Source organism: Niallia endozanthoxylica, from assembly GCF_008710145.1.
Taxonomy (GTDB): domain Bacteria; phylum Bacillota; class Bacilli; order Bacillales; family Cytobacillaceae; genus Bacillus_BD; species Bacillus_BD endozanthoxylica.
In genome coordinates, this window is the sequence record NZ_VYKL01000004.1 from 115,344 (window position 1) to 173,014 (window position 57,671).

The following is a 57,671-nucleotide window of genomic DNA, read 5'->3' on the forward strand; positions in this document are numbered from 1 at the left end:
TTACTTCTGTATTAGTGAACGTGCCAGGTGAGGCGGCATCGGTTATTACATGTATTGATGGGTACGAGATGACGAAGAAGGGGCGTGCGGGAGCGGCCCTTGGGGTATCTGCCATTGGTTCGTTTATCGGTGGGGTTGTTGCTGTAACGGCACTCACATTTGTAGGTCCTGCTTTGTCTAAATTTGCTTTGAATTTTGGTCCCCCAGAGTTCTTTGCGATTATGCTGCTTGGCATGCTGATGATTGTGGCATTGATGGGAAAATCTTTGGTCAGGGGATTAATTGCTGCCGTTTTAGGTTTATTGCTGGCCATGGTAGGACAAGACATGGTCACTGGAGAATTCCGTTTCACATTTGGCTCCATTGAGCTGATGGATGGAATTGATTTTGCGGTCATGGCCATGGGTCTATTTGGAATTTCAGAGATTTTGCTGAATGCGGAAAACCCAACCAAAGTTAAAAAACCAGAAAAGGTTAAAGGTCTTCTTCCTAGGCGGGAAGAATGGGGACCAACCCTTAAATCTGTCGGAAGGGGAACAGGTATTGGAATGCTTCTAGGCGTTATTCCAGGTGCAAACTCCATTATCGCGTCAACTTTTTCTTACATTTTAGAAAAAAAGGTTGCAAAGGATCCATCTCGCTTTGGAAAAGGAGCGATTGAGGGGGTAGCAGGACCTGAAACGGCGAATAACGCTCACAGCGGTGCAGCCTTAATTCCTCTATTTTCCTTAGGTCTTCCAAGTTCACCGACCATGGCGGTTATTTTAGGAGCATTCATTATGCACGGATTAACGCCAGGGCCAGCCTTGTTTACGAAAAATCCGGACTTTGTATGGGGTCTGATTGCTAGTATGTTTATTGGAAACGTTTTATTGCTAATTATGAACATGCCTTTAGTTGGTATGTGGGCAAAAATCGCGTTAATACCATATAAATTATTGTTTCCGATTATCCTAATGGTCATTTTGGTTGGAACCTACAGTCTGAATGGCAGCCTTTGGGATGTTGGGCTAATGCTAATTTTCGGGGTTATTGGTTATATTCTCAAAAAATTGGATATCCCGATGTCCGCGATGATTGTAACTTTCATATTGGGATCACAATTAGAGACTTCAATGCTGCAATCTTTATCAATCTCAACGGAAGGTTTTCTGATCTTTTTCACAGAGCCAATTTCAGCCGTTATCATGAGTATTGCTTTCATTATTTTTGCTCTTAGCATCTTTAGTGGAGTGAAAAATAAGCGTGGAAATCTAGCAGACGATGTTGAAATGTAATAATAGGAGCAAATGAATGAAATGGACATAAGAGGTGAGTGCATATGAAGGTGAACTTGTTTATAAATAATGAGGATGTGACAACAGAGCACTATACGGAAGTGAGGGACCCAGGCAAATTAAACGAAGCAGTAGGCTATATTGCCAATGGGGATGCAAGTCATATTGATCGAGCAGTGCAGGCTGCACATCGGGCCTTTCAGTCCTGGCGTCAAAATTCACTTGAAGAAAGAATTTCAATTCTATTAAAATCTGCTGAAGAAATAGAGAAAAATGCATTATCTATAGCTAGTGTGACGGCTAAAGAAAACGGCATCCTGCTTAGCAGAACCGTTGATGAAGTCAAGTTGGGCTTGATGGATATGAGAAATATGATAGAGTTGGCTCCTTCTGCCTTTCAACAAAAGATTGTAGAGGATGAAAGCGGTTGGGTGAGCGTTGTGAAGAGGCCGATGGGTGTGATTGCTTGTATTGTTCCTTGGAATGCCCCTATTATTCTGACCTTACAAAAAATAACGCCGATTCTTCTTGCGGGCAATACCATTGTTGTAAAGCCATCGCCAACTGCTTCCATGGGCGTAGTTACTTTACTAAAAACGATGGCAGGACTTTTCCCTCCAGGTGTGATTAATGTGGTTCTTGGCGGCGGTGATGTAGGTAGTGCTTTAACCTCCCATCCACTCGTACGTAAAATTTCCTTTACTGGCGGCGGGGGCACTGCCGTAGCGATTATGAAATCGGCTGCTGAAACACTTAAAGGGGTTCACTTTGAATTAGGGGGTAACGATCCGGCCATTGTACTAGATGACGCAGATTTAAATGAAGTTGTTCCAAAAGTTGTAGAAGGAGCATTTCGAAGAACAGGTCAATTCTGCTTTGCGATTAAGCGTGTTTACATCCCTTATGCTATGTATGATGAGTTCTATGAAAGGGCTTGCAAGTTGGCGGACTCCTATAAAATTGGGCATCAATTGAACGAAGAAGCTACGATGGGGCCAATTAACAACCAACTTCAATATCAAAGGATAAGTGAACTAATTGAGAGACTTGAACAAAGCGGGGCCAATTTAGTCAAGTTAGGAAAGGTGCTGGAACCTGAAAATTGGGATAATGGCTACTATCTGCAGCCAGTTATCGTGCGGGATGTCGATCCTAATGCCGAGATTGTTACGTGCGAACAATTTGGTCCAGTGCTCCCGCTGATTCCATATCATACGGAAGAAGAGGTTATTGATATGGCCAACAATTCAGAATTTGGTTTGGGTTCTTCCGTATGGTCATCGGATTTTGATCGTGCATTGGGTGTTGCGAACCAAATAGAAGCAGGTATGACCTTCATTAATGGTCATGGACAAACACCTTTAGGTTCAAAATACATTCCGTTTGGCGGGATTAAACAAAGTGGAATCGGAAGAGAAAAGTCTATTGAGGTTTTTGATGAATTTATTGAATATCATGGGACTAATTTCCATAAGGGAAAATAATGGTTTCTAGTTTAAAAAAGCTCTCCAGATTTGGGGAGTCCTTTTTTATTTACTATTCTTTTAGCTTTGTATTTATATCTTGGCGGTGAATCTATTGAATTATTACATTATTATCCTAATGAATACGATCCTTATCACTACGATTACGGGGATCAAACCTGTTGTTTCTTTATACGCCTATTCCTTAGGGCTTTCCCCCCAAGAAATTAGTATGATTATTGCAAGTTCTGCAATATTTCCAGCCTTTTTGGCCTTATATATTGGCAAATGGGTTGATTATATAGGAACACGTCCCATTGTTGTCATCGCGAATATCATGTATTTGATTTCCTTGTTGTTAAGTGTCATGTTTCCATCCTTTTTCATCTTTTTAATCCAGCTAGCTATGGTCGGTATTGCTTCTACCTGCTTGATGCTCGCTCTGCAGAAGAGAGTTGGCAGCTTAGGAGGCGACATCGATCGGGCGGTGGCCAACTACAGTCTGTTTGGCTCAGTTGGTGCAATGATTGGCCCCATTGTGAGTTCCTTTCTGTATGACTACTACGGGTACCATATTTGTATCTTTTTTAATATGTTGCTCATTGCCATCGCTTTGAGCAGCGAGATAGGTATGAGGAATTTAGAAAAAGAGAACAGGAAAAAAACAGTTGAGAGTCAGCAAGCAAATTTGCAGGGAAGAGAATCGATTTGGACTCTTATGCAAAACCGTGACATAAGGAATGCAATTCTTATTGGCGGATTGATTTTTTCCTACCGAGAGCTGTTTAGCGTCTACTTTCCTTTACTTGCTGGCAATATGGGCATCAGTCCTACAATGACAGGGGTTCTCCTCTCATTCAACGGTCTGGCCATGCTTGTTATTCGATTTACCCAAACGTCTCTCGTTCGCTCTTTTGGCCGCATGAGAATTCTTACATGGTCTCTTTTCGTTACTAGTATCGTTTATCTTGTCACTCCTTTTTCCCCTTGGATTGTCATGCTTTTTGTGTTGGTTGGTATTTTAGGAGCTGGTTTAGGTCTTGCACAGCCGCTTAGCACTGCTGCTCTACTAGAAGGAACCTTACCCGAACGTCATGGAGAAGTACTAGGTGTTCAGATGATGATTAATCGCGTCTCCCAATTTGCTATTCCGGTCATCTTTGGCGGACTAGGCGGTTTGCTTGGCGTTTCTGCTATTTTTTGGGGCAGCGGGCTTGTTCTTACAGCCTTTGGGTATATAACACGTCCATTGCCTGTGCATGTTGATAAGCCTAAGAATCAGAGACAGCATTTATAGTTTTTTAACATTGAAGGAACTTCCTAAAAACCATATTTAAATCATATAGGAAGTCTATTTTATAGATATTAGTAATATATGTATTCCTATGTTAAATTTTAAATATACAGATTATTCGAAAATATATTTCGAAATAAAAATGATAATTTTACTTTCAGGAGGTTCACATGAAAATTTTGGTGCTGCTTAAGCAAACATTTGACACAGAAGAGAAAATTGTACTCTCCAATGGAAAAGTAAGCGAAGACGGAGTCAAATACGTCATTAATCCTTATGATGAATATGCTGTCGAAGAGGCCGTGGCGATTAAGGAAAAACATGGTGGAGAAGTAACGGTTGTGACGATTGGCCCTTCACGTGCTGAGGCTGCATTGCGTACAGCTTTGGCGATGGGAGCTGATAAAGCAATCATCGTGGATGATGAATCTGTTTTCGGTGATGAATATATGATTTCTAAAGTATTAGCGACTGTTGCAAAAAGAGATACCTATGATTTGATATTAGGAGGATATATGGCGGTTGATGATGGAGCTGCACAGGTTGGACCACGCTTAGCCGAAGAGCTAGGAATTGCGCATATCTCTACTATTACAAATATGGAAGTGGACGGCAGCCTTGTAAAAGTGGAGAAAGACGTGGAAGGCGATATCGAAATCATTGAAGTGAGCATGCCTGTATTAGTTACTGCACAACAGGGATTAAATGAACCGCGTTATCCTTCACTGCCAGGAATTATGAAGGCAAAGAAAAAACCAATCGAACGGCTTACCGCCGATGACTTAGATCTAAATATTGAGGAGATTCTTTCGAAGACAGAAGTACTGGAGCAATATTTACCGCAGCAAAAAACGGCCGGGAAAATCCTTCAAGGAGAATTGCCTGAACAGGTCTCTGAACTTATAGAAGCGCTTCGCTTTGAAGCAAAAGTCGTGTAATCATATCTGAATAATAATCTTTAAGGGGGAAAGGCACCAATGAGTAAAAATGTGTTAGTTGTAGCAGAAAAACGAAATGGCAGTTTGAGAAATGTATCATTTGAAGCACTTGCCGCTGCCAAGGAAATAGCAGCCGGCGGGAAAGTGACGGCGGTATTATTTGGCCAAGGGGACAATGTAGATGCGAATCAGCTGGCACAATACGGTGCAGATCAAGTCTACTTGATTACCAATGAGGAATTGAATGCTTATTCGACAGATGCATTCTCGCAAGCGTTTACAGAGGTCTTTCAAATCGTAAACCCGGATGCCATACTGCTTGGACATACAGCTTTGGGCCGTGACTTGGCACCAAGAGTAGCTGCCCGCCTCGGACTTGGATTAGTATCTGACTGCACGGCTATTGAAGTGAATGGTGATGAAGTAGTCTTTGTTCGTCCGATTTACGCAGGGAAAGCGTTCCAAAAGAAAAGAGTTACGGACGGAATCATTTTTGCAACGATTCGTTCGAATAATATTGCCAAAGGCGAACCGGATGCGGGGCGTACAGCGGACACGATTGAATATAAAGCGACCATTAAGGATATCCGCACAGTCATTAAAGATGTCGTAAGAAAGACAGCAGGCACCATTGATTTAACAGAAGCTAAAATTATTGTTTCAGGCGGCCGCGGAGTGAAAAGTGCGGAAGGCTTCAATCCGATTAAAGAATTAGCAGATGCACTGGGAGCGGCAGTTGGTGCATCCCGCGCGGCTTGTGATGCAGGCTATTGTGACTATTCGATGCAGGTTGGTCAAACTGGAAAAGTAGTAACACCTGATTTATATATTGCATGCGGCATATCCGGTGCAGTTCAACATTTAGCTGGAATGTCAAATTCCAAAATTATCGTAGCAATTAATAAGGATCCGGAAGCACCGATTTTCAAAGTGGCTGATTACGGAATTGTCGGAGACCTATTTGAAGTAGTTCCAATGTTGACCGAAGAGTTCAAGAAAGTTCCAGTATAAGCAAAAGAGAGAGGGGAAAACAACATGGCTAATATTCTTTCGGGTCTTACAGTCGTAGATATTACGCAAAACGTGGCAGGCCCGTTTTGTTCACAAATGTTAGGTGATTTAGGAGCAACAGTTATCAAGATTGAACGTCCAGGACATGGAGATGATACGAGGCACTGGCATCCGCCGTTATGGGGAGGGGAATCTTCCACTTTCCTGGCGTTAAATCGCAATAAGAAAAGCCTTTGCGTTGATCTTAATCATCCAGACGGACAGAAAATTGTACATGAATTAGTCGAAAAGGCAGACATCTTTATCCATAGCTTGAAGCCAGGAAGTGAAGAATCTCGCGGACTCGGTTATGAAACATTATCTGAAATCAATCCTTCTTTAATCTACGCAGCAATTAGTGCGTTCGGTGATAAAGGAAAAATGAAAAACAAGCCAGGCTATGACCCGCTTATACAAGCGTACAGCGGCATTATGAGTTTGACAGGAAATGAAGGGGATGACCCAGCTCGTGTTGGTGTATCGATTGTAGATATGGCAACAGGTATGTGGAATTTGATTGGTATACTAAGTGCCCTTCACCAACGCAACCAAACTGGTAAAGGCTGCAAAGTAGCAAACAGTTTATTAGAAACAGGAGTAGCATGGGTAACATTACAGCTTTCTACGTACATGGCATCCGGAAATCTTCCTAAGAAGATGGGAACTGGAATGGCGACAACGGCACCATATGAGGCTTTTAAAACAAAAGGTGACCAATGGGCGATCATTGCAGCGGGTAACAATCGATTGTTTAAGAATTTATGTGCAGCGCTTCAAATGCCTGAGCTAGTAGAGGATCCTCGATTTGAAACCAATTCAACAAGGGTTCAAAATCGTAAAGAGCTTCACAGAATTATAGAAGAACGCACCTTAGGCTATGAGGTGGATGAACTTGTCAGCTTAATGGCGGAATACAATGTACCAAGCTCTCCAATTAATACATTGGATCGCGTACTCCGTGATGAACAAATCAATGCGCTTTCTCTGATTAAACCTGTTGAAGATTTTCGGGTTTCTGATTTCCGAATGGTAGATCTTCCATTCCGAATCAATGAAGAACGAGGCAACCTTCAATCACTGCCACCGCTATTAGGGGAGCATACGGATGAAATTCTTAGCTCTTTAAATTACTCAAAAGAAGTTTTGGAGCAGCTCAAGAGCAAGAGCATTATTGGTTAGGAGGCAGACCATGAATTTACCCCAACACGTTGAATTGTATGAGGTAGGACCAAGGGAAGGCTTTCAATCGGAGACAAGCAAGATTGCAACAGAGGATAAAATCAGCTTTATTAATTCACTGAGCCAAACTGGACTCAAAAATATTGAGGTTACATCCTTTGTCAGTCCGAAATGGGTACCGCAGATGGCAGATGCTGAAATGGTATTAGCAAAGATTGATAGAGTGCCAGGTGTGGCTTATCGGGCAGCATATCTGAATTTGAAAGGGCTTGAGCGAGCGCTAACGAACAACGTGACATTGGATGGAAGTCTTGTCCTATCTGCAAGTAATGCCTTTTCAAAGCGGAATATGAATAAATCGACGAGTGAAATGCTCGAAACACTGCCAGAATGGATTGAGGCCTACAAGGGAGCAGGTATTCGAGTGAAACAGATGGGATTCATGGCCTCCTTTGGCTGTAACTTTGAAGGCTACATTTACTTAGATCATTTGCTCGATATCATGAGCAAGGTTATTTCCTTAGCAGAAAGCTATGGAGAAAAAATACAAAAGGTCAAGCTAGCCGATACAATGGGCTGGGCTAACCCGGAACAGATTAAACGAACCGTTCGTGCTATTCAGGATAAATGGCCGGAGCTTAATATCCATTTGCATTTGCATGATACACGCGGACTTGGCCTTGCAAACGTTTACGCAGCACTTCAGGAAGGTCTATGGGAATTCGATACGGCGGCTGCAGGACTTGGAGGATGTCCATTTGCTGCAGTAAAAGGGGCGCCGGGAAACATTTCTACAGAGGATGTCGCATTTCTATGCGAGGAAATGGGTATTGATACAGGACTAAACCTGGAGGCATTAGTTGAATGCTCCAAGATGGCTGAAAGGATTGTAGGGCGAGAGCTCCCAGGGCATCTATCAAAGGGCGGGGTTCTTCCCGGAATCAGACCACAATCGTGGATGCAGGTACAAGGATCATAAATTAATAGAAAAATAAATTGACTAACATGGAGGAATGAAAGATGGATTTCGAATTTTCTGACTTACAAAATGATATTCGCGCAGGAGTGAGAGAGGTTTGCTCCCGCTTTGATTTAGATTATTGGAGACAATCCCATGAGGAACATACCTATCCGACAGAATTTGTTAAAGCTATGAGTGACGCAGGCTGGTTAGGTGCACTAATTCCGGAAGAGTACGGCGGTTCAGGGTTAGGTTTTACAGAAGGAGCTATTATTTTAGAAGAAGTCAACCGTTCCGGTGGAAACTCTAACCAGGTTCATGCCCAAATGTATACAATGGGTGCTCTTCTAAGACACGGAAGTGAAGAACAAAAGCGCAAATATTTACCGCAAATTGCGGATGGTTCCTTAAGATTGCAAACGTTTGCAGTTACAGAGCCTGACGCTGGTACGGACACAACGAAAATTAAAACATTCGCTGAGAAAAAGGGAGACCGCTACATTATTAACGGCCAAAAAATCTTTATCTCCCGTTTCAATAATACGGATTTGATGCTGCTTCTTGCTCGTACAACACCGCTTGACAAAGTAGAAAAAAGAACACATGGTATCAGCTTATTCTTGATTGATACTCGTGAAGTTGGAAACGGTATTGAATCAACGAAAATCTCGACTATGCTTGGCGGAGACACGAATCAGTTGTTCTTCAATGACCTTGAAGTACCTGAGGAATGCTTGATTGGTGAAGAAGGAAGAGGACTTTACTGCGTGATGGACGGAATGGTTGCAGAAAGAATTCTTGTATCCGGTTCTGCGCTTGGTAATGGTAAGTGGTTTATTGATCAGGCAGTGAAGTATGCAAACGAGCGCGTTGTATTTAACCGTCCAATCGGTCAAAACCAAGGTATCCAGTTCCCGATTGCGCAAGCTTATATGGAGCTTCAAGCCGCGGAGGCGTTGATGTATAAAGCAGCAACTAAATTCGATAACAAACTGCAGGCTGGTGCTGAAGCAAATATGGCGAAATACCTATGCTCTGAGGCTGCTTATCATGCGGCTGAAGCGTGTATGCAAACGCACGGCGGCTATGCTGCAGCAAATGAGTACCACATCAACCGTAAGTGGATGCAAGCAAGAATGATGAAGATTGCTCCAATCTCTTCGAATCTAATCTTAAGCCATGTAGGTCAGCACGTATTGAAAATGCCAAGATCATATTAAGAGAGATTCGAGAAAGGAGGGCGATTTTTGTGAGTATAGTGAAAGAATCCTACGAAATGTTAAAGGTTGAATATAAAGGAGAAAACAATGAAATTCTGGTTGTTACGCTCAATCGACCTGAAGTAATGAATGCGATGAATACTCAAATGCTTGAGGAAAGGTTAAGGCTTTTCCGCGAAGAGGCTTACAACGAAGATTTAAGATGCGTTGTTATCACCGGTGCAGGGGATAGAGCGTTCAGTACCGGGGGCGATTTAAAGGAACGCAACGGAATGAGCGACGGCACGTGGAAACGACAGCATCATGTCATTGAGGACTTAGTTCTGTTAACACGGGATTTTCCAGTACCTGTTATCGCTGCTGTGGAAGGCTATGCCCTTGCTGGCGGCTGTGAATTGGCACTGTCAACTGATTTTATCATTGCTTCGGAAACAGCTGTTTTCGGTTTGTCAGAAGCATTAAGAGGGATTCTGCCTGGTGGCGGAGGCCTGCAAAATCTAGCGAGAGCAATTGGCGTACGACGAGCTAAGGAGCTTATCTATACAGGTCGCAAAATTGATGCGGCATTAGCATACGAATGGGGCATGGTCAACCGAGTTGTTTCCAAGGGTAAAGCGCTGGAAACGGCATTGGAATTAGCAGAAAAAATAGCGGAAACCGCCCCAATGGCAGTTAGAGCGGCAAAGGTCTCAATTAACAAAGGATCTGATACAGATTATCAAACTGCCTACGCTCTAGATATTGCGGCATACAACCAGTTGGTAACATCAAAAGACCGGTTAGAGGGAGTGGCAGCTTTTAATGAAAAGCGTAAACCAAGATGGAAAAATCAATAAGGATTTAATGACAAAGCTTACTGCCTTTATTACGGAAACAACTTATGAACAGCTTCCAGAGGAAATGGTGGAATTAGCCAAGCAGGCTATGATTGATACAGTTGGGGTGGCATTAGCCGGGTGGAATGAAACTGCCGTAGAAAAGGCTAAAAAGGTATATGTCTCGCAGGATAGCGGGCAGGAGGGTGTTTCTTCTCTTTGGGGGGATCTAGTGAAGGTAGATTATGACAAAGCAGCCATTATTAATGGAACAGCCTCCCATGTGTTGGATTATGACGATGCCTCGGTGGGTGTCGTCATCCATCCAAGCGCTCCAATTCTGTCTGCGATAACACCTCTTGCTGAAAAGCTGAAAAGCTCTGGTAAGGAAGTCATTACAGCCTATAGCATTGGCACAGAGGTCATGGTCCGGATTGGGCAGGTAATGGGGATTCGCCATTATAATCTCGGCTGGCATGCCACTGATACATTGGGAACAATCGGAGCGGTGGCGGCCTCTTCCTATCTGCTTCATCTTAATGATGAACAATGTTCTCACGCTATTGCCATTGCTGCATCGATGACCGGGGGGCTGCAGAAGAATTTCGGCTCTATGACCAAGTCACTACATGTTGGAATGGCGGCAGCACACGGCATTCAGGCAGCCATCTTAGCTGAACAGGGCTTTACAGGAAATAAGGATATTTTCGGAAAACGCGGCTTTTTCATGGCATTTAGCGGCGGGGCTGATGAAGAGGAGCTGCAAAAAGCGATGGATTCCATCACTTTCGGAGAGCCCTACGATATGCTAGAAGGATTATCTGTCAAAAAGTTCCCTTGCTGCTTTGGTACACACCGCTTTATCCAAGGAGCACTGGAGCTTAAAGAGGAGCAACGCTTGAGCTTAGAGGATATAGATGAAATTGTGCTGCAAGCGCAGCCAAGAAGTCTCTTGCCTTTAGTTCATTCTCGGCCAGTAACAGGATTACAAGGAAAGTTCAGTGCTGAATATACCGTACTGGCTGCTATAGCCGATGGACATGTGAGACTGAGCAGCTTTGAGGATAATCAAGTGCTGCGTGTAGACATTCAGAAGCTGCTTCCGTCGGTTCTTGTGTTGGAATTGCAGGAATCGGAGGAAGACAAGCGACTTAATCGAAGGTTAGCGGTAGAAATTAAAATAAAAACAAAGAATGGGCAAGTGTATGAAAAATCGGTTCAACACGCACCAGGCTCCAAAGAAAAACCATTGAGTGAAGCAGAGCACCGTGAGAAGTGGATTAGCTGCTTGAGTCATTATAGCCAGTCCTCACATGAACATGGCAGCATAGAGTCAATCGCACATGATCTGTATGATCAAGGTTTGAAAATCGATACATACACATGCTTTAGTGATTGGATTAACGAGATACACAAACAATTGAATGATTATAAACCAAAACAGATGATTTGATTCCATAAGGGAATCAAGCGGGAGGAGTATCATAATGAAAATTGCATTGTTCAACGAAAATCGCGTTGGTGTTGTCGATGGCAGCAATGTGATCGATATTACTGAATTAACAGCTTGGAATAATGAGGAACCACAAGCTTCCCTGGTCAAGCTGATGGGAGAATTCGAAACTTTAAGACCAAAGATTGAAGCAGGTTTAAGCTCTTGCCCTGTATATCCTGTATCGGACGTTGCGCTTCGTGCTCCTGTTCCAAATCCGAGTAAAATTGTAGCAGCTCCTATTAATTATATTCTGCATAAACAAGAGATGAACACCGCTTTAACGGTGGACGGTCTAGGGTTTTTCCTCAAATCGCCTTCTTCAATTATTGGACCTGATCAAACGGTACTGCTGCCGTTCAGAGACCGAAGAGTGGATCATGAAGCGGAAATTGCTTTTGTAGTTGGTAAGGAAGCAAAGGATGTTAAGGCAGAGGATGCGTCTGAGTACATCTTCGGATATCTTGCCTTAATGGACATTACGGTCCGCGGTAAGGAAGATCGACCATGGCGCAAATCCTTCGATACCTTTACTCCAATCGGTCCATGGATTGTGACAGGAGACGAAGTGGAGAACCCGAATCAACTGCAAATGAATCTGTGGGTTAATGATGAAATTAGACAATCGGCCAACACGAGTGACCTCATTTACGATTGCTATAAATTCTTTGAGGCGGCTTCTAGTGTCATGACGCTGCTTCCAGGAGATATTATTACGACTGGAACACCTGAAGGAGTAGCTCCAATTACAAAGGGTGATACCGTACGCATTCATATTGAAAGAATCGGTGAGTTTTCCGTACAGGTTGACTATAAGCCGGGCATTTGACCATTTTATTTGTATACCGACAGCTAGGAGAATTCGTATGGTTAATACAGAAATAGATGAATTAGTACACAGAATTAAGAAACTGAGAACTGAAATGATTGAAGCTGCTGCAGAAACTGGACTAAATAGTTATAGAACCATTTCCTACAGTCAGAAATTAGATAAACTCATCATGATCTATCAAAAACAAAAAGATATAAAAGAAATAGTATTTAATCAAAATGAAATGATTTGAATGTTGTTCATTTGTTTTATCCTTACTTTTTGTTTAATTATACGAATTTGAAATGAATTAAAATGACTTTATTGTTACTGTACGTTATTACGAAAGTGGGGAAGTAATATGTCGGAACATAAATCAAAACAACAATGGACACCAGAATTGCTGGATTTCCACCAGGAGCTGAAGGATAAGAATATGGGCCCTTTATGGGCTTCCGTATTCAGCTCACATCAGCCAAAGCCGCGAGCGGTTCCCTATTTGTGGAAAAAAAAGCAGATTCTCGAAGCTCTAGATAAAGCCAAGGAGCTGCTCGAGGTAGGTACGGGATCCATTGACCGGCGGGCCATCTATTTAATCAATCCGGGTATGAAGCATTTGGAACCGCACGGATGGGGCGGGGCAACGCAAACGCTGTATGCAGCCGTTCAAGCACTTAATCCAGGAGAAATCGCTCCATCTCACAGGCATATGACTTCAGCACTGAGGTTTATTATGGAAGGTCATGGCGCATCTGGCATTGTGAACGGTGTGAAATATCATTTCGAACCGGGGGACTATGTCATTACACCGGAGTGGTGCTGGCACGATCATGTGAATGAAGGAAACGAAACGGTGCTATGGATGGACTGTTTAGATATTCCTTTCACTTCAGCACTGACAAGCTCCTTCTTCGAGTTGTATCCCGAGGAGCAGCAGCCGGTTGAATTTCCTGTAGATTATGGTACAAAGCGTTATGCAGGTGGCATGGTACGACCAATTTCCGATCGCAAACCTTCAGCTGCACCGCTTGGACGATACACATGGGATTTAACGAAACAAGCACTGGATGGGCAGAGTGAATTGAATCCAGATTCATTCGACGGGTTCGCTGTAGAATATATCAATCCTTCTACGGGCAAAGACGCAAATGGAAGAGTCGGCGCAAGAATGCAGAAGCTGCCAGTTCAATATAAGGGAAAAGCACATCGCCATGTGCATAGCTCAGTCTATCATGTGCACAAAGGCAGCGGGTATACGGTAATGAACGGGATTCGTTTTGACTGGGAAGAGGGGGACTTCTTCGCATTGCCTGCGTGGACATGGCATGAACATGTGAATACATCTGAAACAGAAGAAGCATTTTTGTTCTCTACGAATGACCTGCCAATTTTGGAGCCTTTTAGCTTTGAACGAGAAGAAGCTTATACAGAAAATGGTGGTTATCAGGAGATTCAATCTGTTTTTGAGCCTGATCTATCAGATGTAATAGCAATAGATTAGTAGAATCATAATAATAGATGGGGTGATTGTAATGGGAGAAGTCAAAGAGGTCATCGTTGTAGGCGGTGGAATTGGTGGTTTAGCTGCTACTCTTGGAATTGCAAAATTAGGAAAAAAGGTAACAGTGCTTGAACAGGCGCCGCAGTTTGGTGAGGTGGGCGCCGGATTACAGGTAGCTCCGAACGGCTTGCGTGCGCTTGATGCTTTAGGAGTTCTTGATGAAGTCTATAAACATGCGGTGTTTCCTCGCCGTCATGTGTTCATGGACACATTGAGCGGTAATGAGCTATCTGCTGTGCAATTTGGAGATAAATTCCGTGAGAGCTTCGGGTATCCATACATCGTTATTCATCGTTCAGATCTCCATAGTGTATTACTAAAGGCTTGTCAATCTTTAGACAATATTTCTTTCTTGACTAATCATCGATTGGAGTCCATTGAGGAATTTGATGATTATGTGGAATTACGTTGTGAAAATGGTGCTGTACTGAAAGGAGAAACAGTAATCGGTGCGGATGGTATCCGTTCGGTGACACGTAAACTAGTTAGTCAAGCAGATCCAGTTATCTCTAAGTATGTGGCTTATCGCTTTACCGTTCCAATGTCAGAAATGACGATTGATATCGATTGGGATGAGAAATTAACGTGGATTGGGCCTGGCGTTCATTTGGTTCAATATCCGGTACGTCATAAGAGTGTCATTAACCAAGTAGCGGTATTCAAAAGCTACAAATATAGTGAGAACTCTGATGATTGGGGAACGGCGGAGGAACTTCATACGATGTTCGGTGAGAGTTGTTCAACCATTAAAGAATCCCTGAAGTTCGCTGAAAGCGGCTTGGTCACAAAGCTGTTTGATATCGAACCGCTGGAACGATGGTCAACTAATCGCGTGACGCTTTTGGGCGATAGTGCTCATGCCATGCTGCAATATCTAGCACAGGGGGCTTGTCAAGCACTTGAGGATGCTGTTTGTTTAACGGAAAAATTACGTGATAACGGTTCAAATATAGCCAAAGCATTGGACGAATATCAACAAGAACGCATTCCAAGAACAGCACAGGTCCAACGTGGAGCACGGACTTGGGGAGAAATCAAGCATGCTGAAGATTCGGTTACAAGACTTCTTCGAAATACCATTATGCTGAATCGCCCAGCAGACGATTACACGTATTTGGAATGGTTGTACAAAGAAAGAAAAAAGCTTACCACTGTTTAAAATAGAAGAAATAGGTTCTAATCTTAACTATTTAAAAGGCTATATTCCTTAAGACATTCCTGGATATAGCCTTTACGTATACTTTTTTAAAGAAAAGTCATTAGATTATATAAATTCAAGGGCGTGATCATACATGAAATCTATTAAAACGAGAGGTCCCTTAGAGGGGATTCGTATTCTTGATCTGTCAACCGTTATTGCTGCCCCTTATGGCGCTGCACTTCTTGGTGATTTTGGTGCTGAAGTCATTAAAATTGAGATGCCTGAGGTCGGCGATCCATTGCGGAATCTAGGTCCCTATTATAAAGGGGAAGGATTAAGATGGCCGGGCATGTCTCGGAACAAGAAATCTATTACATTGGATTTGCGTCAGGAAGAGGGCAAGGAGATTCTACGAAAGCTGGTTAGCAAATCGGATATGGTGATTGAAAACTTCCGAACCGGTACATTGGAAAAATGGGGAATTGGCTATGAGGAGCTAAAGCAATACAATCCTGATTTAGTCATGATTAGGGTAACAGGCTATGGACAGACCGGACCTTATTCACACAAAGCAGGCTTTGGTACCCCTGCAACAGCCTTCAGCGGGTTTACGTATTTGCACGGATACCCCGATCGTCCGCCAATCAGTCCTTCTTTTTCCTTAACCGATTATGTGACGGGAATTTATGTTGCTTTTGCAGCGGTTACAGCCTTATATCATAGAGATTGTCAAGATGAAGGGTCAGGTCAATCTGTAGATGTCAGCTTATATGAATCAATGTTTAGAATGATGGAATTTTTGATATCAGACTATGATCAGACTGGCAACATCAAGGAGAGATCACCAGGATTGAGCGGTCACTCAGCGCCGGCTGGGAATTTCCTGACTAAGGACGGACATTGGATTATTTTGGTTACGAGTTCCGATAAGACCTTTGAGCGTTTGGCCAAAGCGATGAATCGCGAAGATATGCTGACGGATGAACGCTACCATACCAATTCAGTCCGCTTGACGCGGTTTGATGAAGTCAATGGCATCGTCTCTGATTGGGTGAAAACGAAAACAAAGGATGAACTGCAGCATCTCCTCGACGAATGCGGCGTTCCGATGAGCCCAATCTACAGCATCAAGGATATTTTTGAAGATCCCCAGTACAAGGCGAGGGAAAATATTGTGGAGGTTGACCATCCACGACTGGGTAAAGTTAAAATCCCTGGCGTTGTTCCAAAGTTTTCTGAAACACCAGGTTCGATCAGACAAATTGCTCCGGATTTAGGCGAGCATAATGAAGAAATTCTAAAGAAACTCTTGGAATTGGATGAAGGAACCATTGCTAGTTTAAAAGAGAAAAAAGTAATCTAAAGGAGTGTTCTAGCTTGACTAATAAAGAGGTTACGATTACTGAGGTTTGTCCAAGGGATGGGTTTCAAAGCGTCAGTGAATGGATTCCAACGGAAGAAAAAGTCAGAATCATCAATCAATTAATTGATTGCGGCTACAAACAGATTGAGGTTACCTCCTTTGTACACCCGAGAGCGATCCCGCAATTGAAGGATGCAGATGAAGTGTTGAAAAGAATCAAACGCTCGAAGGATGTAAAGCTGCGAGCATTAGTTCCAAATACACGTGGTTTGGAGAGAGCCATCGCAGCTGGTGTGGACAAGGTGAAGCTGATGCTGTCTGCTTCTGATTCCCACAGCATAAGCAATGCAAACTGTAAGACAGAAGAGGCATTTGAAAGGTTTGTACCGTTAGTTGAACTTGCGGAAAAAAGCGGCATGAAGGTAGGCGGATCAATTTCTGTTGCGTTTGGCTGTCCTTATGAAGGTGAAATTCCTGTTGAACGTCTTGTGATGATCTGTGAAAAGTATCGTTCCTTAGGAATCACTGAAGTGTCACTTGCCGATACAACGGGGATGGCGAATCCAGTCCGAATTAAAAACAATGTACGTGAATTAAGACGGAGATTTCCGGACTTCACTTTCTCCCTTCATCTTCATAACACACGTGGCATGGCCTTTGCGAATGCTGTAGCCGGATGGGAAGAAGGCATTGTTCATTTTGACAGCTCTGCCGGTGGATTGGGAGGGTGCCCATATGCACCGGGTGCAAGCGGCAATATCGCTTCAGAGGATTTAATTCACGGCTTTGAGGAAATGGGGATTCATACTGGTGTCTCCTTAAATAGAGTGATAGAGGCAGCTAAGGATATCCAGCAGAGTCTTCCGCAGTATGTAGACAGCTTTCTACTGAAAGCAGGTAAATGTTCAGATTTATCCGCCAGCCCAAAGGCACAGCAAAAAGTCCAGATATAGTTCGGGAAGAATGGAGGATTACGATTGTATCAGCAAACTTTAAGTACTGCTTATGAATCGGTTCGCATCCACAGTTTACAGTCGTTGAAACACAGAGGTATTGTGAATGTGGATGACTTACCCTTTACAATGAAGATTCTTCTTGAATCGCTTATGCGAAATCAAAGCCGTCTCGGGCTTACAGAGCAGGATTTAATCCAAGTGGCTAGAAGAACACGCTCCAATGAACCGGTTGAAATCCCGTTTCTGCCAACAAGAGTTATTATGCAAGATGCATCGGGCGTTCCTGCATTAGTCGACATGGTGTCATTTCGTCAGCGAATGATGGAGGAAGGAATCAATCCAAGCCAAGTGAATCCCGCTATTCCCGTTGATTTGGTTATCGATCATTCCGTTCAAGTTGATTATTCTGGATCAGAATCAGCTTTTTCAAAAAACCTTCACCTAGAATATGAACGTAATCAGGAAAGATACGAGTTTTTAAAATGGGCGCAGCAATCATTTAAGGGCTTTCGAGTCATTCCGCCTGCCAATGGCATCATTCATCAAGTAAATTTAGAATGCTTAACAAAAGTTGTTCAATTAACGAATCATGATCAGGTGAGAATGGCACATCCGGAAATAATCATCGGTACAGACTCCCATACCACGATGGTGAATGCACTAGGCGTATTAGGATGGGGAGTTGGAGGTATTGAAGCGGAAGCGGCCATGCTGGGTATCCCTGTTAGTATTTCAGTGCCTGAAGTGGTAGGTGTTGAAATTACTGGGCAGATGAACGAGGGAGTGACAGCGACAGATGTTGCCTTAACGATAACCCAACTCCTAAGGAAGCACAATGTGGTGGGCAAATTTGTAGAATTTTTTGGACCCGGGTTAAAGAGGCTCTCCCTCCCAGATCGGGCGACAATTGCAAATATGGCACCAGAATATGGGGCAACCTGCGGCTTCTTTCCGGTTGATGAAGAGACATTAACATTTTTGCGCATGACAGGCAAACGGGATGTAGAAGTTAATCTTGTTGAGCAATATTGTAAAGAACAAGGATTGTTTCATACGTCTGAATCTAGTGGAAATAGAAGGGTGTATTCCGACCTTCTAACATTTGATTTACAGACAGTGGAAGCAAGTGTTTCGGGTCCAAGGCGTCCACAAGACAGAATGCCGATTCGTGAGGTAAGAAAATCGTTCCCCAAATCTCTTTCTCCTATCCAATCTAACGGGACGAATACACCAAGCACTGAATTGAAAGACGGTTCCATCGTGATAGCCGCTATAACAAGCTGTACGAATACATCCAATCCTGTCAACATGATAGGTGCAGGACTGCTGGCAAAAAAAGCTGTGGAGTATGGTTTAACTGTCCCTAAATCCATTCAGACTTCTTTGGCACCTGGGTCGAAGGCGGTTACAGGGTATTTACAAAAAGCGGGACTGCTGCCGTATTTGGAAAAGCTGGGTTTTTATCATGCCGGTTACGGATGTGCCGTATGTGTGGGCAACAGCGGAAAGCTGGATGAAGAAGTTGAAAAGTCCATTAAGGAACAAGATTTGACAGTTGCTGCCGTTTTAAGTGGTAATCGTAATTTTGAAGGACGCATTCATGCTTTGGTTAAAGCAAATTATTTGGTCTCGCCTCCTTTGGTTATCGCTTTTGCTCTCGCAGGAACCATGGATATTGATATGGAGAGCGAACCGCTAGGTCGAAGCATATCTGGAAAAGAAATCTATTTGAAGGATATCTGGCCGAGTTCCGATGAAATTGCCAGCATAGTGAATTCTACAATCTCATCCGAAATATTTCGAGAAGCCTATGAGCATGTGTTTGAAGGTGATGAGAGGTGGCAGAGTTTAGAATATGAGGATGATCCAATTTTTAAATGGAATGATCAGTCCACGTACTTTAAGGCGTCCCCTTTCTTCAAAGCGGAGCTTAATGAACACCGCCAGCCAGGAGAGATGAACCAAGCCAAAGTCTTGTTAATGGTAGGTGATTCAATTACTACGGACCATATTTCACCTGTCGGACAGATTCCGTATGACAGTACGGCAGGAAAATACCTTATGGAACAAGACGTCGAATTAGCCGATTTCAATTCTTATGGCTCCCGCCGAGGAAACTATGAGGTACTTGTAAGAGGAACATTTGCCCATCCAAGGCTAAAGAATAAACTAGTAGATAAAACAGGCGGTTATACGCTCTATGTACCAAGCGGGGAAGAAATGGATGTTTACTCCGCATCTATAAAGTACCAACAGGAAAATACGCCGCTGATTATTTTAGCCGGCAAAGACTATGGAATGGGAAGTGCAAGGGATTGGGCCGCTAAAGGCACCTATCTTCTCGGCGTCAAGGCGGTCATCGCGGAAAGCTTTGAACGAATTCACCGCAGTAACTTGGCCATGATGGGAATTGTACCTCTTCAATTTATGCCTGGAGAAAACTATGAATCGCTGAATCTCACTGGTCTAGAGACTTTTTCCATTATAGGATTGAATGAGCCGCTTAGTCCGTTCCAAGAGGTGATGGTTGTAGCCACTAAAGAAAATGGATCTAAGACCACTTTCCAGACAGTGTTGCGTTTGGATACTCGTATGGAGATTGAGCTTTATATGAAAAAAGGTATTTTTCAAAGTATTCTAGGCCAATGGGAAAAGAGCTTGACTAGATGAAAGAAATCAAGAAAGGTATTTTATCAAATTTGAGCAAATGTACATCTAGAGGGAGGACCATTTTACATGGTTCTCCCTTCACTTCATTTTTACTGTTTTAGGAACACGCTAACTCTTCGTCATGATGTCTTGTTCTAATTCGAATGCTCGTTTTTTGGCTGTAAACAGATAGTAATATCTTAAGACCGGCATAACAAACAAAAATATAAATAATAGTCTAAATAGTTGAAAAACAGATACAACCGAGAGGTCTGCATTAATTGCGTCTGCCAGCAATACCATTTGATCGAGTCCGCCAGGTGCTGTACTTAAAAAGCTTGTTGCGAACGAATAATCTAAAGTATATGAAACGATAAAGCTAGTTCCGCATGTTATTATGATTAAGCCAACAGAACTTAAGATACCTGCGACTAAATAGCGAAACGGCAGCTTGATCATATGTGGCTTTAAGATGAGACCAATATGTGCACCAATTAACAGCTGTGCACCATTCATGACAAGTGGAGGGACAGGCGCCAGGTCAAACGAGGCTAATTGTAAACCAATGATTAAAATAATTGGGGCTAAGAAATAGGCAATCGGCATTTTAAAGCGTTTTGCAACATAAGCACAGCCCCAGGACAGTAAAAATAATAGGATTAAATTAAATGACATCGGAATATTAATTGCTGACTTGCTTACGATATGGCCTGACACAATAAATGGAATGACCACAACGACTAAGAGGAGACGCATAATTTGGAAATAGGTAATCGCTGCTAGATCGACATCCTTTTCTTCTTCTGCAAATAGAAGAATTTGACCTAATCCGCCTGGAATAGTTCCGAGAATCATCGATTTTAACGATAGTTTGGACCATTTACTTAGTACAAACGCCAGAGCAATGGAACTGGCAATAAGAATACTATTTAAAAGAACCATATAGAGTAATAGAATACCAGCGTTTTTAAAAAGAGATAAATTGAATTGTTCACCAATAGCGATTCCTAAAATGACAATTCCGATATCCTGTAGTCTTGGCGACCATGACAATGTTCCTTTATAGAGAAATTGGGCAGTAATAATGGAAAATATAGGGCCAAGCATCCAAGGAATGGGAATATGCAGCAAGCTAAATACATAACCGCCAATGATAGCAAGCGATAATACTTTTAACATGCCTTTCAAGAATAACACCTCCTTTTGGAATATTTGTTCAATCCTCTTGCTGTGAAGAGAATGATTACCTTATAACGGTCAGGAAGACTTCCACTGATGGAAGTCTTCTTTATCCGTCCCTTCACAAAAATATCAGCATTCCATTTTGATAGAGGATAATCAAAAGGAATGCTGATTGTGTGAATGTTGTGCTACGCTTTTACTGCTTGTATATCTACGTCGTCGCGTCGACGATCACCCCAATAGGTAGAGCCGTTTTTCTGGTATTCCTTGTAGGTCCATTTAATAGGTTCCCAATCTGGCTCAAAGATGAGGTAGCTGTTTGTGAAAATCTCCACGCGCAGGCCGCTGCCCGGATCCTTCACATAAATAAACATTGCTTGAGAAATTCCATGTTTACCAGGTCCGACAAAGCCAACTTCTTGTTCGCTTAAAATGTCAGCTGCACGTAAAATGTCCTGAGCGTTATCCATCCAGAAAGCGATATGATGCATTTGATTTGGTTCAACTGAAGGTTTTGACATCATGGCCATATCGTGTACTAAATTCGTCACACTCATCCAGCCTACTACTTGTTTATCGTCAGCATTTACTAAATATTCCCGCAATTTGAAGCCTAATGTTTCTTGTAAATAGGTTACAATGAGGTGATTGTCCATCGCTGTTTGCAGATTGACATGGTCAATACGACGTGGTGAAACCCCTTTTGCCCAAGCTTTGTAGACTTGATTTTTCAGCACAGATTTACGGCTTTCTTCTGCTTGTGGTTTTTCCATATCAAAATAAATTTCGAAGCGGTGTCCGCTTGGTAATTCAAAACGGATGGCTTCGCCTTGACCTGCTTCTTCACCAGCTGCAATCCAGCGTACCTCTGTTCCTGCATCCTCTAACAGACGGGCAAAATTTGCCACATCCTCCCGGCGTTTTGCTTTCCACCCAATGTGATCGATGTAAGACGTTTCTCCAGCTGTAATAGACAGTGTATGGTGTTCAAAGTCACCCCATGCTCGTAAATAATGTGTACCATTGACCTCACGTGTTTCCTCTAAACCAATGATCTCTTTAAAAAACCATAATGATTTTTCTAGGTTTTCTGTTACTAATGCGACATGTCCTAATTTTGCAATTTCTGGCGCATAAATGAATTTTTCCATCAACTTCACCTCAGGATTTTTATAGCCTGTGAACAGGCAGATTGAATCTAGCTATCTATTAGCCTTGAATATTTGTTTGGATACCAAATAAATGTCTTCCATAACCGTGAATTCCATCTTCATATAAGGAGGTTATATGTGTCCCAATCGCCATTAAATCACGAGTAAACATCTCAACAGGGTGACCTTTTAATAGGGCATGACCGCCAAGTGTTAACAAGCTTTTCACACCAATTTGGACGCACTTATCAATAATGGAAGCTCGAATCGCTTTATATTTTGCCCCTTCATAAGGACCGCCTTTATCTTCTTCCATCATCGCAATGTATCGGTTTAATAGTAATTGTGCTGCTTCCATTTCTAAGCTTAATTCTGCAAGTACACGTTGGCTTGTTGGAGATTCCTTTTCCGCAACGCCTGAGAAACGAACACGGCCTGCTGTATGTTTTTCAAACTCAGCTAAAACGCGCTCAGCACCGCCAACAGCCATTGCCGCAAAGCCTACATAAAAGCCAGGATAGAAAGGAGTATTATAGTATAAATAATCTTGATCGAAATCTTTTTCTGGCGGCTGACTGCATTCGATGATTTTACTAAAACGAAGAATGGCTTCAGGTTTTACAAAAACCTTGTCAACAATGAGTGTGTTGCTGCCTGAACCGCGTAAACCAAGAGAATCCCAATTTTTTATAATCTCTAAGTCTGATACTTTTAAGAGAATGCCAACACGTTCAGGTTTATCAGAATCATCAAATTTCATAAAAGCTCCAACGCCAACCCAGTCACAATAGTTGATTCCGCTTACAAAGTTGTACGTTCCAGAAACATAGTAGCCACCCTCGGCCTTTTCTACCTTCCCTACAGGTGCGAAAACATCGGCGACAAACCCTCCTTGGTTCACCACTTCATCTCGTAATGGCTTTGGCAGGTAGGATACCCATGCATTGTGTAAGGAGAAGAAGCATGAGAGCCACCCAGCGGATAAATTATGATAACTTACGGTTTTTACCATATCAACATACGTATGCCAGTCAAGCTGCGGGTAACCATAATCTTTCGGAAGAAGTAAACGATTAATCTGTTCTTCGCGAATGATGTTGGCAACATTTTCTGAAATCGTGGCATCTTTATCAGCCTGTACTGATTCAAGCTCTGCTGCCTGACCAATTCTTTTTGCCTTTTCAATTATTTCATCATAAAGAGTTGTATTTTCAACAAGAAGTTCCATAAGATCATTCCTCTCAATTTGAATGTAAATTATTTTACTGTTGCAGCTTCCTCAATCTTAAGTCCAAAAAAGTCAATGACAAGTTTATTAACCAGTTCAGGCTGGTCTGTTTGACATTGATGCCCGCAATTGTCAATGTACTCAAACTCGATGTTTGGCAGTAATTTTTCCAGTTTATAAGCCGTTTCAATCGGTGCAACACCATCATTTTTACCCCAAATAAATTTTCCAGGAATCTTTAGTTTTGGTAAAGAATCTTTAATACAGTAGCGGTCCCATAATTTTGCGTCATTATTCATTTTTTCTAAATAATCATCGAATGCTTTGTTTGCTTCTCGTACTCCTGGTCGATTGGCAGCTTGATGACGTAGTTGAATTAATTCTTCTGGAACCTCTGCGCCATTAGAATTTCGAGTCATAAACTTGCGAAGTGATTCCTCTGTGTAATCGTAGCCAATAACCTCTAAAAATGATCTTAATTTTCTTGCTGGTACTTCCTGCATGGCTTGATAAATCGTGTTACTTCCTATATAAAAGACTTTTTTAACCTTTTCAGGATGATCAATGGCATATTTAGCTGCTATGTAAGCACCTTGCGAATTACCTACTAAGTACACTTCATCTAAACATAAAGCTTCAATAAAATCGTGTACATGATCTACTAAGCTTTGGTGTCCATTAACAGGCCATGCATGGGGGCGTGTGTCAGTAAAGCCCATGGATAATTGATCCGGTGCAAATGCTCGATACCCTGCTTCTGCCAAAGCAGGTAACATCAAGCGCCAACCGGCAGCACCACAAGCACCTGGGCCTGCCCCATGTAAAAGAATAACTGCTGGACCTTCTGTACCTGCCCATGAATAGTGTGTACGAACTCCATTTGCTAGAACCCAGCTATTATGAAAGCCTTCGAAAATTGTCATGAGTTTTACCTCCGTGGTTTGTTTGTATTTGATTATGATTAAAGTATACATACTTGATTTTTGAAATATAATAGTAGTTTTTATTGAATAGTGCCTTAAATTCTTTAAAAATTATTGAAATTCAATATTTTCTGAACTATATTTAAAATAAAGTCTTTGTTTATTAACATGGTTGATTTTTGACTCATCTAAAGCTGTATGGTTAGGAAGTGACAGGAGAAAATTCATTTTCTCCTGTCACTTCCTAACCATACAGCTACCTTTCAGCTATGCTGAAAGGCGTGAGAAATGGACATTTCTCACGGGTGAGTCAAAAATCTGGCTTGTCAACATTGTTCGCTAACAAAGCTAAAACAAAAAGGGGAAATGCTTGTGAGTGATCTCTTAATTGACTCAATGGGAACAAAGAACATCTTAATGTCAGCCAATGCCTTTCTCACATTAAAAAATAATTTAATTAAAAATATCGGTTCGTATAAAACAAAGGGTTTCTTGTTTCGTTTTGGGAAAGAATTCGGTATCGAATCTGCTAAAAATGTTTTCCAAAATGGAACGAGGAAAAAGACTGTTGGTAAAATGCATGCAAGACTTGGGCACGTAAAAGATGTTACATTTACAGGGGAAATTGTGAAACATCCAGACGGTACAATTGAATGTATCGATACAAGAGGAAAATGGGTAGAGTCGTTTGAAGCTGAGCTGCATGTGAAAAATTATGGCTATGCAACGGAATGTATTTGTCACACCTTATGCGGATTTGCCAGTGGAGCATTATCGTATGAATTTGGAGAATCGATTATTGCGATTGAAACAAAGTGTGTCGCGAAGGGAGATCCTTGCTGCGAATATGAAATTCGTCTTGAACAAGATTGGTTGCCAGAGCAGGAGGAGTTAATTAACTTGTATCAAAACGACAATATTTTGTCGGAATTAGAAATGACGTATGATGCGCTCTTACACCATAAGCAAATGCTTGAAAAAATATCAACGTTCCATAGTCAACTCACAAAAAAGGTGACAGATAAACATTCGATGGATGAGATTATTCGAACGGCTTACCAGTTATTGAACATTCCAATTTTGATTGAAGATATCCATGGAAATCAGTTAAGCCAAGTCGGACTAACTGAGGAGCAATTACAATCCATTAGAAACAGCCAATCGAACCTAAAATATTTAGGAGATAAACGATCTGCTTCCTATTACGCAGGTACTTCTTATGAAAAATTAGTCTCACCTGTTTTAATTAATAATAAAAATTACGCAAGGTGCTCGTTTTTTTACTTTCCGCCACAGGAAATCGACGAGAATGATTATTTATTTTTAGAAAGAATATCGATTGTTATTGCGCTATGTATTTTATATGAGGAGGCGCAATTTGAGGAACAGCGGCGTATGAGAAGCACCATATTAGAACGATTGATTCATAATCAAAACATTCATGACATTGAATCATATTTTAAATTTTTGCCATTTAAATTCCATTCGCCATTCTCCACAGCTGTCATCCGCATTGATAGAACAAAGCCAAATAACGAGATGATTGACTTACATGAACAATTAATCCAACTGTCAACACTTATAAAAAAGTGGGAGCTGCCGAGTATTTTTGCTGTCGTTGGAGAAGAAGTTGCGTTATTGAATTCACAAATCAACCATAAACAAGCTTTCATAAAAAAATTGAATAAAATCTTTCAGCAAATGGAGAAGCAAAATGATAACTACAAATACACAATAGGTATAAGCAGCACTTTTACAGATTTTAAACAATTTGATCGAACGTTAAAAGAGGCACGAATGGCCCAACGATTTCCAAATAATAAGCTCACTACAGACTATGAGGATTTAGGTTTATTAGGTGACATCGCAACAAATATGAGCATAGAGCAGCTGCATGAAATGGCTAAAAAAACATTAAAAGATTTGTATCATTTTGATGACCCAAGAAAAAAGGAGTTGCTGCATACGCTTTATGTGTATTTATTAAACGGACAGCGTTTAAAAGAAACAATGGAAGAGTTGGCATTATCAATCGGTGGAATTCAATATCGAATTAAGCAAATTGAGGAACTGCTTCAAGTTACGGTTAAAAATGCTCCAACAGCAGCCTATATTTTATTAGTTATCCAAGCACTTATTTTGTCAGGAGAATTACAATTTGATTAAGGCAAATAATAAAAAACTCATCAAAAATGGATAGTACCAACTTCGATGAGTTTTTTATTTAAGCGGTTATATGAATTATTCCGCTGCTTCAACAAGCACAGGTGTAACCGCTTTCTCATTTTTCGTAAAGGCAGTTTTGCGTTTACGTGTCAATAATATGATGACAGCACTGAAGATATATAACGCTACAACGATTAATACGCCTGAGTTAAAACCAGAGCGAATATCATCTCCTGCTAATGTGATTAAATAGCCTGTAATATATGGCCCGATAATCCCTGCCATACTCGTAATCGATAATGAAATTCCTGAAATGCTGCCGATTAAGTTTTTCGGTACAATGAGCGTTTTAATTGTCGTACCAAGCGGCAAGAGACACGTATTCATAATGAGACCAATGGCAAGGAAAATAACTGATAAAATAAGGTTTTCAACGACCGTTGTTACACCGTACGCAACAGCTCCTGTAATTAATACCGTTGTTAACACTTTATCGTATGACTTAATAAGGCTTTTATTTTGGCGGAATAAAATGTCTGTATATTTCCCGATGAAGATAGCAAAAATGGTCCCTGCAATCCCCATGCCGGCAAATACGATGCTCATAACGTGCGCATCGAGTCCAACAATTTTCGTTAAATAAGTTGGCGCCCAGGTAAGAACCCACGTGTTAACCCACATGGATACAAACCCTGTAACCATTACGGAAAGGACATAAGGGTTCAACATAATTTTAATAATATCTTTGAATTGAGCTTCCTGTGTAGAGGGGAGTGTTGCAATTTGTTCTTGAATCGGTTCCTTTGGCTGGCTTTTGAAGAAGCAAAATATGACTGCCCAAATGAGACTAGCTAGACCTAATACAGCAAATGTATGCTGCCAACCAACTGAGCCAATTAAAAATACTAGAATTGGAGCAGCTAAATATGTACCGAAGGTTGTCCCAGATGTCATAATTGCGTAGGCAGATCCACGGGTTTCATTTGAAAACCATTTTGCAATATGCGCGACACATAATCCGTATGTACCGCCTTCAAAGAAACCTAAAACAATACGAATGATGATTAGTCCAGTGAGGTTTTCAACAAAATAGGCACTTAATAAAGAAACGGTCCAGCCTGATGCAATAATGATTAATAAATTTTTTGTATTAAAGCGATACGTTAACGTGCCTAGTATAATACTGCCTATTGAGTAAGCGGCGAAGAAACTGCTGCCTACTAAACCAAATTGATCATAATTCAAATTCAATTGACCCATAATCGGTTCTGCTGCTAAGCCAAGAACGGATTTATCTGCGTAATTCAAAACAGATAATGCGAAAATCATCATCAATATTACCCAACGCATTCTGACAACTCCTCATAAAGATATTCTGAGCTCCCAATCTAAAAAATATTTGTAGCACATAGAAGTTATTTGAATCTGTTCACCTCCTATTTATTTACACGTGCAAGAAGATTTCGATTACTTATGTCATTAGTTGTATTACAACAATCGCACATGGTATGAGATTGACTTTTCAGAAAATTCCGATGGATATATTCTATTTGATTATAACTATTTTTACAATAAAAAATTATTTTATAATCCAAAATTTATTTTTGGGAAATAGTTATGAATCTGAAATTGTTGAAGTCCCAAGTGTGAAATATCATTGATTTTTATTGTTTTTACCTAGAATTTCAATAAAAAATATGATTATAATATTGATTTGATTATTTTATGATGGTAACAACCACTAAGAAAATGGAGGAATCGCAAATGAAAGTGATCTATGTGAATGAAGCCAATTTAGGCGATGTACAGGCAGAAGCACTAGATGTTGCCATGGCTCTTGGATACTTTGATGGTGTACATCTAGGGCATCAAGAAGTCGTGAAGGCCGCAAAGCAGCAAGCTTTGAAACAGCAGCTTTCATTAGCGGTTCTTTCCTTTTTTCCACATCCAAAAAGTGTTTTAATTCCAGGGTTTGAAGTCGCTTACTTAGAGCCGATTGAGCAAAAAATAGAAAAGCTTGAGCGATTAGGTGTCGATATTTTTTATGTCGTTGAATTTACAAAGGAATTAGCAAAAATTGAAGCGGCCGATTTCATGCAGCAATATGTTATTGGTTTGGGTGCAAAGGAAATCATTTGCGGTTTTGACTATACATACGGAGCAAAAGCGAGCGGTAAGGCAAAAGCGATTCAACAACATGTGCCGATGAGTATTGGTGTGACGGTAGTTGAGGAGTTAAAGTGGCAAGGACAAAAAATTAGCTCAACACTTATTCGAAAGTACTTGCGTGAATGCCGATTACAAGAAATTCGAAGTTTGCTAGGAGACTACTATAAAACAAAGTACTGCTGTAAAAATGGCATTTTACCCAATTACTCACTTCCGAATATCGGTAAATACAAAATTTTAATTGAAAAAGACGGTGCTATTTCAGAGGCAATCGCGAGGGTGAAGTCCAAAAAGAAAATTCTATTGGAATATGATAACTCGGCTTTCGACAGTGTCTTGACCATTAAGTGGCTAGAGAAAATTGGATCGTAAAGAGAGCCTATTTTAAGTCCTCACGATTTTTACATCCAACTAGATAGATTTATTTGGTAGAAAAAATAGTATGTTTTAAAACCTTGATTGGCGTATGCCTTTCAAGGTTTTTATGATTTTATGCCATGGACTTGGTTTAATCTTTGTTTCCAACAAAGTTTATTTTTAGGCTTTATCATTATTTACGATTGTATATCTTGTAATAAAAGAGGGCCGTGGAAAAACTTTAGGTAGTTTCTGATTTCCTTTTCCTGTATTTGTTTTTGAATATGCTTCTTCAAATGATTTAGCAGGCTTCCAATTTTTATAGGAGGTTTCATGCTCCCAAACAGTCAAGATAAGATACGTATCAGAAGCTAACGGACGCAGTACACGGATAGCTGTTAAGTTAGGTTCTTTCTGCATTAATACGGCTTGATTTTTGAAATGGTATTCGAATAGAGGCCGTCCTTCATCCGTAACGGGTATATAATGAAAGGCTGCAAAACCCTTTTTAGGGAATTTTCCAAAGCCAGTGATTACTTCATACTTTCTCGGCTCTTTAAAAAAGGTATCCTCTTCTGACTGATGGATAAGAATAAATTGGTCCTCATTTTGCATCAATATCAACTCTTTGTTTTGATGCTCCTCCATCATTTTTGTTAAAAATGACTGAGTACCGCTTGTAATATAAAGCTTCATCCTGTTCACCCCAAGAGATTATTATGTATTATTATATCGATAAAGATAGGGAAAGTTCTAATCTCAACTTCTTCACAGTGGCCCTTTTCAGTATCCCGTTTAGCAGGCGAAATACTCCCATAAAGAAAAACGTCAATTTTTTGACAATAAGTAAGGTAAACTATACAACAATAGGTGAAAAAGGTATGATTGGAATTGTCATATTCATGTGCTTGTATCATTCGTAATTATTCATTTAATATATTACACTAATTAATAGATGTGTCTTGAAAGGGGATATTAGTGATGGAGAAAAGAATAAATGAAACGTTTTTAAAAGCGGCGCGAGGAGAGAAAACTGACTTTGTACCCGTTTGGTATATGAGACAGGCAGGACGTTCCCAGCCGGAATATAGAGAAATTAAACAAAAATATTCATTATTTGAAATCACTCACCAGCCTGAGCTTTGTGCCTATGTGACAAGATTGCCTGTAGAGCAATACGGGGTTGATGCTGCTATTCTTTATAAAGATATTATGACACCGCTACCAGCCATTGGTGTGGATGTTGAAATCAAATCAGGAATCGGCCCGGTTATTTCGAATCCAATTACATCTTTAGCTGATGTGGAGAAATTAGGTGAGATACATCCTGAAGAGGATGTACCATATGTGCTCGATACAATCAAAATCCTTACACAGGAACAATTGTCTGTTCCGTTAATTGGGTTCTCAGGAGCGCCATTTACTCTTGCCAGTTACATGATTGAAGGCGGTCCTTCAAAAAATTACACAAAAACAAAATCCTTTATGTATGCAGAGCCCAAAGCCTGGTTTGCCTTGATGGATAAGCTGGGAGACATGACTATTACATATGTGAAATCGCAGATTAAAGCAGGGGTAAAGGCTGTGCAAATATTTGATTCATGGGTTGGAGCCTTAAATGTCGAAGATTATCGTTATTATATTAAGCCGGTCATGAATCGCATTTTCTCCGCTTTAAGTGAAGAAAATGTTCCGCTTATTATGTTTGGAGTCGGTGCAAGTCATTTGGCTCTCGAATGGAATGAACTTCCGCTGAACGTAGTAGGCTTGGATTGGCGTCTTCCGATACGGGAAGCTAGAGAGCTTGGGGTAAACAAGCCGATTCAAGGAAATTTAGATCCGGCAGTGTTAATGGCTCCGTGGTCGGTAATTGAAGAGAAGGCAAAAGCAATTCTTGACCAGGGAATGGAAAAGCCGGGTTATATTTTTAACCTTGGACATGGGGTATTTCCACAAGTAAACCCTGAAACGTTGAAAAAGTTGACAGCCTTCATTCATGAGTACTCAACAGAAAAATTGTCTAAATAGAAGGCATTGAAGGGATGGGTTACGTAATGAAAAGAAAAATGGGCCTGCTTGTGATGGCCTATGGAACACCATACAAAGAATCAGACATCGAGCGTTATTATACGCATATTAGAAGAGGTAGAAAGCCATCTCCAGAGATGCTAGAAGATCTCAGGCGCCGTTATGAAGCCATTGGAGGCCTTTCCCCATTAGCTAAAATAACACAGGAACAGGCAAAAAGGCTTGAAGAACATTTAAACAATAGTCAGGATACGATTGAGTTCCATGTGTATCTTGGATTAAAGCATATTGAACCGTTTATAGAAGATGCGGTACACCAAATGCATGAGGATGGGATAGAGGAAGCTGTTACACTTGTGCTTGCTCCTCATTATTCAAGCTTCAGCATTCAATCGTATAACGGGAGAGCTGAAGAGGAAGCGGCAAAGATAGGTGGTCCGAAAATAGCCAGTATTAACAGTTGGTATGACGAACCTAAATTTATCCAATATTGGGCTAATAAAGTGAAGGAAACCTTGCAGCAGATGCCTAGTGAAGACAGAGAACATGCTGTCTTAATTATGTCTGCACACAGCTTGCCGGAAAAGATTAAGCAATACGGTGACCCTTATCCCGAACAGCTGCAAGAAAGTGCGGACTTAATAGCAAAGTGTGCTGGTGTAACCCATTATGAAATTGGCTGGCAAAGCGCTGGGAATACACCGGATCCGTGGCTAGGGCCGGATGTTCAGGATTTAATAAAGGAATTATATGAGCAAAAGGGATACAAGGCATTTATATTTGTTCCGGTCGGGTTTGTATCAGACCATTTAGAAGTCTTATATGATAATGACTATGAATGTAAAGTGGTATGTGACTCTCTTGGTGCGGCTTATTATCGTCCTGACATGCCGAATGTTCAGCCGGAGTTTATAGATGCCCTTGCAACGGTTGTGTTGAAGCGAGTAGCGGTTATTCAATGATTTTAACTAAAAGAAGGCGATGAAGGATGTCAGATAGCAAGAAACAGATTGTAATCATTGGTGGAGGGATTACTGGTTTAACTGCAGCTTATTATTTGCAAAAAGAAGTGCGGGAAAATCATTTGCCATATTCTGTAAAGCTCGTTGAAGCGTCGCATCGTCTTGGTGGTCAAATGCAGACTTACCGGAAAGATGGATATTTGATTGAAAGAGGGCCTGATTCTTTTTTAGAAACGAAGGAAAAGGCTGTTAGGCTTGCAGCTGAAGTAGGAATGGCAGATCGGTTAGTTCATAATACTCCCGGAAAAACCTTTATTTTAGCAAATAACCAGCTGCATACGATTCCCGGCGGGGCTGTCATGGGCATTCCAACTGAGATTAGACCTTTTATGACAACCAAGCTATTCTCCCTTTCTGGAAAATTACGGGCAGCAGCTGATTTAATTCTACCGCGTTCACAGGTACTAAACGATCAATCCTTGGGAGGCTTTTTTCGCCGAAGATTGGGAGATGAAGTGGTTGAGAATTTAATTGAACCGCTTCTTTCCGGTGTTTATGCCGGAGATATAGATAAAATGAGTTTAATGACGCTTTTTCCTCACTTTTATCAGGTTGAGAAAAAATATAGAAGTCTGATTGTAGGAATGAAAAAAAGTGCACCGCCGAGGCCGAAAGAATTACCAGAAAAGAATAAAGGTTCTTTTTTAGCGTTTGATACTGGCTTGCAATCATTTGCAGATGCTATAACAGCTAAGCTTGAGCCAAATTCCTTCAAGCTGGGCTTCAGGGTAGAAAGAGTCTGGAGAAAAACAAGAGGTTATGAAATAGAACTGAATGGCGGTGAAGTGCTGACAGCAGATAGTATTATTATGACTGTCCCGCATCATACGATTTATACTATATTTCCAGAATATGAGTTTTTTCAGGATTTTAAAGATGTGCCTTCTACATCTGTCGCGACGATTGCCTTGGGATTTCCAAAAGAAGCTGTCCAAAAGGATATTGATGGAGCCGGCTTTTTAATTTCACGAAATAGCGATTATACAATTACTTCCTGTACCTGGCTGCATAAAAAATGGCCGCATACTACTCCAGATGGAAAAGTGCTGCTTCGCTGTTTTGTAGGAAGGTCAGGTGGAGAAGCCATTGTGGATCTTTCAGATGATCAAATTGTTGCGAATGTCATGACAGATTTGTCTAAAACGATTGAAATAAAGCAAGATCCTGAACTCGCTGTAGTATCTCGTTGGATACAAGCAATGCCTCAGTACACTGTCGGTCATCAGGAAAGAATGGAAAAGGTTAGAAAAGGAATAAAAAAAGAACTTCCCGGCATTTTTATAGCGGGAAGTTCCTATAATGGAATTGGCCTTCCAGATTGTATTAAGCAAGGGGAGGAAGCTGTTTCCAAAGTGTTAAGTTACTTACAAGAAATAAATCTGCAAGAACAAATACAAATATCAATCTAGTTAAGTGTGCTAGAAAGCAAAAAAAGAAACTGTAAATGGACAGTTTCTTTTTTTGTATTATATAACAGCAATTTTAGAATATAGTATTCTTCTAATCTAGTAATAGTTTTGTGCTAATTTTATAGGTCATGAAGGCCCATACAATGGTCGCATTTGTTGCCATAGCAATCTGCCTGTTCCTCGATTTCTTTACTGCACTCAACGCATTTTTTAGCTGGTAGATTTTTGAAAAATTCAATGATATTCTTTACCATGATGTTCCCTCCAATTCGTTTCTGTGAATTAATTTCTTGTCTTTTATTGTAATATAACAGATAAAAAGTGTCAACAACTGTTTTAAAACAATTTTATTAATATGAAAATATTAATAAATGTCTAATAATTTTTAAAAGTAATTTATTGAGTGAGCCTGGCGATGGACAGGACGTCCTAGTATGGACACAAATTTAATATATATATGTTTTTACAGGAACAAATACAAATATCAATCTAGTTAAGTGTACTAGAACACAAAAAAGAAACTGCAAATAGACAGTTTCTTTTTTGCATTATATAAAAGCGATTTCATAATATAGTGTTCTTCTAATCTAGATATTCTTATGCTAATTTTATAGGTCATGAAGGCCCATACAATGGTCGCATTTGTTGCCATAGCAATCTGCCTGTTCCTCGATTTCTTTACTGCACTCAACGCATTTTTTAGCTGGTAGATTTTTGAAAAATTCAATGATATTTTTTACCATGATGTTCCCTCCAATTCGTTTCTGTGAATTAATTTCTTGTCTTTATTGTAATATAACAGATAAAAATATGTCAACAACTGTTTTAAAACAATCTTATTAATATGAAAATATTAATAAATATCTAATAATTTTTAAAAGTAATTTATTCAGTGAGCCTGGCGATGGACAGGACGTCTTAGTCAGGCTAGATATGCGGATGTGGCGTTTTGAAGCGTAATAAAAATATGGACGCAAATTTAATATATATATGTTCTTTTTAATATTTGGACATATACTAATGGATATTTGACTCATCTAAGCGATATGGTCATGAAATGGGAGGAGAAAACTCGTTTCTCCTCCCAATTTCATGACCATATCGCAACTTTTCAGTGAAGCTGAAAGGCGTATGAAAAAGACTTTTCACACGGATGAGTCAAATATCTAGCGGAAGAACTAGGTTTTACTGCCCGTAAATGATAGAAAAAGAATTCCTATGTTAATTTAATAAGTTGGATATATATAATTAATTCAAATAATAGGAAATAGTAACAAAAAAAGAGGATTAGGATGGTGTTATGATGAAGATAACTGTAATAGGTCCATGGGGTGGATATCCGAAAGCAAATGAAGCAAGTGCAGGTTACCTGCTTGAACATGAGGGATTTCGGTTATTGATTGACTGCGGCAGCGGTGTACTTTCAAAGCTCCAAACGATTGTAGAGCCAGAGAAGCTAGATGCTGTGGTCATTTCACATTATCATTCGGATCATATTGCAGATATTGGTGTACTACAGCATGCAAGGCTTATTCAAGGGTTTTTAGGCAAAGAGATGAATTGTCTGCCTATATATGCGCACCCATTTAATCAGCAGGAGTTTTCTAAACTAACATATAAAAATATTACAAAGGGTGTTTCTTATCAGGAAAATGATCCTCTAGAGATTGGGCCATTTACCCTTGGCTTTATTCGGACAAAACATCCGGTTGAATGCTTTGCTATAAGATTTGAGGCAGAAGGGAAAGCAATTGTCTATACAGCAGATACGGCTTTTATAAATGAGATGATTCCGTTTTCTAGCAATGCAGATTTATTGTTGTGTGAATGTAATTTTTATGCAAATCAGGACGGGGCAGGTGCGGGACACATGACAAGCCGGTATGCAGGAAAGTTGGCAAAGGAGGCAAATGTAAAACAACTTGTTTTAACTCATTTGCCGCATTACGGGAGACTTGAGCAGCTGCAGGAGGAGGCGGCCGAAATTTATAGCGGACCGATTCAACTGGCTCATTCTGGGTTAAGTGTCACAGTATAAAATATTTTTAAGTGGAAAAAGGAGTTGGACTGATGAAGGTAACCTATCATGGGCATTCAGTAGTCAAAATTGAAACAAACGGTAAGGTAATATTAATTGATCCGTTTATTACTGGAAATGGATTAACTGATTTAAAGGTTGAAGAGATAAAACCCGATGTGATTCTCATCACTCATGGTCATGGCGATCATGTCGGTGACACCGTGCAATTGGCCAAAGCAAATAATTCTCTTGTCATTGCCAATGATGAACTCTCTACCTATTTAAGCTGGCAGGGACTTCGTGTTCATGGAATGCATATCGGCGGTTCCTATCAATTTGATTTTGGAAAGGTAAAGCTGACTCAGGCCTTTCATGGAACGGGTTTGCAAACAGGGAATAAGGAAATCGTCTATTGCGGTATGCCTGCGGGTATTCTATTTACGGCTGAAGGAAAAACGATTTATCACGCAGGGGACACCGCCCTATTTTCTGATATGAAACTAATAGGGGAACGTCACCCCATTGATTTGGCATTTCTTCCAATTGGAGACAACTACACCATGGGGCCGGAAGATGCTGCTTATGCCGCAAAGCTTCTAGGAGCCAAAACGGTTGTACCGATGCATTATAATACATTCCCTGTCATTCAGCAGGATCCAGAGGAGTTTGTCAAACTGCTTGAACATAACAATGGTAAAATATTAAATCCTGGTGAAGAAATCGAATTATAAATGTGTCCATCAAAAAAAATCGTGTAAGCATTAGCTTTACACGATTTTTTTTGATGGGTATGACTACTTTTCAGCTTGTTCGCATAGATTAATAGTAATAGAAAAGGGGTGGATGATTTGAATAAAAATCGGTATTTGATTTGTTTACTGGCTAGCGGGATGCTTCTTTATTATGCTGTTCCCCGATTATCCATTTCAGCAGGAGGCACGGAAGGTCTTTTTTCGCTTTTCTGGCTTGCGCTGGCATTAATGGTTATTGCCGGCAATTTAACCGGTCTGTTATACACGCCAAGTAAGAAAAAGAGACAACAGCCTTCTGGGGTAAAGAGAAAAGGAACAAAGGCTCGAACCTACCAATAATACAGAAAATAAAAATAAATTGAAACAGAATAGGTCAATCGATTGAAACAGATGGCTGAGACCCTTATAATAGACATATATTAGGGGAACTGAAACTAAGTAGAGGGTGAGAGTCTTGGCTACGAAACACGAGCAAATACTTCAACACATTGATGAATTACCAATCGGTGAAAAAATATCGGTTAGACAGATCGCCAAGGCATTAGAAGTAAGTGAAGGTACAGCATACAGAGCTATAAAAGATGCTGAAAATAAAGGTTATGTTAGTACAATTGAAAGAGTCGGCACTATTCGTATTGAGAGAAAGAAAAAAGAGAATATCGAAAAACTTACTTTTGCCGAAGTGGTCAATATTGTTGATGGACAGGTATTAGGCGGCAGATCTGGTCTTCATAAAACATTGAATAAGTTTGTAATCGGAGCCATGCAATTAGATGCAATGATGAGGTATATCGATGCTGGAAGTCTTTTGATTGTCGGGAACCGTGTGGATGCTCACGAGCTTGCTTTAAAGGCAGGAGCGGCTGTTTTAATTACAGGAGGATTTGATACGAATGATGATGTAAAAAAGCTGGCTGATGAATTAGATATGCCTGTTATTTCAAGCAGCTACGATTCCTTTACTACAGCTACCATGATTAACCGGGCAATCGACGATCAATTAATCAAAAAAGAGATTATCTTGGTTGAAGATATTTTAACGCCGATTGATAAAACTTATTATTTAAGATCAAGCGATACAATTAAAGATTGGTATGAATTAAATGAAAAAACCGGACATAGTCGTTTTCCGGTTACAGATTCAAATCTTAAGGTTCTAGGAATGATTACTTCAAAGGATACGATTGGACATGGCAACGAGACACTAATTGAAAAAATCATGACAAAAAACCCGATGACAGTCGGAGAGAAGACAAGCGTTGCCTCTTCTGCCCATATGATGGTGTGGGAAAGTATTGAAGTACTTCCAGTTGTAAATGATGCAAATAAACTTGAAGGAATTATCAGTCGTCAGGACGTTTTAAAAGCCCTGCAGATGATCCAGAGGCAGCCGCAGGTCGGTGAAACTATAGATGACATCATTACGAATCAAATTAGTATGATGAAGGGGAAAACGAAAGGTGATGATGTGTATCGTTTTGAGGTTTCTCCGCAAATGACTAACCATCATGGAACCATTTCATATGGTGTGTTCACAACGATTGTCTCCGAAGCGGCTAATAGGGTACTAAGAGGCTACAAAAAAGGAGATCTGGTTGTAGAGAATATGACTACTTATTTTCTTAAACCAGTACAGCTCGACAGCATGCTTGAAATTTATCCTAAGGTATTGGAAGTCGGCCGTAAATTTGGGAAAGTGGATATCGAGGTCTTTAATGAAGGTGTATTGGTTGGAAAAGCGATGCTCACATGCCAGCTCATTGATAGGCATTAAAGAAAAGCGGAAGTTATTTTGAATTTAAGGTAAATCTAACTTATTAAATACTTTTCATCAGATAACAAAGCGACGGAGCTAATAGCTCCGTCGCTTCATTATCAAATATTCTTCGTTTCTTGCAGCTCTTGGGCAGCTAAAGGCAGGTAATATTTATATGCTTTCATACCACCCCAAATATTGACCGCACCTAGAAAAATAAAAACAGCAGCTACAATATACGTGACAGTGGTTTGAAATAGAAAAAGCTGATTGATACCAAACAAAGCGATGAAAGATCCTAGCGCGATACTGCCTTTTGCTGAAATCCACTTCTTTTCAGCGGGCAATTTTGTCCGAAAATATTTTGTTTTGTAGAAAATATAAAATGCTAGTGAAATAATAATAAGCATGACCAAAATAGGCATTTTTCTTTCCTCCATTATTAAACTGCTGTATATCTATAGTAAACGATTTTAACTGAAAAATGTAAAAAAAGTGAATAATATTTCTTTTTCTGCCTGATTAATTATGCTATTAATAAAGTATCTATAGTATGAGAAGGAGAGACAAATGAAAGAGCAAATACTTCAAACGATAAAAAAATATGATACGATAATCATTCATCGTCATGTTCGTCCTGATCCAGATGCTTATGGTTCTCAAGGTGGGCTGGCAGAGGTTTTGAAGGCATCATTTCCTGAAAAGTCAATTTTTACGGTTGGTAAAGAAGATGAGTCTCTTCAATTTTTGAGGGTTCTGGATGATATACCAGATGATACATACATTGGCGCTCTTGTTATTGTTTGTGATACGGCAAATGAAGCTCGCATAGATGACAATAGATATAGTCTTGGGGATATGCTCATTAAAATTGACCATCATCCTAATGAAGACCCTTATGGTGATCTGCTATGGGTGGATACAAGCGCGAGTTCCACTAGTGAATTAATTTATGAGTTTTATCTTTATGGAAAAGATAAAGGGTTACAAATGTCAGATGCAGCGGCAAGATTAATTTATTCTGGCATTGTTGGCGATACAGGACGTTTTCTTTATCCGAGTACAACTGAAAAAACATTTGCTTATGCAGGAGAGCTGATTCATTATCAGTTTTCTCGTACGGAGCTGTACGAGGGTATGTACAATTTAAAGCCCAACATTGTGAAGCTTCATGGGTATATCCTGCAACATTTTTCTACAGGAAAAAATGGAGTTGCATATGTAAAACTGACAGCTGACTTGCTGGAACAATATAAAGCGACACCATCTGAAGCTTCGCTGCTGGTGGGTACACTTGGAAATGTTCAGGGAATTATTGCCTGGGTTTTCTTTATTGAGGAAGAGGATCAAATTCGGGTTAGATTCCGCTCAAAGGGCCCTGTTATAAATGGGGTAGCACGTAATTATAAAGGCGGCGGCCATCCGAGGGCTGCCGGGGCATCTATTTATTCCTGGGATCATGCAGAGAGGGTCATTCATGAAGTAGAGGTTTTATGTGAGGAATATGCCCGGTCATAATCGGGCATATTATTTAGTCTGTCCAGCTGCAGCGCTTCCCCCTCGATAGTCTAGACATAGCCGTCAAGAAGGTTAAAGAATAACCTTCATGACGACGGCTCGTCTTATGCTTGTCGGACTTGCACAGGATGTGCTGACGTCTACGTTCGCCACAGGACGTGGCGGTTTTTAGTAGACGTCTCGTTTGTCAAGGCGCTTCCGCTTTTCTAGTCTGCAATCGTAATCTCCAGTTCTATCGAGAGTGTAGTATAGATTATCATCTCGCGAACTTTTAAGTTATAGCGTTTATCATTTACTTTTACCGTTTTATTTTCAATGATTTTTTTGATTAACTCGCGGCTGTTATAGACAGTGTCAATATCTTTAGCTATCATCATTCTGATATCTTCTCTTACTTTATCCTCCATTTCAATTACACTTAGCTGATCAAGATGGTATTTATCTTTATTTTTTATTTTTATATAAATGGATTGAACAGTAAGTTTGGCTTTACTTTCTTTATTAATCTTTTTAAATTCTTCCTGCCAAATGGTCTTCTCATTAATTAAATCAGTTATTTGATCTTTTTGTGTCTGAATTTCTTTACTGTATTTTTCCTGCCATTCTCCAAATATAAATAAAAATATAATCCAACTGATTATCCCGCCTATTACCATGCCGGCAAAAAATTGCTGCCAAGTGGGCTTTCGATAGTAAGGCGGAATTCTCATAGAGTGGTATGCTCCTGTGTCAACCATGTGATAAACAGGGAGCCTGTTTGCGCGCCTCCTAATGCAGAAAGAATCAGCAGGAATTGTTTAAATAAGTCCTTTGTTTCACCTTCCAAAAATCCTCTTTCAAAGGTATAAACAGCATCAAATGTACCGCCAATGGCCGTGACGATTGCCCAAATTCGAATCATGCTAGATATTCGATAGATTTCTGTTAAAGGAGGTTTTCCTGTTAAAAAGGCTGCCATTCCTCCGATGAGTGAGCCTCCAATTAACACGCCAAGTGCGATAAAATAGCTTTGTAAAAATAGGGAAAAGAAAGGTTGATCCTGCATGAAATCCCATCCTTAATGCTTATTGTGTTATTACCTCATAATTAAACATATGGACAAGGTGATAGAATTATGTTTATTGCAAGCAGGTAAAAGGGAGAACATACTTTCTTTTTGAAGGGAAAACTTTATAATAATATGTAAGGTCGTATAGTTGCAATTATTTTATAGGCTGTGTTAAAGCACTATGTTGATAAGCCAGATTTTTGACTCATTCGTGTGAAATGAACATTTCACACGCCTTTCAGCTATGCTGAAAGGTTGCTGTATTGTCATGAAATAGTAGGAGAAAATGCATTTTCTCCTACTATTTCATGACAATACAGCTTAAATGAGTCAAAAATCAACAAGATTATTTAACAAAGCCTATTTATAAGAGATAGCTTTAAAATATAGAAAAATAGTCTTCTTATAAGACTTAATAAGGAAGTGAATGTACGTGTCATTTATTCATCTTCATGTATATAGTGCTTACAGTTTGTTAACGAGCACTGCATCTGTAGAATCTCTTGTGATGGATGCAAAGAAAAAGGGGTATAGGGCGCTAGCATTAACAGATCACAATGTTATGTACGGGGCTGTTAGTTTTTACAAAGAATGTATGAAACACTCAATTAAGCCAATAATTGGACTAACTGCAGATGTTCTTAGTGAAGAACAAACGGGAACTGCTTTTCCGCTTGTGTTATTGGCAAAGAATCAAATAGGGTTTCAAAATTTGTTGAAAATAACGAGCAGCGTCCAAACAAAATCCTTGTCTGGAATTCCTGTTAAATGGCTGAAGCATTATTCTGACGGATTATTTGCTTTAACTCCTGGAATGAAAGGGGAAATAGAGCAGGCTTTACTAAATGAAGATCATCCGAAAGCCGAGAAGGTATTGAACTTGTATAAGAGTTTATTTGGAGAATCCTTCTATATCAGCTTGCAGAATCATCAAATACCAATTGAAGCGAATGTAAGAAAAAAACTCATTACACTTGCCAATGAACATCAGGTACCGCTTGTGGCAACGAATCAAGTTTTTTATTTACATAAAGAAGATGCCTTTGCACATGAGTGCTTGCTGGCAATAAAAAGTGGCAGTAAATTACAAGATGAAAAACGGGAGCCGTTAGGAAGCCATCATTTTTATTTAAAGACACCTGAAGAGATGACAGAACTTTTTACAGAAATGCCTGATGCACTAGAAAATACGCTAAGAATTACTAAAGAGTGTAATGTGAGGATTGAGCTTCATAAAACCAAGTTGCCTAAATTTCCGACAGAAACAGGTCAGTCAGCAGAAGCCATGCTCGAGGAAATATGCTTGAAAGGCCTCTATGAACGTTATGGGTCACCTGATGAAGAGGTAAAAAACCGTCTTGAATTTGAATTATCCGTTATCAAGAAGATGAAGTTCAGCGATTATTTTCTTATTGTTTGGGATTTTATGAGATTTGCAAGAGAATCGGGAATCCTAACCGGTCCTGGAAGAGGGTCTGCGGCAGGTTCACTCGTTGCTTACACCCTTTATATTACGGATGTAGATCCGATAAAACACGAGCTCCTTTTTGAACGTTTTCTTAATCCCGAGAGAATCTCAATGCCCGATATTGATCTTGATTTTCCTGATCATAGACGTGATGAAGTAATTCAATATGTGGCTAAAAAATATGGTCTGCTGCATGTTGCACAGATTATTACGTTTGGTACATTAGCGGCAAAAGCTGCTCTTCGGGATGTCGGCAGAGTATTTGGATTAAATACAAAGGAATTAGACAGGTTGTCAAGGATGATTCCAGGGAAAGTTGGCATTACTCTTAAGGAAGCATACAATGAATCCCAATTATTAAGAGACTTTGTTAATGAATCAGAGCAGCAAAGGAGCCTGTTTGAAACGGCTTTAAAGATTGAGGGATTGCCAAGGCATACATCTACACATGCAGCGGGAGTTGTAATCAGTGAACATCCGCTGGTGGATGTTATTCCTATTCAAGGGGGACATGAAGACATCTATTTAACTCAGTATTCAATGGAGCATCTTGAAGAGCTGGGGCTGTTAAAAATTGATTTCCTTGGTCTAAGGAATCTGTCGTTAATTGAATCCATTTTAAAGTCTATCTATCATAAAACCGGTATAAAATTAAATATTAAAAATATCCCCATGAATGATCCGGCAGTGTATCAGCTAATAAGCAAAGGTCTTACAACCGGGGTATTTCAATTAGAATCTGATGGGATGCGGAATGTATTAACAAGGCTGAAGCCTAATCGATTTGAGGACATTGTAGCAGTAAATGCTCTGTATCGTCCCGGTCCAATGGAAAATATCCCGCAATTTATTGATCGAAAACATGGGCGTGAAAAAGTGGTTTATCCACACCCGGATTTAGAGCCTATTCTCGAAAATACGTACGGGGTCATCGTCTATCAGGAGCAAATCATGCAGATTGCAGCCAAAATGGCTGGATTTTCACTTGGCGAAGCTGACCTTTTAAGAAGGGCTGTTAGTAAAAAGCAGAAGGATGTGCTTGACCGTGAAAGAGCGCATTTTATTGACGGGGCCGAACGAAAAGGTTATGAAAGAAAAACAGCTAACGATATTTATGATTTAATCGTAAGGTTTGCCAATTATGGTTTTAATAGAAGTCATGCTGTGGCATACAGCTTTATTGCTTATCAGCTTGCGTACTTAAAGGCACACTATCCCATCCATTTTATGGCCGCCATTTTAACATCTGTTACAGGCAATGAATTAAAAGTTGCCCAATATTTAAGAGAATTAAAGACGATGAATATTCCTCTTCTGCCACCTTCCATAAATAAAAGCAGTTATTATTTCCTTGCTGAAAAAGACGGAATTCGATACAGCCTTGGAGCTGTAAAGGGAATTGGCGTTGCTGCCTTGACTGAAATTATGCGTGCTAGGAAGGATAAGGGATTTGTTGATCTGTTTGACCTTTGTATAAGGGTTTCATCCAAGGTCGTAAATCGTAAAACGTTGGAAGCCCTTGTTTATTCAGGAAGCCTGGATGAGTTCGGTGAGGACCGTGCCGTGTTATTAGCCAGCTTAGAAGTTGCATTAGACCATGCACAATTGGTAAGGCCTAATGAGGGGCAGCAGGGAGATTTATTTTCTCCTATTGACTTGGGTATTAGGCCTAAGTATATGGATGTTGAGCCAATGCGTGAAGAGGATAAGTTAAGAATGGAAAAAGAAGTGCTTGGCTTCTACTTATCGAATCATCCTGTATCCGTATACGAGAAGTATTTTCCAGCTTTAAAGACACATGCACTATTTGATTCCATTCTTCCAAATTCCTATCTAAAAGCTGTGGCCTATATTGGAGAAATCAAAAAAATCCGTACAAAAAAAGGCGAACAGATGGCATTTTTAACTATAAGTGATGCTAGTGGCGAAATGGAAGCTGTTGTATTCCCTAATGTATTTAAGAAAATAGCACCTATTTTGCAGCAAGGAAATATTCTTGTGTTCGAAGGAAAAGTAGAGGAGCGTCAAGGGAAAATACAGTATATGATCAAGGCAGGACAGGAGATTGCAGCAGCAATCGAACCAGCGAAAAGCCATCATTCAACGCTTTTCATAAAAATCACACAAGAACTGGAAACAGTTGAGCAGCTACAGAGAGTAAAGGATATTTTGAAAAAATATCCAGGCACAGTTAGTGTTGTTATTTACTATGAAAGTACGAAAAAAACTATTCGATTAGAAGAACAGCTGTTCATTCATCCGATAACAGACTGTCTGAACGAATTAAAAAAAACGGTAGGAATTGAAAATGTATTTTTAAAGTAACACCCTATACTTCTTTACAAGTCATTCAGATATGTTATATTGTAAAAAAGAAACTGGTCTGACCAGTAAGTGGGAACAACTATTATATAGTATATCTAACATATTGGCACTTATAAAAATAGACAGCTTGTTTCAAGTCAGACATGAATTCGACTGAGGAGTGGGAAAGTTGACGTTAAGAGAAGAAGCTTTGCATATGCATCGAGTAAACAAAGGTAAGCTGGAATCAAAATCAAAAGTAAAGGTTTTAAATGCAAAGGATCTAAGTTTAGCATATTCTCCTGGGGTAGCGGAACCATGTAAAGAAATATATGATAAGCCGGAATCTGTTTATGAATATACGATGAAAGGAAATATGGTTGCCGTTGTTTCAGATGGTACAGCAGTACTTGGGCTTGGAAATATTGGACCACAAGCGGCACTTCCAGTAATGGAGGGAAAGGCTGTTTTATTTAAAAGCTTCGCTGGTGTCGATGCTTTCCCCATTTGCTTGAATACAACAGACGTTGAAAAGATTATTGAAACAGTTAAACTATTAGAGCCTAATTTTGGCGGTGTCAATCTTGAAGATATTGCGGCCCCTAATTGCTTTGTCATTGAAGAAAGATTAAAGAAAGAAACGAATATACCGATTTTTCATGATGATCAACATGGAACAGCGATAGTAACTGCGGCAGGTTTGTTAAATGCTTTAAAGCTTGTCAATAAAAAGATATCGGAAATTAAGGTAATCGCTAACGGTGCAGGAGCAGCAGGGATTGCCATTATTAAGCTATTGCATAGCTTTGGTGTTCGTGACATTATCATGTGTGATACAAAGGGAGCGATTTATGAAAGTCGTCCTGTAGGAATGAATGCGGTGAAATTAGAAGTAGCTAAGTTTACGAATAGAGACAATCAGTCCGGCAGTTTGCAAGATGTTATTGCAGGGGCTGATGTATTTATCGGTGTATCTGCGCAAGATGCTCTTTCTAGTGATATGGTGAAAACGATGAATCGAAATCCTATCATATTTGCCATGGCTAACCCAAATCCAGAAATTCAGCCTGATACAGCAAAAGCGGCCGGAGCAGCAGTAGTTGGAACAGGAAGATCTGATTTTCCTAATCAGGTTAATAATGTTCTAGCTTTTCCAGGGATTTTCCGAGGGGCACTCGACGTTAGGGCTACACATATTAATGAAAAGATGAAAATAGCAGCTGTTTATGCTATTGCTGAACTGATTGATGATGCTGATTTGCATGAGGATTATGTAATTCCGGCTCCGTTTGATCCGCGGGTTGCACCGGCAGTTGCAGCAGCGGTTGCGAAAGCTGCAATGGAAACAGGAGTTGCCAGATTGACAGTGGATCCTGAGGAAATAAAAGAAAAAACCCGTATGCTTGCCTTAATAGGCAAAAGTGAGTGATGGCAAAAAGTGAAATCTTCAGATGCAGTGCCTAAGGTTTATTTAGAAATTGTGAAACAACTTAGAACTATGATTAAAGAAGATCATCTTAAGCCCGGTGACAAACTTCCATCTGAGCGTGAACTTTCTGAGCGTCTAAATGTTGGACGCTCTTCTGTTCGTGAGGCATTAAGAGCTTTAGAGCTCCTTGGATTGATTGAAACAAAAAGAGGAGAAGGAACGTTTATTCGTGATTTTAAAGGCCACCAATTGATTCCGCTCTTAGGTACCTTTATTTTGCAGGATGAAGCTTCTAAGCGTGATGTAAAGGAAACAAAGCATCTTATTGAAAGAAACTGTTTATCGCTTATTTTAAAAAGAGCCGAGATAGAAGCATTCCTAACTGACAAAAGATGGACTGAGGATTCAATAAATGATGATGAATTCTTTTTAACCATTGCTCAATTAGCAGATAATCATTTGTTATTGAGAATTTGGGTGGTATTGGCCGATTATTATAATTCTTTACAATTAAATGAGCAACATCCTGTAAAAGAGCATTATGATAAACTGTTAACCGCACTTGCTAATCGAGATGAAGTGAAAACAGCAGAAGCATATCGTCTCTTAAGGGGATTGTCGAATGAATGACGACAGATTATAACAAGGTTTGTTGAGAACTTCCTATATAGTAGAGTAGTAAGGACGAGATTTCAACAAGAAAGCCGGCCTATAATTTAAGTGGTTAGACTATGGTATTTTAAAATCCAGGCGCAGATTCGCTGGGTCAAATTTGAAATTGATGTTGTAATAAATAAGGGAGGTCTCACCTTGCTTAAAGAGATTTTTACAAAAACAAAGAAGAAATATGCAACAATCCCTTCTGAACATACGAAGCAGGATGTTCCAGAAGGAATTATGACAAAATGTCCTAACTGTAAAAAAATTATGTATACAAAAGAATTAGTAAAAAACTTGAAGGTATGTCTGCACTGTGAATACCATCATCCTATGAATGCGCATGAAAGAATTGCCTCCTTTTTAGATGATGATTCTTTTGAGGGATTCAATGAGGAAATGACTTCATTAAACCCGCTGGATTTTCCTGGTTATTTGGAAAAGCTTGAGCAGGACCGTAAAAAAACCAATGTCAATGAGGCAGTAGTTACAGGAATCGGAACAGTTAATGGCATAAAAGTAGTTGTTGCTGTAATGGATTCTACTTTTCGAATGGGAAGTATGGGTTCAGTAGTAGGTGAAAAAATTACCCGTGCAGTAGAAAAAGCGGATGAAATGAAGCTGCCTTTTATTATTTTTACTGCTTCGGGTGGAGCGAGAATGCAAGAGGGTGTTCTTAGCTTAATGCAGATGGCCAAAACAAGTGTAGCCTTAAAGAGGTTCAGTAGTCACGGCGGTTTGTTTATCTCAGTGATGACCCATCCGACAACAGGGGGAGTTTCGGCAAGCTTTGCCTCGCTTGGTGATTATAACCTTGCTGAACCGGGAGCATTGATTGGTTTTGCCGGGAAAAGAGTGATTGAACAGACCATTCGGGAAGAGCTTCCGGAGGATTTTCAAACAGCAGAATTTCAACTAAAACATGGTCAGCTTGATGCGGTCATTCATCGTTTAAAATTAAAAGATCAATTGACCATTATCCTTGATATTCATAACCCAAAGGAGGTGCCTGAATGGTAGGAGAATTAGAATTTGAAAAGCCTATTCTTGAGTTGAGGAATAAGATTGCCGATTTAAAAGAATTCACAGAAAGTACAGATGTGGATTTAACAGCGGAAATTGAAAAGCTGGAATCGCGTCTTGCCAAACTTGAAAAAGAAGTTTACGAAAATATTAAACCTTGGGATCGAGTTCAAATTGCCCGCCATGCAAGCAGACCCACAACACTTGATTATATATCATTATTGTTTAGTGATTTCTTTGAATGCCACGGCGATCGGACATTTGGTGACGATGAGGCAATTGTGGGGGGGATTGCTAAATTCCAAGGAGTTCCAATTACGGTTATTGGGCATCAACGGGGGAAAGATACAAAGGAAAACATTCGCCGTAATTTTGGAATGCCGCATCCTGAAGGCTATCGAAAGGCACTGCGATTAATGCAACAGGCTGAAAAATTTAATCGGCCAATTATATGCTTTATTGATACGAAAGGGGCCTATCCAGGAAAGTCAGCGGAAGAACGCGGACAAAGCGAAGCGATTGCTCGAAATTTATTGGAGATGGCTGGGTTTACAGTACCGATTATTTGTATTGTAATTGGTGAAGGAGGCAGTGGCGGTGCTCTTGCTTTAGGTGTTGGAAATCATTTGCACATGCTTGAAAACTCAACATATTCAGTTATTTCTCCTGAAGGTGCTGCTTCGATATTATGGAAGGATGCAGGGCTAGCTAAACAGGCAGCTGAGTCAATGAAAATAACGGCACCGGATTTAAAGGCGTTAGGCATCATAGATTACGTTATCCAAGAGGTAAAAGGCGGTGCGCATAAAGATGTGCAGGAGCAGGCTGCATATATAGAAAAAGTTCTTTTAGATTCACTCAAAGAGTTAAAGCAAATGGATAAGGATCAGTTGGTTGAACACCGATATAAGAAGTTTAAGCGAATTGGTGAAATTTCGTTTTTAAAAGACTATATCGGGGTAAATTAAAAACGTACTGTATAAGTACGTTTTTATTTTTGTCCAAATTTCAAATCAATACTCATATTTAACCGCTTTCACTTTAACGATAATTCTGCCTATTTTGGTTAATGCATGATTGTATTGAGATATAGGTTTCTTCATGCTATTTTATAACTGTTATGGTTTTTTTTTTCATAAAAAAATTTTAAATATCAAAAAAAATTCATTAAATGTTCTTTCTATTTTGACAACTTCTTGGTAAAGTATTGATGGGAGGTAAAAACATGAAACGAATTGGCGTATTAACAAGCGGTGGAGATGCTCCAGGGATGAATGCTGCTGTCAGAGCGGTTGTTCGGAAGGCGATTTATCATGATGTTGAAGTATATGGAGTCATTGGTGGTTATGCAGGGCTAATAAGCGGAAATATCGAAAAGCTGGAACTTGGTTCAGTTGGTGATATTATTCATCGAGGCGGAACTGTTCTTTTGTCAGCAAGATGTGATGAATTTAAGACAAAAGAGGGGCAGTTAAAGGGCGTTGAACAGCTAAAGAAATTTGGAATTGAAGGTCTGGTTGTTATTGGCGGCGACGGTTCGTACAGAGGAGCGCAGGCTTTGACTTCCCATGGTTTCCCTTGTGTAGGTGTGCCGGGAACCATTGATAACGATATTGCCGGTACTCAATATACCATTGGCTTTGATACTGCCTTAAACACGGTCATTGATGCCATTGATAAAATTAGAGATACAGCTACATCTCACGAGCGTACATTCGTTATTGAAGTAATGGGACGAAATGCAGGAGATATTGCTCTTTGGGCAGGTCTTGCAGGCGGTGCAGAAACGATTCTTATTCCTGAGGATCATTATGATATGAATGAAGTATGCGAACGATTGAAGAAGAGCAAGGAGCGCGGTAAAAAGCATAGTATTATCGTTGTAGCTGAAGGAGTAATCAGCGGGGTCGAATTTGGTAAGAAAATTAAAGAAATGACTGATTTTGATACGCGCGTTTCTGTACTGGGCCATATGCAGCGTGGCGGTTCTCCTTCTGCCTTTGACCGAGTGTTGGCAAGCCGTTTAGGTGCACGTGCTGTAGAATTGATTTTAGAAGGAAAAGGCGGCAGAGCTGTAGGGATTCGAAACAACCGTGTGATTGATCATGATATAGCTGATATTTTGGAAGAACCTCATTCACTTGATTTTAACCTGTTAAAATTATCAAAAGAACTGTCTATTTAAAAGATATAAAAGTAAACATACATAATCAGGGGGTTAATAACCAATGAAAAAAACCAAAATTGTTTGTACGATTGGACCTGCAAGTGAAAGTATTGAAATGCTGACTCAATTAATAGAAGCTGGTATGAATGTCGCTCGTTTAAACTTCTCTCATGGAAATTATGAAGAGCATGGTGAAAGAATTAAAAACATTCGTGAAGCTGCAAACAAGACAGGTAAAAACATTGCCATTTTGCTTGATACAAAAGGACCGGAAATCCGTACACATAATATGGTTGGTGGAGCAATTGAGTTAACGGCCGGCAGTTCAACGATTGTATCAATGACAGAAGTTGAAGGAACTCCCGAGAAGTTCTCTGTTACATATGACGGGTTAATTGAAGATGTAGAGGTTGGTTCTAAGATTTTGCTTGATGACGGGTTAATTGGACTTGAAGTAGAAAAAATAGATAAAGCCAATGGAAACATTCATGTGAAAATCTTAAATAGCGGAACATTAAAGAATAAAAAGGGTGTAAATGTTCCGGGAGTATCAGTAAATTTACCAGGAATTACAGAAAAGGATGCAAACGATATTCTTTTTGGTATCGAACAAAATATTGATTTTATTGCAGCATCTTTTGTGCGCAGATCTTCAGACGTTCTTGAGATAAAGAAGTTGCTTGAAGAAAACAATGCTACACATATCCATATCATTCCTAAAATCGAAAATCAGGAAGGTGTAGATAATATTGATGAAATTCTTGAAGTCTCAGACGGCTTAATGGTAGCTCGCGGAGATTTGGGTGTTGAAATTCCGGCAGAGGAAGTTCCTCTGGTACAAAAGAATTTAATTAAAAAATGTAATGCATTAGGGAAACCGGTTATTACAGCAACGCAAATGCTAGATTCTATGCAAAGAAATCCGCGTCCAACACGTGCAGAGGCAAGTGACGTAGCAAATGCCATTTTTGACGGTACAGATGCTATTATGCTTTCAGGTGAAACAGCTGCTGGATTATATCCGCTAGAAGCAGTTGAAACAATGCATAAAATAGCTTCCCGGGCAGAGGCGGCGCTTGATCATAAAAAGTTGTTATCAGGACACAGTAAAGATAGTGAACATACGATTACAGATGCAATAGGACAATCCGTTGCACATACAGCACTAAATTTAGGTGTAAATGCCATTATTACTGCGACTGAAAGCGGATATACTGCGAAGATGATTTCAAAATATCGTCCAAAAGCACCGATTGTTGCAGTAACAGCAAATGAACATGTCTTAAGACGACTTTCTCTTGCTTGGGGCGTGTATGCACAATTGGGGGAAAAATCCAATACAACCGATGAAATGCTTGAAAATGCAGTAGATGAGAGCTTAAAGAGCGGCTTTGTTTCACATGGTGATTTAGTAGTTATTACAGCTGGTGTTCCGGTAAGTGAATCTGGAACAACCAACCTGATGAAAATACATGTTGTTGGAGATATATTGGCAAAAGGACAAGGAATTGGCCGAAAATCCGGCTATGGAAAAGTAGTAGTTGCCAAGAACGCAGAGGAAGCTCTTACGAAGGTAAAAGAGGGGTCAATTCTGGTTACATTTGGAACGGATAAGGAAATGGTGCCAGCGATTGAAAAATGCAGAGCGCTTATTACGGAAGAAGGCGGTCTAACAAGTCATGCAGCCGTTGTAGGCTTAAATGTCGGTATTCCAGTATTAGTAGGTGTTAAAAATGCTACTGATATTCTCAAGGACGGTCAGGAAATAACGGTCGATGCTCAGCGCGGTGTCATTTATAACGGACATGCAAGTGTGTTATAATGAGAGAATCAGGGAGGGGATTTTATCCCTTCCTTTTTTGATTTTCATTATATAGCGGGGTGTGAAGGAATCTGATGAGAGTATTGATTCTATTATTTATTTTGATTCCGGCTGCAGAGATAGGTGTTCTTCTCCTTTCTGGCAATACAATCGGAATATGGCCGACTGTTGTACTCCTGATTGCTACAGGAGTACTTGGGTCGTATTTGGCTAAAAAACAAGGTATGAATACCCTTAGAAAAGTACAAGAACAACTGCAATACGGCAGAATGCCAGGAGATGAAATTCTTAACGGTGTCTGTATCCTTTTAGGAGGAGTCATGCTCCTGTCACCCGGATTTTTGACCGATATTTTCGGCCTAATATTATTACTTCCTCCTACAAGAGCAGCAATGAAACCAATTATTCTCAAAACGCTAAAAAAATGGATGAATAACAATACATTTACAATAATTAGGTGAAAAAAGAGGGGATTTCCCCTCTTTTTTTCATTCATTTATTTCTTTTCCTTTAATAAAGGTCCATAAGTCACTGAATACATTCGCTTTGTTTAGTGTTGTAAGGATAACTAATGTAACCGGTCCAACAATTAAGCCTAAAAATCCAATGAGTTTAAAGCCGACAAATAAAGCAATAAGTGTTGCCAGCGGATCCATGCCGATACTCGATGAGAGTACTTTTGGTTCCATAATCTGACGTTGGACAATAACAACGACGTATAAAACTCCAAGACCAATAGCAAGATTGATATCACCTGTGATCACTTCATAAATGATCCATGGAACAAAGATTAATCCGGTGCCAAGGTAAGGCAGGATATCAACAAGTCCGGTAACAAGAGCAATCGTAATGGCGTAGTTGACCCGTAAAATTAATAAGCCGATTAAAATAATAACAGTTGTAATTGAAATGAGAGTCAGCTGTGCTTTAATAAAACCAAACAAAGCCTTCTGTAAATCCACTACCACCTTTTGACTGCTTGATTTGGCACGCTTTGGCAAAATTCGGCCTGCACTCGTCTTTATACGCTCAAAATCTTTACTAATAAAAAAAGTTGCCATAAGTGAAAATATTAATACAGTTGCTGCATTAGGAAACCATGAAATAATAGTCGGAATAAACCCGAAAAAATGCTGAATGAAATTTCCTAGGTTTGTCCCAATTGTACTGCCTGCATTTTGAATATTTTTCATGATAGTGTCCTGCTGTCCAGTACCTAAGCTGTTAAATAGATTTGTTAACTGATCATATACGGGGATGATCTGCGATGCAATTAAACGTTCAATATAGCTGATTAATGTATCTAATTGATTGGGTACTACTGTAGCTAAATAATCTGCGCCAGTAACAATCTCAGCTATAAGCAGGGTTATTAAGCCGGCAAAAAAGGCAAAAACAAGAATGAGGACAATTAAAACAGCAAGTGACCGGGGCATTCGCCCTTTTTTTTGCAAAAAATTAACAAATGGATTCATTAGAAATGCAATAGCCAGTCCAATGATAAACGGATAAGTAATTTTGGACAGATAATAGACAAACAAAAGTGATCCTGCAATAGCACCGACTACAATTAAAAAACGGAAGGTTCGATTGAGATATATTCGATTCAAGCCATTCACCTCTCTCTTGATATCAGACTCACAGCCTTGTCTAAAAAAGATTTAGCTATTTAGCATAGAAAAATTATAAAAAATGGAGATATTAAAATTAATATACTTAATACGAAAAAAACAAGATAAAGATTCATGTAAGTATATTAAATAGTTCTAAAATTTAGCATCATCTTAAGGAAAGGTACTTTTTTGAATTGAAAAGTTATGATAATATAATATAGAAACGTTAGAAGGGAGAATATTGGTTGATATCTCAAGCTACCTTCTTTTTACTGCTTTTATTGATCATTGCATTATTTGCTAAAAATACCTCGCTTATCATTGCTGTGTTCGTATTGATGGTGATGAAACTAATTGGTTTTGATGCAAAAGTATTTTCTTATGTCCAATCAAAGGGAATTAATTGGGGAGTAACAGTCATAACAATTGCTGTCTTAGCTCCTATTGCTACCGGTGACATTGGATTTAAGGATTTGACAGCAGCATTTAAATCCCCATATGCGTGGATAGCATTGATATCAGGCATAATTGTTGCTCTTTTGGCTAAAGGCGGAGTAACATTATTGGCAAAGGATCCCCATATTACTACAGCTCTTGTGCTGGGAACAGTCCTGGCTGTCTCTCTGTTTAAGGGGGTTGCAGTGGGACCTTTAATCGGTGCAGGGATTGCGTATCTAGCTATGAAAATAATGGATATATTTTAATATAATTTCCAGTAAAAATATTTTTTGGATTTTAAAATTCTTTTCGTTCACAAAAGTCTGATAATTGTTTATAATAGGAGTTGTAAATATTGTTTAATACATTGTAGCTAATATTGTAAGCATTTTCTTTTTACTTAAAGTGAACACTCGCTCAATTAGAAAATTTTTACTGCTTCATCATTTAGGTTATTATCGACTGTTTTTTAGCAGCCGATTTCTTTCTAAGGAGACATACCATTGTCTCCTTGATAAAATCCAGAAAATTCTTTCTGATAATTCTTGTTTTTTTGAATAGAATATTTTACAGACATCTGGGTATGGGGAATTTTTTGTTTTTATGGGGAATTTATTTAAAAGGAGAGGATTTTATATGACAGTAACACGTGGTCTAGAAGGGGTAGTAGCAACATCCTCCTCAGTTAGTTCAATCATTGATGATACGCTTACGTATGCTGGTTACAACATTGATGATTTAACAGAGAATGCTAGTTTTGAAGAAGTTATTTATCTTCTATGGCATAGACAGTTGCCGACTGTGTCACAACTAAAGGAATTAAAGCAGCAACTAGCTGAAAATGCTGAGCTTCCTCAAGCAATTCTTGATTATTTCAAAATGTTTCCAATTGAAAAAGTACATCCAATGGCTGCTCTTCGTACGGCAGTATCACAATTAGCCCTTTTTGATGAAGAAGCAGATATAATGGATAGTGAAGCAAACTATAGAAAAGCTGTTCGACTGCAGGCGAAATTAGCAACAATTGTTGCATCCTTTGCCCGTATTCGTAAAGGTTTAAACCCAGTAGCGCCAAGAACAGATTTAAGTTTTGCTGCTAACTTCTTATACATGCTGTCAGGAAATGTGCCTGATGCTATAGCAGAAGAAGCTATGAATAAAGCTCTAATTTTACATGCGGATCATGAATTAAATGCATCTACATTTACAGCACGTGTGTGTGTAGCGACTTTATCAGATGTATATTCTGGAATTACAGCCGCTATTGGTGCGTTAAAAGGTCCTCTGCATGGCGGTGCAAATGAAGCAGTTATGAAAATGCTTACAGAGATTGGGTCGCCTGAAAATGTAGATTCATATATCAGAGAGAAATTAGAGAAAAAAGAAAAAGTCATGGGCTTTGGCCATCGTGTCTACCGTCAAGGAGATCCTCGTGCAAAGCACTTGAAACAAATGTCAGAGAAATTAACTAAATTGACTGGTCAGCCTGAGTATTATGAGATGTCTATTAGAATTGAAGCGCTTGTTACTGGTGAAAAGAAATTGCCGCCAAACGTGGATTTCTATTCTGCATCTATGTACCATAGTTTAGGAATTGATCATGATTTATTTACACCAATCTTTGCGGTAAGCCGTGTTTCCGGCTGGCTTGCACATATTCTAGAGCAGTATGATAACAACCGTTTAATCCGTCCTCGTGCAGAATATACTGGACCAGGAATGCAAGTATATGTACCTGTTGAAAAGCGTGAAGAAGTATAAGAAACAAAGTAATTTATAGATTTTTCACCATTTTTCATCAAATTTCTTCAATAAGGTTTTTACATTTATAAAAAAAATTGGTTTAATAGTAGTGTTAATAGTACTAGTATGGGAAGGCTGGAGACTGAGCAGATGATTGATAAAATCGTCAGTCTCCAACAGCCTATTTTAACCCATGCCTAAAATTTGGAGGGAAATTCACATGCAAGGCGAGAAAATCACAGTATCAAACGGAGTATTAAATGTACCAAATAACCCAATCGTACCATACATCGAAGGTGATGGAATCGGTCCTGATATTTGGGCATCTGCATCAAGAGTTTTAGATGCTGCTGTAGAAAAAGCTTACAATGGTGAACGCAAGATTGTCTGGAAAGAGGTTCTTGCAGGTGAGAAGGCATTTAACCAAACTGGCGAGTGGCTTCCACAAGAAACATTAGATGTGATCAGTGAATATTTACTTGCTATCAAAGGTCCATTAACAACACCTGTTGGCGGTGGAATTCGTTCCCTAAATGTAGCGCTTCGTCAAGAGTTAGATTTATATGTTTGCTTACGTCCTGTACGTTGGTTTGAAGGTGTTCCATCTCCAGTAAAACGTCCTCAAGATGTTGATATGGTTATTTTCCGTGAAAATACTGAAGATATCTATGTAGGTATTGAGTATGCTCAAGGCACTGAAGAGGCGAAAAAATTAATCAGCATTTTACAAAATGAATTTGGGGTAAAGAAAATTCGTTTCCCTGAAACTTCTGGAATTGGTGTCAAGCCTGTTTCTAAAGAAGGTACAAGCCGTCATGTACGTGCTGCAATTGATTATGCAATCAAAGAAGGCAGAAAATCAGTAACACTTGTACATAAAGGTAATATTATGAAGTTTACTGAAGGTGCGTTCAAAAGCTGGGGCTATGAAGTGGCTGAAACTGAATACGCTGATAAGGTATTCACATGGAATCAGTATGATCGTATTAAAGAAGAACAAGGCGTTGAGGCTGCAAACAAAGCACAAGCTGACGCTGAAGCTGCTGGAAAAATTATCGTTAAAGACGCAATTGCCGATATCTTCTTACAACAAATCCTAACACGTCCAAGTGAGTTTGATGTTGTTGCTACATTGAACTTAAACGGAGACTATGTTTCTGATGCACTTGCTGCACAAGTTGGCGGAATTGGTATTGCTCCAGGAGCAAACATCAACTATGTATCTGGACATGCTATTTTTGAAGCTACACATGGTACAGCACCAAAATATGCTGGCTTAGATAAAGTGAACCCTTCATCTGTCATTCTTTCTGGTTGCCTATTACTTGAACATATTGGCTGGAATGAAGCAGCAAACATGGTTATTAAATCAATTGAAAAAACAATTGCATCTAAAGTTGTAACATACGACTTTGCCCGTCTAATGGAAGGTGCAACTGAAGTAAAATGTTCTGAGTTCGGTGATGAGCTAATTAAGAATATGGAAGTATAAGGAACGCAGACTAAAGTCGCTACATTCTGTGGCAACGTCTGCATAACCCGCATCCTGCGGGCCTAAGCGAAGGCGCCTTACCCATACTGGGTAAGGCGTTTAAGCTTAGTACTGGAAATAATTATGTGAATGTGTTTAAATAGATATGCATGCATTGTTACTTTAATATTCTAAAAATTTGGAGTATTAGGGAAGTAACCAAGCTACATATTGAGAGGAGATGTTTAACATATGGCAATAAAACGTAAAAAGGTATCTGTTATCGGCAGTGGTTTTACAGGAGCAACAACAGCATTATTTCTTGCCCAAAAAGAATTAGGTGATGTAGTATTAGTGGATATCCCGCAAATGGAAAGTCCAACTAAAGGAAAAGCTTTAGATATGTTAGAAGCTAGTCCTGTTCAAGGATTCGATGCTAATATTATTGGTACATCAGACTATAAGGATACAGAAAATTCCGACATTGTTATCATTACAGCAGGAATTGCGCGTAAGCCTGGTATGAGCCGTGATGACTTAGTGCAGACAAACCAAAAAGTTATGAAGGCCGTTACTAAAGAAATTGTTAAATATTCTCCAGATTGTTATATTATTGTTTTAACTAACCCGGTTGATG

General features: G+C 39.7%; 51 protein-coding genes (2 of these 51 cut by a window edge). 39 read left to right on the forward strand and 12 right to left on the reverse strand.

The features are described from left to right. The 17 genes from F4V44_RS01070 to acnA all read left to right on the forward strand — a co-directional run. Window positions 1-1,277: the 3' portion of a tripartite tricarboxylate transporter permease gene (locus F4V44_RS01070; protein WP_150438130.1), read on the forward strand. It extends 229 nt beyond the left edge of the window; the window shows 1,277 of its 1,506 coding nt (coding positions 230-1,506); the start codon falls outside the window, past its left edge; its stop codon occupies window positions 1,275-1,277. Between the two features lie 44 nt (window positions 1,278-1,321). Continuing rightward, window positions 1,322-2,761, forward strand: coding sequence for an aldehyde dehydrogenase family protein (locus tag F4V44_RS01075; RefSeq protein ID WP_150438131.1), 1,440 nt, complete (start codon window positions 1,322-1,324; stop codon window positions 2,759-2,761). 94 nt (window positions 2,762-2,855) lie between these two features. Then, on the forward strand, window positions 2,856-4,037 hold the full coding sequence (locus tag F4V44_RS01080) for an MFS transporter (RefSeq protein WP_150438132.1): 1,182 nt from the start codon (window positions 2,856-2,858) through the stop codon (window positions 4,035-4,037). 167 nt (window positions 4,038-4,204) lie between these two features. Then, on the forward strand, window positions 4,205-4,972 hold the full coding sequence (locus F4V44_RS01085) for an electron transfer flavoprotein subunit beta/FixA family protein (RefSeq protein ID WP_150438133.1): 768 nt from the start codon (window positions 4,205-4,207) through the stop codon (window positions 4,970-4,972). Between the two features lie 39 nt (window positions 4,973-5,011). Then, the gene (locus F4V44_RS01090; protein ID WP_150438134.1) at window positions 5,012-5,983 is read left to right on the forward strand and encodes an electron transfer flavoprotein subunit alpha/FixB family protein; all 972 of its coding nucleotides are present in this window, start codon (window positions 5,012-5,014) and stop codon (window positions 5,981-5,983) included. 24 nt (window positions 5,984-6,007) lie between these two features. Continuing rightward, complete coding sequence (locus F4V44_RS01095) at window positions 6,008-7,201, forward strand: CaiB/BaiF CoA transferase family protein (RefSeq protein ID WP_150438135.1); 1,194 nt, start codon at window positions 6,008-6,010, stop codon at window positions 7,199-7,201. 10 nt (window positions 7,202-7,211) lie between these two features. Then, window positions 7,212-8,180 (forward strand): hydroxymethylglutaryl-CoA lyase, encoded by a 969-nt coding sequence (locus F4V44_RS01100; protein WP_150438136.1) that lies wholly within the window; start codon window positions 7,212-7,214, stop codon window positions 8,178-8,180. Between the two features lie 41 nt (window positions 8,181-8,221). Continuing rightward, window positions 8,222-9,382, forward strand: coding sequence for an acyl-CoA dehydrogenase family protein (locus F4V44_RS01105; RefSeq protein ID WP_150438137.1), 1,161 nt, complete (start codon window positions 8,222-8,224; stop codon window positions 9,380-9,382). 29 nt (window positions 9,383-9,411) lie between these two features. Continuing rightward, window positions 9,412-10,218 carry an enoyl-CoA hydratase/isomerase family protein gene (locus tag F4V44_RS01110; protein ID WP_223881745.1) on the forward strand — a complete coding sequence of 269 codons (807 nt, stop codon included), beginning with the start codon at window positions 9,412-9,414 and terminating at the stop codon, window positions 10,216-10,218. Next, window positions 10,184-11,650, forward strand: a complete 1,467-nt coding sequence (locus tag F4V44_RS01115; protein WP_150438138.1) for an MmgE/PrpD family protein — start codon at window positions 10,184-10,186, stop codon at window positions 11,648-11,650. The genes F4V44_RS01110 and F4V44_RS01115 overlap by 35 nt, the downstream gene beginning before the upstream one ends. A gap of 34 nt (window positions 11,651-11,684) precedes the next feature. Beyond that, window positions 11,685-12,518: a fumarylacetoacetate hydrolase family protein gene (locus F4V44_RS01120; RefSeq protein ID WP_150438139.1), complete on the forward strand. Its 834-nt coding sequence runs from the start codon at window positions 11,685-11,687 to the stop codon at window positions 12,516-12,518. 37 nt (window positions 12,519-12,555) lie between these two features. Next, the gene (locus F4V44_RS01125; protein ID WP_150438140.1) at window positions 12,556-12,753 is read left to right on the forward strand and encodes an aspartyl-phosphate phosphatase Spo0E family protein; all 198 of its coding nucleotides are present in this window, start codon (window positions 12,556-12,558) and stop codon (window positions 12,751-12,753) included. 108 nt (window positions 12,754-12,861) lie between these two features. Continuing rightward, window positions 12,862-14,001, forward strand: coding sequence for a cupin domain-containing protein (locus tag F4V44_RS01130; protein ID WP_150438141.1), 1,140 nt, complete (start codon window positions 12,862-12,864; stop codon window positions 13,999-14,001). Between the two features lie 31 nt (window positions 14,002-14,032). Next, entirely contained in the window at window positions 14,033-15,220 is a 1,188-nt protein-coding gene (locus F4V44_RS01135; RefSeq protein ID WP_150438142.1) for an FAD-dependent monooxygenase, read from the forward strand. A 133-nt stretch (window positions 15,221-15,353) separates the two neighbouring features. Continuing rightward, complete coding sequence (locus F4V44_RS01140) at window positions 15,354-16,565, forward strand: CaiB/BaiF CoA transferase family protein (protein WP_150438143.1); 1,212 nt, start codon at window positions 15,354-15,356, stop codon at window positions 16,563-16,565. Between the two features lie 14 nt (window positions 16,566-16,579). Continuing rightward, window positions 16,580-17,518, forward strand: coding sequence for a hydroxymethylglutaryl-CoA lyase (locus F4V44_RS01145; RefSeq protein ID WP_150438144.1), 939 nt, complete (start codon window positions 16,580-16,582; stop codon window positions 17,516-17,518). A gap of 24 nt (window positions 17,519-17,542) precedes the next feature. Next, window positions 17,543-20,191: an aconitate hydratase AcnA gene (gene acnA / locus F4V44_RS01150; RefSeq protein WP_150438145.1), complete on the forward strand. Its 2,649-nt coding sequence runs from the start codon at window positions 17,543-17,545 to the stop codon at window positions 20,189-20,191. Between the two features lie 108 nt (window positions 20,192-20,299). Here acnA and F4V44_RS01155 read toward each other — a convergent pair whose 3' ends face one another. From F4V44_RS01155 to F4V44_RS01170, 4 genes are all read right to left on the reverse strand, one after another. Beyond that, entirely contained in the window at window positions 20,300-21,349 is a 1,050-nt protein-coding gene (locus F4V44_RS01155) for an AbrB family transcriptional regulator (RefSeq protein ID WP_223881749.1), read from the reverse strand. 191 nt (window positions 21,350-21,540) lie between these two features. Then, window positions 21,541-22,503, reverse strand: a complete 963-nt coding sequence (locus F4V44_RS01160) for a VOC family protein (RefSeq protein ID WP_150438147.1) — start codon at window positions 22,501-22,503, stop codon at window positions 21,541-21,543. Window positions 22,504-22,561: 58 nt separating this feature from the next. Next, the gene (locus tag F4V44_RS01165) at window positions 22,562-23,731 is read right to left on the reverse strand and encodes an acyl-CoA dehydrogenase family protein (protein ID WP_150438148.1); all 1,170 of its coding nucleotides are present in this window, start codon (window positions 23,729-23,731) and stop codon (window positions 22,562-22,564) included. 29 nt (window positions 23,732-23,760) lie between these two features. Next, window positions 23,761-24,654 (reverse strand): alpha/beta fold hydrolase, encoded by an 894-nt coding sequence (locus F4V44_RS01170; RefSeq protein ID WP_191090510.1) that lies wholly within the window; start codon window positions 24,652-24,654, stop codon window positions 23,761-23,763. A gap of 372 nt (window positions 24,655-25,026) precedes the next feature. Here F4V44_RS01170 and F4V44_RS01175 point away from each other — a divergent pair, with 372 nt between their 5' ends. Further along, a complete protein-coding gene (locus tag F4V44_RS01175; RefSeq protein ID WP_191090511.1) occupies window positions 25,027-26,820 on the forward strand; it encodes a V4R domain-containing protein in 1,794 nt (597 codons plus the stop codon). Between the two features lie 75 nt (window positions 26,821-26,895). Here the strand turns inward: F4V44_RS01175 and F4V44_RS01180 are convergent, their stop codons facing one another. Further along, entirely contained in the window at window positions 26,896-28,170 is a 1,275-nt protein-coding gene (locus F4V44_RS01180; protein ID WP_150438151.1) for an MFS transporter, read from the reverse strand. Between the two features lie 414 nt (window positions 28,171-28,584). Here F4V44_RS01180 and F4V44_RS01185 point away from each other — a divergent pair, with 414 nt between their 5' ends. Then, window positions 28,585-29,361, forward strand: a complete 777-nt coding sequence (locus tag F4V44_RS01185) for an FAD synthetase family protein (protein WP_191090512.1) — start codon at window positions 28,585-28,587, stop codon at window positions 29,359-29,361. Window positions 29,362-29,526: 165 nt separating this feature from the next. Here the strand turns inward: F4V44_RS01185 and F4V44_RS01190 are convergent, their stop codons facing one another. Further along, on the reverse strand, window positions 29,527-30,042 hold the full coding sequence (locus F4V44_RS01190) for an antibiotic biosynthesis monooxygenase family protein (RefSeq protein WP_150438153.1): 516 nt from the start codon (window positions 30,040-30,042) through the stop codon (window positions 29,527-29,529). Between the two features lie 285 nt (window positions 30,043-30,327). Between F4V44_RS01190 and hemE the strand changes: the two genes are divergently transcribed. The 3 genes from hemE to hemY are packed head-to-tail and all read left to right on the forward strand — an operon-like array spanning window position 30,328 to window position 33,805. Continuing rightward, window positions 30,328-31,374, forward strand: a complete 1,047-nt coding sequence (gene hemE / locus F4V44_RS01195; protein ID WP_150438154.1) for a uroporphyrinogen decarboxylase — start codon at window positions 30,328-30,330, stop codon at window positions 31,372-31,374. Between the two features lie 26 nt (window positions 31,375-31,400). After that, a complete protein-coding gene (gene hemH / locus F4V44_RS01200) occupies window positions 31,401-32,336 on the forward strand; it encodes a ferrochelatase (protein ID WP_396897463.1) in 936 nt (311 codons plus the stop codon). Window positions 32,337-32,362: 26 nt separating this feature from the next. Then, window positions 32,363-33,805 carry a protoporphyrinogen oxidase gene (gene hemY / locus F4V44_RS01205; protein WP_150438155.1) on the forward strand — a complete coding sequence of 481 codons (1,443 nt, stop codon included), beginning with the start codon at window positions 32,363-32,365 and terminating at the stop codon, window positions 33,803-33,805. 119 nt (window positions 33,806-33,924) lie between these two features. Here hemY and yhfH (F4V44_RS01210) read toward each other — a convergent pair whose 3' ends face one another. Both yhfH (F4V44_RS01210) and yhfH (F4V44_RS01215) read right to left on the reverse strand, forming a co-directional pair. Next, window positions 33,925-34,059: a protein YhfH gene (gene yhfH, locus F4V44_RS01210; RefSeq protein WP_150438156.1), complete on the reverse strand. Its 135-nt coding sequence runs from the start codon at window positions 34,057-34,059 to the stop codon at window positions 33,925-33,927. 354 nt (window positions 34,060-34,413) lie between these two features. Further along, entirely contained in the window at window positions 34,414-34,548 is a 135-nt protein-coding gene (gene yhfH, locus F4V44_RS01215) for a protein YhfH (RefSeq protein WP_150438156.1), read from the reverse strand. A 560-nt stretch (window positions 34,549-35,108) separates the two neighbouring features. On the opposite strand from yhfH (F4V44_RS01215), the gene F4V44_RS01220 reads away from it, so the two are divergent. From F4V44_RS01220 to F4V44_RS01235, 4 genes are all read left to right on the forward strand, one after another. Continuing rightward, complete coding sequence (locus F4V44_RS01220) at window positions 35,109-35,843, forward strand: MBL fold metallo-hydrolase (protein WP_150438194.1); 735 nt, start codon at window positions 35,109-35,111, stop codon at window positions 35,841-35,843. Window positions 35,844-35,875: 32 nt separating this feature from the next. Then, a complete protein-coding gene (locus F4V44_RS01225) occupies window positions 35,876-36,556 on the forward strand; it encodes a metal-dependent hydrolase (RefSeq protein WP_150438157.1) in 681 nt (226 codons plus the stop codon). 108 nt (window positions 36,557-36,664) lie between these two features. After that, window positions 36,665-36,916 carry a hypothetical protein gene (locus tag F4V44_RS01230; protein WP_317978298.1) on the forward strand — a complete coding sequence of 84 codons (252 nt, stop codon included), beginning with the start codon at window positions 36,665-36,667 and terminating at the stop codon, window positions 36,914-36,916. A gap of 115 nt (window positions 36,917-37,031) precedes the next feature. Next, the gene (locus F4V44_RS01235) at window positions 37,032-38,351 is read left to right on the forward strand and encodes a CBS domain-containing protein (RefSeq protein WP_150438159.1); all 1,320 of its coding nucleotides are present in this window, start codon (window positions 37,032-37,034) and stop codon (window positions 38,349-38,351) included. A 101-nt stretch (window positions 38,352-38,452) separates the two neighbouring features. Here F4V44_RS01235 and F4V44_RS01240 read toward each other — a convergent pair whose 3' ends face one another. Next, window positions 38,453-38,758: a YtpI family protein gene (locus F4V44_RS01240; RefSeq protein ID WP_150438160.1), complete on the reverse strand. Its 306-nt coding sequence runs from the start codon at window positions 38,756-38,758 to the stop codon at window positions 38,453-38,455. 145 nt (window positions 38,759-38,903) lie between these two features. On the opposite strand from F4V44_RS01240, the gene F4V44_RS01245 reads away from it, so the two are divergent. Continuing rightward, window positions 38,904-39,851: a DHH family phosphoesterase gene (locus tag F4V44_RS01245; protein WP_150438161.1), complete on the forward strand. Its 948-nt coding sequence runs from the start codon at window positions 38,904-38,906 to the stop codon at window positions 39,849-39,851. A gap of 206 nt (window positions 39,852-40,057) precedes the next feature. On the opposite strand, the gene ytrI is transcribed toward F4V44_RS01245, so the two are convergent. Next, entirely contained in the window at window positions 40,058-40,561 is a 504-nt protein-coding gene (gene ytrI / locus F4V44_RS01250; protein ID WP_150438162.1) for a sporulation membrane protein YtrI, read from the reverse strand. After that, the gene (locus F4V44_RS01255; RefSeq protein WP_150438163.1) at window positions 40,558-40,896 is read right to left on the reverse strand and encodes a YtrH family sporulation protein; all 339 of its coding nucleotides are present in this window, start codon (window positions 40,894-40,896) and stop codon (window positions 40,558-40,560) included. The genes ytrI and F4V44_RS01255 overlap by 4 nt, the downstream gene beginning before the upstream one ends. Window positions 40,897-41,332: 436 nt before the next feature. Between F4V44_RS01255 and dnaE the strand changes: the two genes are divergently transcribed. From dnaE to F4V44_RS01295, 8 genes are all read left to right on the forward strand, one after another. Next, window positions 41,333-44,692 carry a DNA polymerase III subunit alpha gene (gene dnaE, locus F4V44_RS01260; protein ID WP_150438164.1) on the forward strand — a complete coding sequence of 1,120 codons (3,360 nt, stop codon included), beginning with the start codon at window positions 41,333-41,335 and terminating at the stop codon, window positions 44,690-44,692. 169 nt (window positions 44,693-44,861) lie between these two features. Beyond that, window positions 44,862-46,100 (forward strand): NAD(P)-dependent malic enzyme, encoded by a 1,239-nt coding sequence (locus F4V44_RS01265; protein WP_150438165.1) that lies wholly within the window; start codon window positions 44,862-44,864, stop codon window positions 46,098-46,100. A gap of 9 nt (window positions 46,101-46,109) precedes the next feature. Then, entirely contained in the window at window positions 46,110-46,730 is a 621-nt protein-coding gene (locus F4V44_RS01270) for a FadR/GntR family transcriptional regulator (RefSeq protein ID WP_223881747.1), read from the forward strand. A 180-nt stretch (window positions 46,731-46,910) separates the two neighbouring features. Beyond that, window positions 46,911-47,777, forward strand: coding sequence for an acetyl-CoA carboxylase, carboxyltransferase subunit beta (accD, locus tag F4V44_RS01275; RefSeq protein ID WP_150438166.1), 867 nt, complete (start codon window positions 46,911-46,913; stop codon window positions 47,775-47,777). After that, the gene (accA, locus tag F4V44_RS01280) at window positions 47,771-48,748 is read left to right on the forward strand and encodes an acetyl-CoA carboxylase carboxyl transferase subunit alpha (RefSeq protein ID WP_150438167.1); all 978 of its coding nucleotides are present in this window, start codon (window positions 47,771-47,773) and stop codon (window positions 48,746-48,748) included. The genes accD and accA overlap by 7 nt, the downstream gene beginning before the upstream one ends. Window positions 48,749-49,005: 257 nt before the next feature. Beyond that, window positions 49,006-49,965, forward strand: a complete 960-nt coding sequence (gene pfkA / locus F4V44_RS01285; RefSeq protein WP_150438168.1) for a 6-phosphofructokinase — start codon at window positions 49,006-49,008, stop codon at window positions 49,963-49,965. A gap of 43 nt (window positions 49,966-50,008) precedes the next feature. Next, window positions 50,009-51,769: a pyruvate kinase gene (gene pyk / locus F4V44_RS01290; RefSeq protein WP_150438169.1), complete on the forward strand. Its 1,761-nt coding sequence runs from the start codon at window positions 50,009-50,011 to the stop codon at window positions 51,767-51,769. Between the two features lie 74 nt (window positions 51,770-51,843). Further along, entirely contained in the window at window positions 51,844-52,230 is a 387-nt protein-coding gene (locus tag F4V44_RS01295; protein WP_150438170.1) for an FxsA family protein, read from the forward strand. Window positions 52,231-52,257: 27 nt separating this feature from the next. On the opposite strand, the gene ytvI is transcribed toward F4V44_RS01295, so the two are convergent. Further along, window positions 52,258-53,379, reverse strand: a complete 1,122-nt coding sequence (gene ytvI / locus F4V44_RS01300; protein ID WP_150438171.1) for a sporulation integral membrane protein YtvI — start codon at window positions 53,377-53,379, stop codon at window positions 52,258-52,260. A gap of 248 nt (window positions 53,380-53,627) precedes the next feature. On the opposite strand from ytvI, the gene F4V44_RS01305 reads away from it, so the two are divergent. The 4 genes from F4V44_RS01305 to mdh form a co-directional block, all read left to right on the forward strand. Next, on the forward strand, window positions 53,628-54,086 hold the full coding sequence (locus F4V44_RS01305; RefSeq protein WP_150438172.1) for a DUF441 domain-containing protein: 459 nt from the start codon (window positions 53,628-53,630) through the stop codon (window positions 54,084-54,086). A gap of 370 nt (window positions 54,087-54,456) precedes the next feature. Further along, a complete protein-coding gene (citZ, locus tag F4V44_RS01310) occupies window positions 54,457-55,581 on the forward strand; it encodes a citrate synthase (RefSeq protein WP_150438173.1) in 1,125 nt (374 codons plus the stop codon). A gap of 202 nt (window positions 55,582-55,783) precedes the next feature. After that, window positions 55,784-57,055 carry an NADP-dependent isocitrate dehydrogenase gene (icd, locus tag F4V44_RS01315; protein WP_150438174.1) on the forward strand — a complete coding sequence of 424 codons (1,272 nt, stop codon included), beginning with the start codon at window positions 55,784-55,786 and terminating at the stop codon, window positions 57,053-57,055. A gap of 231 nt (window positions 57,056-57,286) precedes the next feature. After that, window positions 57,287-57,671, forward strand: the 5' end (the start) of a protein-coding gene (gene mdh, locus F4V44_RS01320; RefSeq protein ID WP_150438175.1) for a malate dehydrogenase. Its footprint extends 554 nt past the window's final position; only the first 385 of its 939 coding nucleotides appear in the window; it begins with the start codon at window positions 57,287-57,289; its stop codon lies beyond the right edge, outside the window.

Excerpts from the sequence above, each read along its gene's own strand:
- F4V44_RS01075 (WP_150438131.1), top strand. The coding sequence starts at position 1,322 with ATGAAGGTGAACTTGTTTATAAATAATGAGGATGTGACAACAGAGCAC.
- F4V44_RS01085 (WP_150438133.1), top strand. The coding sequence starts at position 4,205 with ATGAAAATTTTGGTGCTGCTTAAGCAAACATTTGACACAGAAGAGAAA.
- F4V44_RS01090 (WP_150438134.1), top strand. The coding sequence starts at position 5,012 with ATGAGTAAAAATGTGTTAGTTGTAGCAGAAAAACGAAATGGCAGTTTG.
- F4V44_RS01095 (WP_150438135.1), top strand. The coding sequence starts at position 6,008 with ATGGCTAATATTCTTTCGGGTCTTACAGTCGTAGATATTACGCAAAAC.
- F4V44_RS01100 (WP_150438136.1), top strand. The coding sequence starts at position 7,212 with ATGAATTTACCCCAACACGTTGAATTGTATGAGGTAGGACCAAGGGAA.
- F4V44_RS01105 (WP_150438137.1), top strand. The coding sequence starts at position 8,222 with ATGGATTTCGAATTTTCTGACTTACAAAATGATATTCGCGCAGGAGTG.
- F4V44_RS01115 (WP_150438138.1), top strand. The coding sequence starts at position 10,184 with ATGAAAAGCGTAAACCAAGATGGAAAAATCAATAAGGATTTAATGACA.
- F4V44_RS01120 (WP_150438139.1), top strand. The coding sequence starts at position 11,685 with ATGAAAATTGCATTGTTCAACGAAAATCGCGTTGGTGTTGTCGATGGC.
- F4V44_RS01125 (WP_150438140.1), top strand. The coding sequence starts at position 12,556 with ATGGTTAATACAGAAATAGATGAATTAGTACACAGAATTAAGAAACTG.
- F4V44_RS01130 (WP_150438141.1), top strand. The coding sequence starts at position 12,862 with ATGTCGGAACATAAATCAAAACAACAATGGACACCAGAATTGCTGGAT.
- F4V44_RS01135 (WP_150438142.1), top strand. The coding sequence starts at position 14,033 with ATGGGAGAAGTCAAAGAGGTCATCGTTGTAGGCGGTGGAATTGGTGGT.
- F4V44_RS01140 (WP_150438143.1), top strand. The coding sequence starts at position 15,354 with ATGAAATCTATTAAAACGAGAGGTCCCTTAGAGGGGATTCGTATTCTT.
- F4V44_RS01155 (WP_223881749.1), bottom strand. The coding sequence starts at position 21,349 with ATGTTAAAAGTATTATCGCTTGCTATCATTGGCGGTTATGTATTTAGC.
- F4V44_RS01160 (WP_150438147.1), bottom strand. The coding sequence starts at position 22,503 with ATGGAAAAATTCATTTATGCGCCAGAAATTGCAAAATTAGGACATGTC.
- F4V44_RS01165 (WP_150438148.1), bottom strand. The coding sequence starts at position 23,731 with ATGGAACTTCTTGTTGAAAATACAACTCTTTATGATGAAATAATTGAA.
- F4V44_RS01170 (WP_191090510.1), bottom strand. The coding sequence starts at position 24,654 with ATGACAATTTTCGAAGGCTTTCATAATAGCTGGGTTCTAGCAAATGGA.
- F4V44_RS01180 (WP_150438151.1), bottom strand. The coding sequence starts at position 28,170 with ATGCGTTGGGTAATATTGATGATGATTTTCGCATTATCTGTTTTGAAT.
- F4V44_RS01185 (WP_191090512.1), top strand. The coding sequence starts at position 28,585 with ATGAAAGTGATCTATGTGAATGAAGCCAATTTAGGCGATGTACAGGCA.
- F4V44_RS01190 (WP_150438153.1), bottom strand. The coding sequence starts at position 30,042 with ATGAAGCTTTATATTACAAGCGGTACTCAGTCATTTTTAACAAAAATG.
- hemE (WP_150438154.1), top strand. The coding sequence starts at position 30,328 with ATGGAGAAAAGAATAAATGAAACGTTTTTAAAAGCGGCGCGAGGAGAG.
- hemH (WP_396897463.1), top strand. The coding sequence starts at position 31,401 with ATGAAAAGAAAAATGGGCCTGCTTGTGATGGCCTATGGAACACCATAC.
- hemY (WP_150438155.1), top strand. The coding sequence starts at position 32,363 with ATGTCAGATAGCAAGAAACAGATTGTAATCATTGGTGGAGGGATTACT.
- yhfH (WP_150438156.1), bottom strand. The coding sequence starts at position 34,059 with ATGGTAAAGAATATCATTGAATTTTTCAAAAATCTACCAGCTAAAAAA.
- yhfH (WP_150438156.1), bottom strand. The coding sequence starts at position 34,548 with ATGGTAAAAAATATCATTGAATTTTTCAAAAATCTACCAGCTAAAAAA.
- F4V44_RS01220 (WP_150438194.1), top strand. The coding sequence starts at position 35,109 with ATGAAGATAACTGTAATAGGTCCATGGGGTGGATATCCGAAAGCAAAT.
- F4V44_RS01225 (WP_150438157.1), top strand. The coding sequence starts at position 35,876 with ATGAAGGTAACCTATCATGGGCATTCAGTAGTCAAAATTGAAACAAAC.
- F4V44_RS01240 (WP_150438160.1), bottom strand. The coding sequence starts at position 38,758 with ATGCCTATTTTGGTCATGCTTATTATTATTTCACTAGCATTTTATATT.
- F4V44_RS01245 (WP_150438161.1), top strand. The coding sequence starts at position 38,904 with ATGAAAGAGCAAATACTTCAAACGATAAAAAAATATGATACGATAATC.
- ytrI (WP_150438162.1), bottom strand. The coding sequence starts at position 40,561 with ATGAGAATTCCGCCTTACTATCGAAAGCCCACTTGGCAGCAATTTTTT.
- F4V44_RS01255 (WP_150438163.1), bottom strand. The coding sequence starts at position 40,896 with ATGCAGGATCAACCTTTCTTTTCCCTATTTTTACAAAGCTATTTTATC.
- accA (WP_150438167.1), top strand. The coding sequence starts at position 47,771 with ATGGTAGGAGAATTAGAATTTGAAAAGCCTATTCTTGAGTTGAGGAAT.
- pfkA (WP_150438168.1), top strand. The coding sequence starts at position 49,006 with ATGAAACGAATTGGCGTATTAACAAGCGGTGGAGATGCTCCAGGGATG.
- pyk (WP_150438169.1), top strand. The coding sequence starts at position 50,009 with ATGAAAAAAACCAAAATTGTTTGTACGATTGGACCTGCAAGTGAAAGT.
- F4V44_RS01295 (WP_150438170.1), top strand. The coding sequence starts at position 51,844 with ATGAGAGTATTGATTCTATTATTTATTTTGATTCCGGCTGCAGAGATA.
- citZ (WP_150438173.1), top strand. The coding sequence starts at position 54,457 with ATGACAGTAACACGTGGTCTAGAAGGGGTAGTAGCAACATCCTCCTCA.
- icd (WP_150438174.1), top strand. The coding sequence starts at position 55,784 with ATGCAAGGCGAGAAAATCACAGTATCAAACGGAGTATTAAATGTACCA.